Source organism: Candidatus Nanosynbacter sp. TM7-075, assembly GCF_022828255.1.
In the GTDB taxonomy this organism is placed as follows: Bacteria; Patescibacteriota; Saccharimonadia; order Saccharimonadales; family Saccharimonadaceae; genus Nanosynbacter.
In genome coordinates this window covers 286,136-343,806 of sequence record NZ_JAJQJW010000002.1, presented here as the reverse complement: position 1 = coordinate 343,806, position 57,671 = coordinate 286,136, and the positions used below count along the sequence as shown (strand labels likewise).

The 57,671-nt window shown below is 40.3% G+C and carries 54 protein-coding genes, 1 tRNA gene and 1 pseudogene (2 of these 56 running past the window's edge); 24 read left to right on the top strand and 32 right to left on the bottom strand.

Annotation, left to right across the window (positions count from 1 at the left end):
• Positions 1-401: the 3' portion of an NUDIX domain-containing protein gene (locus LRM42_RS03300; protein ID WP_243816737.1), read on the top strand. It extends 67 nt beyond the left edge of the window; only the last 401 of its 468 coding nucleotides appear in the window; the start codon falls outside the window, past its left edge; it ends in the stop codon at positions 399-401.
• 14 nt (positions 402-415) lie between these two features.
• On the opposite strand, the gene LRM42_RS03295 is transcribed toward LRM42_RS03300, so the two are convergent.
• From LRM42_RS03295 to LRM42_RS03285, 3 genes are read right to left on the bottom strand one after another with little or no spacing between them, the layout of a single operon-like run.
• Positions 416-1,138 carry an amino acid ABC transporter ATP-binding protein gene (locus tag LRM42_RS03295; RefSeq protein WP_275973099.1) on the bottom strand — a complete coding sequence of 241 codons (723 nt, stop codon included), beginning with the start codon at positions 1,136-1,138 and terminating at the stop codon, positions 416-418.
• Positions 1,119-1,829 (bottom strand): amino acid ABC transporter permease, encoded by a 711-nt coding sequence (locus LRM42_RS03290; RefSeq protein WP_243816736.1) that lies wholly within the window; start codon positions 1,827-1,829, stop codon positions 1,119-1,121. Before LRM42_RS03290 ends, LRM42_RS03295 begins: the two co-directional genes overlap by 20 nt.
• Complete coding sequence (locus LRM42_RS03285) at positions 1,826-2,617, bottom strand: basic amino acid ABC transporter substrate-binding protein (protein ID WP_164999941.1); 792 nt, start codon at positions 2,615-2,617, stop codon at positions 1,826-1,828. Before LRM42_RS03285 ends, LRM42_RS03290 begins: the two co-directional genes overlap by 4 nt.
• Before the next feature lie 52 nt (positions 2,618-2,669).
• On the opposite strand from LRM42_RS03285, the gene LRM42_RS03280 reads away from it, so the two are divergent.
• Positions 2,670-4,235, top strand: coding sequence for an LTA synthase family protein (locus tag LRM42_RS03280; RefSeq protein WP_243816735.1), 1,566 nt, complete (start codon positions 2,670-2,672; stop codon positions 4,233-4,235).
• On the opposite strand, the gene galE is transcribed toward LRM42_RS03280, so the two are convergent.
• On the bottom strand, positions 4,232-5,245 hold the full coding sequence (gene galE, locus LRM42_RS03275) for a UDP-glucose 4-epimerase GalE (RefSeq protein WP_243816734.1): 1,014 nt from the start codon (positions 5,243-5,245) through the stop codon (positions 4,232-4,234). The two genes, LRM42_RS03280 and galE, sit on opposite strands and share 4 nt — an antisense overlap.
• Before the next feature lie 149 nt (positions 5,246-5,394).
• Between galE and LRM42_RS03270 the strand changes: the two genes are divergently transcribed.
• From LRM42_RS03270 to LRM42_RS03255, 4 genes are read left to right on the top strand one after another with little or no spacing between them, the layout of a single operon-like run.
• The gene (locus LRM42_RS03270) at positions 5,395-7,542 is read left to right on the top strand and encodes an ATP-dependent Clp protease ATP-binding subunit (RefSeq protein WP_275973098.1); all 2,148 of its coding nucleotides are present in this window, start codon (positions 5,395-5,397) and stop codon (positions 7,540-7,542) included.
• A 7-nt stretch (positions 7,543-7,549) separates the two neighbouring features.
• Complete coding sequence (locus LRM42_RS03265; RefSeq protein WP_243816733.1) at positions 7,550-8,437, top strand: class I SAM-dependent methyltransferase; 888 nt, start codon at positions 7,550-7,552, stop codon at positions 8,435-8,437.
• The gene (locus LRM42_RS03260; RefSeq protein WP_243816732.1) at positions 8,434-9,036 is read left to right on the top strand and encodes a hypothetical protein; all 603 of its coding nucleotides are present in this window, start codon (positions 8,434-8,436) and stop codon (positions 9,034-9,036) included. The genes LRM42_RS03265 and LRM42_RS03260 overlap by 4 nt, the downstream gene beginning before the upstream one ends.
• A complete protein-coding gene (locus tag LRM42_RS03255) occupies positions 9,033-9,749 on the top strand; it encodes a DsbA family protein (RefSeq protein WP_243816731.1) in 717 nt (238 codons plus the stop codon). Before LRM42_RS03260 ends, LRM42_RS03255 begins: the two co-directional genes overlap by 4 nt.
• 107 nt (positions 9,750-9,856) lie before the next feature.
• On the opposite strand, the gene LRM42_RS03250 is transcribed toward LRM42_RS03255, so the two are convergent.
• From LRM42_RS03250 to LRM42_RS03235, 4 genes are all read right to left on the bottom strand, one after another.
• The gene (locus LRM42_RS03250) at positions 9,857-10,975 is read right to left on the bottom strand and encodes an ABC transporter permease (RefSeq protein ID WP_243816730.1); all 1,119 of its coding nucleotides are present in this window, start codon (positions 10,973-10,975) and stop codon (positions 9,857-9,859) included.
• A 1-nt stretch (position 10,976) separates the two neighbouring features.
• Positions 10,977-11,741, bottom strand: coding sequence for an ABC transporter ATP-binding protein (locus LRM42_RS03245; protein ID WP_243816729.1), 765 nt, complete (start codon positions 11,739-11,741; stop codon positions 10,977-10,979).
• 146 nt (positions 11,742-11,887) lie between these two features.
• Complete coding sequence (locus LRM42_RS03240) at positions 11,888-13,327, bottom strand: non-canonical purine NTP pyrophosphatase (protein WP_146424172.1); 1,440 nt, start codon at positions 13,325-13,327, stop codon at positions 11,888-11,890.
• Positions 13,311-13,871 carry a hypothetical protein gene (locus LRM42_RS03235; RefSeq protein WP_243816728.1) on the bottom strand — a complete coding sequence of 187 codons (561 nt, stop codon included), beginning with the start codon at positions 13,869-13,871 and terminating at the stop codon, positions 13,311-13,313. Before LRM42_RS03235 ends, LRM42_RS03240 begins: the two co-directional genes overlap by 17 nt.
• 318 nt (positions 13,872-14,189) lie before the next feature.
• Between LRM42_RS03235 and LRM42_RS03230 the strand changes: the two genes are divergently transcribed.
• Both LRM42_RS03230 and LRM42_RS03225 read left to right on the top strand, forming a co-directional pair.
• Entirely contained in the window at positions 14,190-14,573 is a 384-nt protein-coding gene (locus LRM42_RS03230; RefSeq protein WP_243816727.1) for a hypothetical protein, read from the top strand.
• Between the two features lie 159 nt (positions 14,574-14,732).
• Entirely contained in the window at positions 14,733-16,169 is a 1,437-nt protein-coding gene (locus LRM42_RS03225) for a polysaccharide deacetylase family protein (RefSeq protein ID WP_243816726.1), read from the top strand.
• A gap of 2 nt (positions 16,170-16,171) precedes the next feature.
• Here the strand turns inward: LRM42_RS03225 and LRM42_RS03220 are convergent, their stop codons facing one another.
• The 9 genes from LRM42_RS03220 to LRM42_RS03180 form a co-directional block, all read right to left on the bottom strand.
• Positions 16,172-16,393, bottom strand: a complete 222-nt coding sequence (locus LRM42_RS03220) for a DUF167 domain-containing protein (RefSeq protein ID WP_243816725.1) — start codon at positions 16,391-16,393, stop codon at positions 16,172-16,174.
• Between the two features lie 30 nt (positions 16,394-16,423).
• Entirely contained in the window at positions 16,424-17,131 is a 708-nt protein-coding gene (locus LRM42_RS03215; RefSeq protein ID WP_243816724.1) for a hypothetical protein, read from the bottom strand.
• Between the two features lie 15 nt (positions 17,132-17,146).
• Positions 17,147-18,841 (bottom strand): hypothetical protein, encoded by a 1,695-nt coding sequence (locus tag LRM42_RS03210; protein WP_243816723.1) that lies wholly within the window; start codon positions 18,839-18,841, stop codon positions 17,147-17,149.
• Positions 18,838-19,500 (bottom strand): ferredoxin--NADP reductase, encoded by a 663-nt coding sequence (locus LRM42_RS03205; protein ID WP_243816722.1) that lies wholly within the window; start codon positions 19,498-19,500, stop codon positions 18,838-18,840. Before LRM42_RS03205 ends, LRM42_RS03210 begins: the two co-directional genes overlap by 4 nt.
• Positions 19,485-20,225: an anaerobic ribonucleoside-triphosphate reductase activating protein gene (locus LRM42_RS03200; protein WP_129631838.1), complete on the bottom strand. Its 741-nt coding sequence runs from the start codon at positions 20,223-20,225 to the stop codon at positions 19,485-19,487. Before LRM42_RS03200 ends, LRM42_RS03205 begins: the two co-directional genes overlap by 16 nt.
• Positions 20,176-22,302, bottom strand: coding sequence for a ribonucleoside triphosphate reductase (locus tag LRM42_RS03195; RefSeq protein WP_243816721.1), 2,127 nt, complete (start codon positions 22,300-22,302; stop codon positions 20,176-20,178). Before LRM42_RS03195 ends, LRM42_RS03200 begins: the two co-directional genes overlap by 50 nt.
• Before the next feature lie 176 nt (positions 22,303-22,478).
• Positions 22,479-23,489, bottom strand: coding sequence for a hypothetical protein (locus LRM42_RS03190; protein ID WP_243816720.1), 1,011 nt, complete (start codon positions 23,487-23,489; stop codon positions 22,479-22,481).
• Positions 23,490-23,513: 24 nt separating this feature from the next.
• Positions 23,514-24,545: a class F sortase gene (locus LRM42_RS03185; protein WP_243816719.1), complete on the bottom strand. Its 1,032-nt coding sequence runs from the start codon at positions 24,543-24,545 to the stop codon at positions 23,514-23,516.
• Positions 24,546-24,628: 83 nt separating this feature from the next.
• Positions 24,629-26,254 carry a hypothetical protein gene (locus LRM42_RS03180; RefSeq protein WP_243816718.1) on the bottom strand — a complete coding sequence of 542 codons (1,626 nt, stop codon included), beginning with the start codon at positions 26,252-26,254 and terminating at the stop codon, positions 24,629-24,631.
• 190 nt (positions 26,255-26,444) lie between these two features.
• On the opposite strand from LRM42_RS03180, the gene LRM42_RS03175 reads away from it, so the two are divergent.
• Both LRM42_RS03175 and LRM42_RS03170 read left to right on the top strand, forming a co-directional pair.
• Positions 26,445-27,692 carry a glycoside hydrolase family 16 protein gene (locus tag LRM42_RS03175; protein WP_243816717.1) on the top strand — a complete coding sequence of 416 codons (1,248 nt, stop codon included), beginning with the start codon at positions 26,445-26,447 and terminating at the stop codon, positions 27,690-27,692.
• A 189-nt stretch (positions 27,693-27,881) separates the two neighbouring features.
• Positions 27,882-29,666 carry a family 16 glycosylhydrolase gene (locus LRM42_RS03170; protein ID WP_243816716.1) on the top strand — a complete coding sequence of 595 codons (1,785 nt, stop codon included), beginning with the start codon at positions 27,882-27,884 and terminating at the stop codon, positions 29,664-29,666.
• 72 nt (positions 29,667-29,738) lie between these two features.
• On the opposite strand, the gene LRM42_RS03165 is transcribed toward LRM42_RS03170, so the two are convergent.
• The 3 genes from LRM42_RS03165 to LRM42_RS03155 form a co-directional block, all read right to left on the bottom strand.
• Positions 29,739-30,116, bottom strand: coding sequence for a hypothetical protein (locus LRM42_RS03165; RefSeq protein WP_243816715.1), 378 nt, complete (start codon positions 30,114-30,116; stop codon positions 29,739-29,741).
• A 102-nt stretch (positions 30,117-30,218) separates the two neighbouring features.
• Positions 30,219-30,293: transfer RNA gene (locus tag LRM42_RS03160), tRNA-Asn, on the bottom strand.
• A 41-nt stretch (positions 30,294-30,334) separates the two neighbouring features.
• Positions 30,335-30,667, bottom strand: a complete 333-nt coding sequence (locus LRM42_RS03155) for a LexA family protein (protein WP_146424139.1) — start codon at positions 30,665-30,667, stop codon at positions 30,335-30,337.
• 34 nt (positions 30,668-30,701) lie between these two features.
• On the opposite strand from LRM42_RS03155, the gene LRM42_RS03150 reads away from it, so the two are divergent.
• The 4 genes from LRM42_RS03150 to LRM42_RS03135 are packed head-to-tail and all read left to right on the top strand — an operon-like array spanning position 30,702 to position 35,727.
• The gene (locus tag LRM42_RS03150; RefSeq protein ID WP_243816714.1) at positions 30,702-32,099 is read left to right on the top strand and encodes an O-antigen ligase family protein; all 1,398 of its coding nucleotides are present in this window, start codon (positions 30,702-30,704) and stop codon (positions 32,097-32,099) included.
• Positions 32,083-33,504 carry a sugar transferase gene (locus tag LRM42_RS03145; RefSeq protein ID WP_243816713.1) on the top strand — a complete coding sequence of 474 codons (1,422 nt, stop codon included), beginning with the start codon at positions 32,083-32,085 and terminating at the stop codon, positions 33,502-33,504. The genes LRM42_RS03150 and LRM42_RS03145 overlap by 17 nt, the downstream gene beginning before the upstream one ends.
• On the top strand, positions 33,504-34,646 hold the full coding sequence (locus LRM42_RS03140; RefSeq protein WP_243816712.1) for a glycosyltransferase: 1,143 nt from the start codon (positions 33,504-33,506) through the stop codon (positions 34,644-34,646). Before LRM42_RS03145 ends, LRM42_RS03140 begins: the two co-directional genes overlap by 1 nt.
• Complete coding sequence (locus LRM42_RS03135) at positions 34,630-35,727, top strand: glycosyltransferase family 4 protein (RefSeq protein ID WP_243816711.1); 1,098 nt, start codon at positions 34,630-34,632, stop codon at positions 35,725-35,727. The genes LRM42_RS03140 and LRM42_RS03135 overlap by 17 nt, the downstream gene beginning before the upstream one ends.
• 2 nt (positions 35,728-35,729) lie before the next feature.
• Here LRM42_RS03135 and LRM42_RS03130 read toward each other — a convergent pair whose 3' ends face one another.
• Positions 35,730-36,167: an adenylyltransferase/cytidyltransferase family protein gene (locus tag LRM42_RS03130; RefSeq protein ID WP_243816710.1), complete on the bottom strand. Its 438-nt coding sequence runs from the start codon at positions 36,165-36,167 to the stop codon at positions 35,730-35,732.
• Between the two features lie 47 nt (positions 36,168-36,214).
• Here LRM42_RS03130 and rfbB point away from each other — a divergent pair, with 47 nt between their 5' ends.
• The 3 genes and pseudogenes from rfbB to rfbA all read left to right on the top strand — a co-directional run bounded on the left by rfbB (position 36,215) and on the right by rfbA (position 39,588).
• Positions 36,215-37,228 (top strand): dTDP-glucose 4,6-dehydratase, encoded by a 1,014-nt coding sequence (gene rfbB / locus LRM42_RS03125; RefSeq protein ID WP_243816709.1) that lies wholly within the window; start codon positions 36,215-36,217, stop codon positions 37,226-37,228.
• Positions 37,229-37,230: 2 nt separating this feature from the next.
• A pseudogene (locus LRM42_RS03990) lies at positions 37,231-38,653 on the top strand (sugar nucleotide-binding protein).
• A gap of 89 nt (positions 38,654-38,742) precedes the next feature.
• A complete protein-coding gene (gene rfbA / locus LRM42_RS03110) occupies positions 38,743-39,588 on the top strand; it encodes a glucose-1-phosphate thymidylyltransferase RfbA (RefSeq protein ID WP_243816707.1) in 846 nt (281 codons plus the stop codon).
• Between the two features lie 131 nt (positions 39,589-39,719).
• Here the strand turns inward: rfbA and LRM42_RS03105 are convergent, their stop codons facing one another.
• Positions 39,720-40,169, bottom strand: coding sequence for a GtrA family protein (locus LRM42_RS03105; protein ID WP_243816706.1), 450 nt, complete (start codon positions 40,167-40,169; stop codon positions 39,720-39,722).
• Positions 40,170-40,201: 32 nt separating this feature from the next.
• Here LRM42_RS03105 and LRM42_RS03100 point away from each other — a divergent pair, with 32 nt between their 5' ends.
• Positions 40,202-41,158 (top strand): glycosyltransferase family 2 protein, encoded by a 957-nt coding sequence (locus tag LRM42_RS03100; RefSeq protein WP_243816705.1) that lies wholly within the window; start codon positions 40,202-40,204, stop codon positions 41,156-41,158.
• A 9-nt stretch (positions 41,159-41,167) separates the two neighbouring features.
• Here LRM42_RS03100 and LRM42_RS03095 read toward each other — a convergent pair whose 3' ends face one another.
• Genes LRM42_RS03095 through LRM42_RS03075 form a run of 5 tightly spaced genes read right to left on the bottom strand, consistent with a single transcriptional unit; the run spans position 41,168 to position 45,879 of the window.
• A complete protein-coding gene (locus tag LRM42_RS03095) occupies positions 41,168-41,824 on the bottom strand; it encodes an HAD family hydrolase (RefSeq protein WP_243816704.1) in 657 nt (218 codons plus the stop codon).
• Complete coding sequence (locus LRM42_RS03090) at positions 41,808-42,701, bottom strand: NAD-dependent epimerase/dehydratase family protein (protein WP_243816703.1); 894 nt, start codon at positions 42,699-42,701, stop codon at positions 41,808-41,810. The genes LRM42_RS03095 and LRM42_RS03090 overlap by 17 nt, the downstream gene beginning before the upstream one ends.
• Complete coding sequence (locus LRM42_RS03085; protein WP_129636461.1) at positions 42,702-43,787, bottom strand: ATP-grasp domain-containing protein; 1,086 nt, start codon at positions 43,785-43,787, stop codon at positions 42,702-42,704.
• Positions 43,788-43,796: 9 nt separating this feature from the next.
• Positions 43,797-44,792 carry a Gfo/Idh/MocA family protein gene (locus LRM42_RS03080; RefSeq protein WP_243816702.1) on the bottom strand — a complete coding sequence of 332 codons (996 nt, stop codon included), beginning with the start codon at positions 44,790-44,792 and terminating at the stop codon, positions 43,797-43,799.
• Positions 44,785-45,879, bottom strand: coding sequence for a DegT/DnrJ/EryC1/StrS family aminotransferase (locus LRM42_RS03075; protein WP_243816701.1), 1,095 nt, complete (start codon positions 45,877-45,879; stop codon positions 44,785-44,787). Before LRM42_RS03075 ends, LRM42_RS03080 begins: the two co-directional genes overlap by 8 nt.
• A gap of 136 nt (positions 45,880-46,015) precedes the next feature.
• Here LRM42_RS03075 and LRM42_RS03070 point away from each other — a divergent pair, with 136 nt between their 5' ends.
• The 3 genes from LRM42_RS03070 to LRM42_RS03060 are packed head-to-tail and all read left to right on the top strand — an operon-like array spanning position 46,016 to position 50,357.
• A complete protein-coding gene (locus LRM42_RS03070) occupies positions 46,016-48,019 on the top strand; it encodes a DUF7657 domain-containing protein (RefSeq protein ID WP_243816700.1) in 2,004 nt (667 codons plus the stop codon).
• A 53-nt stretch (positions 48,020-48,072) separates the two neighbouring features.
• The gene (locus LRM42_RS03065; RefSeq protein ID WP_243816699.1) at positions 48,073-48,663 is read left to right on the top strand and encodes a hypothetical protein; all 591 of its coding nucleotides are present in this window, start codon (positions 48,073-48,075) and stop codon (positions 48,661-48,663) included.
• Positions 48,660-50,357, top strand: coding sequence for an FG-GAP repeat domain-containing protein (locus LRM42_RS03060; protein WP_243816698.1), 1,698 nt, complete (start codon positions 48,660-48,662; stop codon positions 50,355-50,357). The genes LRM42_RS03065 and LRM42_RS03060 overlap by 4 nt, the downstream gene beginning before the upstream one ends.
• A gap of 95 nt (positions 50,358-50,452) precedes the next feature.
• Here the strand turns inward: LRM42_RS03060 and LRM42_RS03055 are convergent, their stop codons facing one another.
• The 3 genes from LRM42_RS03055 to LRM42_RS03045 are packed head-to-tail and all read right to left on the bottom strand — an operon-like array spanning position 50,453 to position 54,243.
• Entirely contained in the window at positions 50,453-52,261 is a 1,809-nt protein-coding gene (locus LRM42_RS03055; protein WP_243816697.1) for a glycosyltransferase family 2 protein, read from the bottom strand.
• Between the two features lie 6 nt (positions 52,262-52,267).
• On the bottom strand, positions 52,268-53,428 hold the full coding sequence (locus LRM42_RS03050; protein WP_243816696.1) for an ABC transporter ATP-binding protein: 1,161 nt from the start codon (positions 53,426-53,428) through the stop codon (positions 52,268-52,270).
• A gap of 5 nt (positions 53,429-53,433) precedes the next feature.
• Positions 53,434-54,243, bottom strand: coding sequence for an ABC transporter permease (locus LRM42_RS03045; protein WP_243816695.1), 810 nt, complete (start codon positions 54,241-54,243; stop codon positions 53,434-53,436).
• Positions 54,244-54,281: 38 nt separating this feature from the next.
• Here LRM42_RS03045 and LRM42_RS03040 point away from each other — a divergent pair, with 38 nt between their 5' ends.
• From LRM42_RS03040 to LRM42_RS03985, 3 genes are read left to right on the top strand one after another with little or no spacing between them, the layout of a single operon-like run.
• Positions 54,282-55,295, top strand: coding sequence for a glycosyltransferase family 2 protein (locus LRM42_RS03040; RefSeq protein WP_243816694.1), 1,014 nt, complete (start codon positions 54,282-54,284; stop codon positions 55,293-55,295).
• Between the two features lie 13 nt (positions 55,296-55,308).
• Positions 55,309-56,259 carry a glycosyltransferase family 2 protein gene (locus LRM42_RS03035; RefSeq protein ID WP_243816693.1) on the top strand — a complete coding sequence of 317 codons (951 nt, stop codon included), beginning with the start codon at positions 55,309-55,311 and terminating at the stop codon, positions 56,257-56,259.
• Positions 56,228-56,662: a GtrA family protein gene (locus tag LRM42_RS03985; protein ID WP_353524826.1), complete on the top strand. Its 435-nt coding sequence runs from the start codon at positions 56,228-56,230 to the stop codon at positions 56,660-56,662. Before LRM42_RS03035 ends, LRM42_RS03985 begins: the two co-directional genes overlap by 32 nt.
• Here the strand turns inward: LRM42_RS03985 and LRM42_RS03030 are convergent.
• Entirely contained in the window at positions 56,643-57,104 is a 462-nt protein-coding gene (locus LRM42_RS03030; protein WP_129636891.1) for a Jag family protein, read from the bottom strand. The two genes, LRM42_RS03985 and LRM42_RS03030, sit on opposite strands and share 20 nt — an antisense overlap.
• A 9-nt stretch (positions 57,105-57,113) precedes the next feature.
• A protein-coding gene (locus LRM42_RS03025) for a YidC/Oxa1 family membrane protein insertase (RefSeq protein ID WP_243816692.1) crosses the window boundary here: on the bottom strand, positions 57,114-57,671 show its 3' portion. It continues 363 nt past the right edge of the window; the window shows 558 of its 921 coding nt (coding positions 364-921); the start codon falls outside the window, past its right edge; it ends in the stop codon at positions 57,114-57,116.

Here is a 57,671-nt window from a genome sequence, read left to right as displayed (position 1 = left end):
TAACCGCAAATAACGGCAAGGGTCGAAACTTTTGGTGTACGCCGGGCGGCGGCTTGGAAATGGGCGAAGGCTTGCTAGACGGCTTGCGTCGAGAAATGATTGAAGAAACTGGCGTCAAACCAGAAATCGGTAAGTTATTATTTATACAACAATTCGCCGAATCAGGCGAACAATCAGCACATGGTCCGAACGAGCAATTGGAATTTTTCTTCCTCATCACCAACTGGCAAGACTACCAAAACATTGACTTAGAAAAAACTTCTCACGGTGTCGAGGAGGTGGCGGAGTGTGGCTTTGTTAATCCGAAAACCACGCGAATTTTACCGAGTTATCTGACAGAGGTTGACCTGGACCAGCTAGTTAACAAATTGACAGAAGTCCCAGTTCTAAGCGAATTATAGCTGGGCTGCCTAGACTATTTAGCGAAGAATTTTTTGGCACGTTCAGTTTTCGGGTGATCCATTACCTGAGCTGGCGTACCATTTTCGATTATCTCGCCCTTGTCCAGAAAAATCATCCTAGTCCCGACTTCGCGGGCAAATTTCATCTCGTGCGTAACGATTACCATCGTCATTCCCTTTTTGGCAACTTTCCTGATCACGTCCAGAACTTCGCCAATCATCTCTGGATCTAGCGCTGAAGTTGGCTCGTCAAAAAGCATAATTTTCGGCTCCATAGCTAGCGCCCGCGCAATTGCCACTCGCTGTTTTTGACCGCCAGACAAACTATTCGGCGAAGCGTCCGCTTTATCTAACAACCCAACATCGTCCAATAAACTTCGCGCCAATTTTGTCGCTTTTTGATCTGAAAATTTACGCAGTTTTTTCGGAGCTAATTTAATATTTTCAATCACACTCAAATTCGGAAACAGATTAAATTGCTGAAAAACCATGCCGATATTCTGACGCAACGCGTTCAAGTTTACGTGTGGATCAGTAATTTTTATTCCATCAACAATAATCTCGCCCGAAGTCGGCTCCTCCAGCAAATTCAGACAACGCAAGAACGTCGACTTGCCAGAACCAGACGAGCCGACCACCACGACAATCTCGCCCTCTTCAATTTCCACGTCAATATCGCGAAGAACTCGATTCGTGCCGAACGTTTTTTTCAAGTTTTTAACGCTGATCATCGTCATGCTTCAATTTCCTTTCTACTCGCGCCATTACTCGCGTAAAAATCGCCGTCAAAATTAAGTACATCGCCGCAGCGGCAAATAGCGATTGAAAAGCTGTCGCCGTTTGAAAACGAATATTGTCCGCGCCCCGCATAATATCATTCAGGCCAATCCAACCAACAACCGAGGTTTCCTTTAACAGCGCAATAAATTCACTAATCAACGCCGGCAATGAATTTCTCATTGCTTGCGGCAAAATGACTAGTCGCATTGCCTGCCAATTGCTCAAACCTAAAGACCTAGCCGCTTCCATTTGACCCTTGTCAATACTCTGAATTCCGCCACGAATAATCTCAGCAATGTACGCACCGCTATTTATCCCAAACGCCACCGCCGCCACAAAAATCTTCGGCATAAATTGATACGACCCAAAAACGACGTAATACATAATCAATAGCTGGACCAAAAGTGGCGTGCCGCGAATAATATCGACATAAATTTTTCCCAGACTAGCCAGCGGATTAAAGTTCGCGAGTCTGCTTGTTTTCATCCTGCCAAATAGTCGTAAATTCGACGTGCGCATCAGGGCGACAAGCACACCAATTGCCGATCCTAAAATAAGCGACAACACGGTCAAAACCAACGTCACTTCTAATCCATGCCATAAAAATAGCCATCGACCGCCACCAAAAATCACTTCCCAAAAATTCACGATTTAGCCTCCTCACCAAAATATTTGCGGATTAATTTTTCATAGCGACCATCTTTTTTCATCTTGGCAATTTCTTTATTGACCTTTTCCAAGAGATCTTTATTGTCCTTTTTAATAGCAATCGCATAACTTTCATCACTGAGCGCACCCGGTAAGATTTCTAAGTCAGAAAATCCAGCCGAATACTGCTTTGCGGGAGCATCGTCCAGAATAACTGCTTCAATTTTTCCCGAACTCAACTCCTGTAAAACACTCGGCGCGGTTTGGAATTGTGTGACTGATGCGCCAGTAATCTTAGATGCCAAAGTATCGCCAGTCGTACCCAGCTGTACGCCAATTTTTCGCCCTGGCAATTGATATTTATTGCGAATCGGACTGCCCTTTTTAACAATTATTCTCTGTGACGCCGAATAATACGGATCCGAAAACAGCGCATTTTTCTCTCGCTCAGGCGTCACTGTCATTCCAGCCGCCACCATATCAATTTGCCCACTATCCAGCGCCGGAAGTAGCCCATCAAACGACATATCTTCGACCTTCAAATCTTTACCCAAGCTTTTAGCAATTTCCCTCGCCAGATCAACATCAAAGCCAACCACTTGATTGTTATCAATATATTCAAACGGCTTAAATCCAGCATTCGTACCCATCACCAAAACATCAGTTTTTGAGCCAATTACACCATCTCGATGTAAAATATCGCCCAACATTAAACAAATCATCCCCGCAAATAAAACCAGCCCAATCCACCAACTAATCCCGAATGTGCGCGTCTTATTCTTGCTCATGCTTTTATTATACCCCTTCATCCTCAAAAAACGTAAGTGATATAATAGAATGGTGAGAAAAATTAAATTTACCAAACGTTTCTGGATTAAATCAATATCAATCATCCTGCTTTTTTTGGCGGCATTTTGCTTAATTGCGGCGCGCTATAAATATATAGTCTTTAAAAATTCACAAATCGACGAGATAATTTTTTATTTCGTCAACGGATTAGCTGGTGGCAAATCTGACAATTTATGGTCGGCCGTCCTGCAAAATCTTCCGCTGGTTTTCCTATTATTCGGCGCTTTATTAATCCCAATGTTCGACAAATCGATCTCTTTTATCAATCGCATAATCGCCTTTTGCTTGAAAAAAATCAAATCATCACGAAAACTCACCTTGCCGTTTTTGAGATTACGAAATCAAGCAATTTACTCGCTAAGTATGTTTTTAATTGCAATTGCCCTTCTGATTCAAAGTTTCGGCATCCCTAACTATATTTACGCCCTAACCCAATCGACCAAATTGTACGAAGAAAATTACGTCAATCCAAAAACCGCCAAATTGACTTTCCCAGAGAAAAAACGCAACTTAATATACATATATTTAGAGTCAATGGAAAACACTTTGGCGTCAAAGACTAATGGCGGCAGTTCCGAAACCTCCATCATTCCAGAGCTGGAAGAATTGGCATTAAAAAACACCTCATTTTCAAACAAAGCATCCGGTGTTGGCGGCGCCTTGCCTGCAACAAACACTGGCTGGACTGTGGCAGGAATGGCTGCGCAATCTGCTGGCGTTCCCCTTAAAGAAAACTTGGTGGGCGGACGCGACCATAACGCCCTGGGCGAGTTTAAAAAGTTCTTGCCAGGCGCTTATAGTCTTGGTGAGATTTTAGAAAAACAAGGCTATAATCAAACGTTCGTTATGGGCTCAGAAGCAAGCTTTGGTGGTCGAGATAAACTACTGACTCAGCACGGCAATTTCAATATCGAAGATTACAATTACGCCAAAAAACACGGAAAAATATCCGAAGATTACAAAGTTTGGTGGGGTTATGAAGACAAAAAATTATTCCAATTTGCCCGCGAAGAAGCCTCGCGTTTGGCGGCGTCAGACAAACCGTTCAACTTGCAATTATTGACCGCCGACACGCATTTTACCGATGGCTATTTGGATGAAACCTGTGCTAAAACCTTCAGTAATCAATACGACAATGTTCACGCTTGTTCCTCAAAACAAGTCGCCGCATTCGTCAATTGGGTTAAATCTCAGCCATTTTATGAAAACACCACAATTATCATTTCTGGCGACCATTTAGGAATGCAGACTTCATACTACGACGAAAAAATCGGCGGAACTAACTATCAGCGAACCATTTACAACACGTTTATAAATCCAGCCATTTCGACTAGTCACTCAAAGAACCGTCAATTCACGACGTTCGATATGTATCCGTCAACTTTGGCGGCGCTGGGAGTTAAAATTGATGGCGACCGATTAGGTTTGGGCACAAACTTATTTTCTGGAAAGAAAACCTTGGTCGAGCAATACGGTGGAATTGAGAATTTAAATTCAGAACTTTCCAAACGTTCCGCTTATTACGAAAATAAGATTTTCACCAAATCTGGCAATTAACCATTATATCCGTTTGGATTATTGCTCTGCCAATTCCAAGCGTCGCGGCAAGCATCTTCAATTGTCAATTCTGCTCGCCAACCTAGCTCTCTTTCCGCCAAGCCTGGGTCTGCATAGCACGCCGCAATGTCACCCGCTCGACGTGGCGTAACTTGGTACGGAACATCACGACCAGACGCCTTCTCAAACGCCTTCACTAATTCCAAAACTGAAGTGCCACGACCAGTGCCGATATTATAGACTTTATATTCGTTCGGTCGGCCTAAATTCTCCAGAGCTGCCACGTGAGCCTTTGCCAAATCAACCACGTGAATATAATCGCGCACACCAGTTCCATCTGGAGTGTCATAATCGTCGCCAAAAACGCTCAAATGGTCTCGCTTACCAACAGCAACTTGTGACACAAACGGCAAAAGATTGTTCGGGATTCCTGAGGGATTTTCCCCGATGCGACCGCTCGGATGCGCACCAACTGGATTAAAATAGCGAAGAGATGTAAATTGCCAATCTTGATTTGTCGCAGAAATATCGCGGAGCATTTGCTCAATCATCAACTTCGTTTGACCGTATGGATTTGTGGCAGACAACGGCATATCTTCGGTAATTGGCAATCGAGCTGGGTCGCCGTAAACTGTTGCCGAACTAGAAAACACCAATTTCTTCACGTCAAATTCTTGCATCACATCAAGCAAAACCAACGTGCTTTCTAGGTTGTTTTTATAGTAAAGAAGTGCCTTTTCAACCGATTCACCAACAGCCTTCAACCCAGCAAAATGAATTACAGCATCAATTTTCTCAGACTTAAACAATTCTGATAGTCGCCGATGATCGCATAGATCAAATTCATGAAGCGGTATTGATTGACCAGTGATTTCTTCAACTCGCCTCAGACTCTCGACGGATGAATTTGATAAGTTATCGACCACCACTACGTTATGATTTGACGATAATAGTTCGATGATAGTGTGACTGCCGATATATCCAGCGCCACCAGTGACAAGAATATTCATACACTTAACATATCACAAAATGACTATTTATTTTATTAGCACTCTTGCACTGAGAGTGCTAATTTGTTATGATAACTACATCAAGTTTTACCATTCTGTCTTTTGTCGGGGCGCAACAAATTAGGACTAAAAACCAAAAGGAGGATTTTATGCCACCAAACATGAATCAAGAAGAAACAACTAAACCACTCGAAAAATTTGGTACAGATATAACGGCGTTAGCGCGCGAAGGCAAGCTCGATCCAGTGATCGGTCGAGATGAAGAAATTCGACGCACTATGCAGATTTTGAGTCGCCGCACTAAAAACAATCCCGTTCTCATCGGTGAGCCGGGAGTTGGTAAAACCGCAATTGTTGAGGCGTTGGCGCAACGAATTGTCAAAGGCAACGTTCCCGCTTCACTAAAGGACAAGCGGCTAATTTCTCTGGAAATTTCCAGTCTTTTGGCGGGCGCTAGTTTTCGCGGGCAATTTGAGGATCGATTAAAAGCCGTTCTGAAAGAAGTAGAAGACGCGGCTGGTGAGATTATTCTTTTTGTCGATGAAATTCACACCATGGTTGGCGCTGGAAAAAGCGAAGGCAGCATGGACGCGGGCAATATGTTAAAGCCAGCGCTGGCTCGCGGAAAATTGCATATGATTGGCGCGACGACGCTTGCTGAATATCGTCAATACGTCGAAAAAGATGCCGCCTTAGAACGAAGGTTCCAACCAGTTTACGTTGGCGAACCAAGCTTTGACGACACCGTCGCCATCTTGCGCGGATTGAAGGAAAAATACGAAATTCATCACGGAGTAAAAATTGCTGATGACGCAATCGTGGCAGCCGCCAGATTGTCCACCAGATATTTACCCGACCGATTCTTGCCAGACAAAGCAGTCGACTTGCTTGACGAAGCGACCAGCTCGCTCAAAATGCAGTTAGAAAGCGTGCCGATTGCGCTAGATCGATTGAACAATAGACGCTTGCAATTGGAAATCGAGGAAGCGGCGCTAAAAAAAGACAAATCCGACCACGCCAATATTCGCAAAGATGAAATCAAGGAGCAAATTGCCGAGATTCGTACAAAAGCCGAAGTAATCGATAAAAAATGGCAACACGAAAAAGACATTTTGCAAACCGTCAACACGACTACCGAAAAAATGGACAATCTGCGCTCACAATTAGAAATTGCTGAACGCGATGCAGATTTAGCCACCGCCAGCCGCATTAAGTATGGCGATTTACCGGAGCTGGAGAAAAAATTAGCAAGCGCCCGCGAGGAGCTAGCGGCAATTCCAACTCACGACCGATTGCTCCGCGAAGAAGTTACGCCTGACGATATTGCTGGCGTGGTAGCGCGCTGGACCGGAATTCCGGTGGAGCGATTGATGGAAAGCGAATCCAGCAAATTGACCAAATTGGAAGAATCGATCAGCCGCCAAGTCATCGGGCAAGATCGAGCCGTAGCAGCTGTAGCAAGCGCCATTCGTAGGTCACGCGCTGGACTCGGCGACATTAATCGACCAATTGGCTCATTCCTATTCCTCGGACCTACTGGCGTGGGAAAAACAGAAGTCGCGCGCAGTTTATGTCGTGAATTATTCGACGACGAGCACGCCATGATTCGAATTGACATGAGCGAATATATGGAACGCCACGCCGTAGCCAGATTGATCGGTTCGCCTCCAGGATATGTCGGCTACGATCAAGGCGGTCAATTGACGGAAGCCGTTAGACGACGTCCATATAGCGTGGTTTTGTTTGACGAAATCGAAAAAGCACATCCCGACGTGTTTAACGTACTATTGCAAGTTTTGGACGACGGTCGATTGACGGACGGACAAGGACGAACGATTGACTTTAGCAACACCATTATAATCATGACCAGCAACGTCGGATCGCAAATGATTATGGATTACACGGGCGACGACATTAGCTCTCTCGATAATCAAATTTTAGAAACGCTTCGTGGTCATTTCCGTCCAGAATTCTTAAACCGAATTGACGACATCGTGATTTTTGATCGCATTCACCCTGAATCGATGCGCGCAATTGTTGATGTGCAATTAGAAAAAGTTGTTCGCCAAGTTAAGGATAGCCGCGACATAACGCTGAATTTTGACGATAGCGTTCGTGATATGTTGGCGCGAGACGGCTACGACCCAAGTTTCGGCGCTCGGCCACTTAAGCGTTTGATTCAAAAACGCGTGCTTGATCCTTTGGCGCTCGAACTAATTGACGGACGAATTCACGACGGTGATACAGTAAAAGTTGCCGCCGTGGATGATCGAATTGCCTTTACGAATATCGTATAATAGATACATGGACCAAATTTGCAGCGAGCACTTGGAAAATCATACCAACAAAACCTATCAAGAGCGGATGAACCAGACAGCGTCATCCAAATTCAGAGCTATCGCAAAACATCTTGGTGAAAACGTTAAACTGCTTGATTTTGGTTCTGGTTTCTCGCCAGAATTCATCAAGCAAGTGACGCAAACAGGAACTCACTACGTAGCCTATGATGTTTCACAAATTGTTCAATCTCAACTTCAAGAAAATAACATTGATTTCATCACTAAAGAACAACTTGAAAACGCCGAAGATGAATTCGACATTATCTACATGTCGAGTGTATTTCACGAGTTGATGAGCTATCTATCCCGACCCGAGCGCACTAAAACATTCGCAATGCTAGATAGAGCACTCAAGCCCGACGGCACCATTATCATCCGCGATTGGGGTCCCGGCGAGACGTCAAGCCTAGTCACATCTATCGAAGTAGCGTCTGAGGATGTTAACGATGAAGTTTACACATGGATCAAAGCGCTTGTTAAAAATTCAGTGATTAGCATGCCTACTATCGTTTGCGATGACAATGATAATCCTATCGTTCCGTACATCTACAAGGCAAATAACCAAACTATTTACGAAATCATGTTTCACGCGGTTTGGGGGCTAGATTCACTTGAACGCGAATCAAAAGAATCGTACGTTATCGTGGATCACCTTATTCACAAATGGATTTGCGCGCCACACGGTTACAAAATAACACAGTCGCAGAATGAATTCGATGAAGCCTATTTGCCACATTTACAAAAATACTTCAAAATCGATAGTATTCCGTGGCCAACAAAAGTTATTTATGAACTAAAAAAGAGATGTCGCAATAGCACACCGGCAAACTTTATAGCACAACTACCACAATGAGTTACAACGATAAGCACTACAAACTAACCATCAAATCAGCAATTTTAGGAATCGGCAGAATGCTTGGTCTGCCGAAATATTTCCTAATAACAATTGTCGCGACCGTCGCCTTCGCCGTGATAATTTATTTCGCAATCAACGCCAATTTTTACGGGCCGCTGATGATGTCGCGCTTACCAATCCTCGATAAAATCGCGCTGCACGGCTCAATGATTATAGACATGTTCAAACAAAGTTTCACTTCACCAAATGGCGCGCTGCTTATGGTAGTGTCAATCCTTCAAGGTGTATCGATCGCCGCTGTAATTTTTACAGCAAAGAATAATCGCGATAATGAAAAAACTATATCTCGACAAGTCGGATTAAGCGGAATCGCATCAATTGCCACAACAATTGGACTCGGCTGTGTTCCCTGCGGAACATCACTAATCTTGCCAATTGTAACCCTATTTTTCTCAGGAGCTGCTGCCGCCACCGCCGCAAATATCGCCAGCACAATAGTCCTTTTGCTGGCTTTACTGCTCAGTTTATTCTCGCTATATAAATCAGGTCAAATTATTTTTATGTACACAGAATTATCTAAACAGGAGAAAATATGAATCGACAAAAATCATCAGGCATAGCACTTATTTGGGTTCTTTCGGGAATTGTAATCGTAGGAATTGTAGCTTTGTTTATCTATGGAATTGTCAATCGCCCGCCGAATCGTCACATTGGTGATAATAAACCATGGAATGAAAAAATGTCACAAGGATCCGCTGACGCGAAAAACGTATTCATTGATTATACTGACTATTTTTGTTCATTTTGCGCCGAGGTCGAAGCCGCAACCAGCACAGAATTCTTCAAAAATGACTATATTAAATCCGGCAAAGTTCGTTATGAGCATCGCGTAGTAACGTTATTAAAAGAGATGACCAACAATACCGAAACTGGTGCTCACGCTGCGTTTTGTGCTGCTGATCAAGATAAATATTGGCAGTACACCCACGATATCGTCCCACGCATTAAAAGCGATTATTTCGATAAAGGAATTGGCGTAAAAAATGTTGCTGTGCCGAAGAAAATCCCTGCTCTTCCGCTGGAATATTTCCTAACTTCCGCCAAAAACGTCGGCATGAATGAATCGCAATTTTCCGACTGCATGACCAAAAAACCACACCAAAAAGAAATTGATGACAATACCCAAAAAGCTCTTTCTCTTGGCGTGAATGGATTGCCATATATGGTTATTAACGACTATCAAACCAGCGGATTCGTCGGTGGAGAAAACGGATTAAGAAGCATTCTTAAAGCCGGCGGCGTCGAATAATTATTTGATTTGTCGCGCGGAATTAAGCAACTCCCGTGATAAAAATAACAAGCACCCGCTTACGATAAACATAACGTTTTTCTATTTGTTTCGCTATCCTTGAATAGTTATTCCCACCTAAATAGCTTAATGGCTAAGAAATAAACAGCGAAAGTCCAAGCCGCGATAATACCGAATTGTGGCAAGACTTCCATAAAACTTGCATGTTCGGTCATAATTAACCGGAATCCATCCGTAACTGGAGTCAGAGGAATAAACTGAGCGATACTTCGCAGCCATTCTGGAAATAGATGAAGTGGAAAAAACGTGCCAGATAAAAACATCATCGGGAAAGAGATTAAGTTACTTAATGACGATGACTGATCTTCGTTCTCTGACAACCCAGCAATCAATAATCCCACACCCACAGTCATAAATGCAGACAATACAGACATCATTACAAATAGCGCCCAATCGCCTCGCATATTAAAGTGGAATATCAACGTCCCAGCGATAACCATCATCACCAAACTAAGCAAGGAAATCGTCGTATAATGGATTGCCGTGGAGATGATTAGCTGGCCCGAAGTAAATGGCGCCGCACGTAACCGACGATATAAACCACGTTTCTTTTCAGCCGGTATTTGGTTAGATAGACCAAAAATACCCATACTCATCAAACTGAAAGTCAATAGTCCCGTAAACATGTAGTCAAACGATTTTAATTGCTCATCACCAATCGCTTTACCAACAGCTTTAAGCGGGGCTTCAGGTTGACCCATCTGACTATTGATACTATTGGTAATCTGATTCATCACTGCCACCAGCGCGCCGCCTGTTTGCTCAGAACCCTTGGAGTAAATAACATTCATAGTGCCTGTTGGAATAGGATGATTGCCATTATTTTTTATCGCGCCAAAATCACTTGGAAGCTCAATAATACCGTTAAGTTCCGACCGCTTCATCTTTTCGCGTGCGTCATTCATATCTTTAACGTCTTTAATCTTGAGAATCGAATCCTTCGAATTTTCTTTGGCATTTTTAACGAAACTTTTGGCAAATTCTGTCTGCGAATCGTTAACAATTGCAATATTAAAACTGGTCGAATCATTACTAAAAACCGACCCGAACACTAATAGAAAAATCAGCGGAAAAAGAAAGGTGAAAAATAGCGCCATTTTATCTCGGACGAAACGCTTTTGCTGAGCGCGAACTTGCCCGAATATTCCAATCCAATATTTTTTCATGTTAATCCCGAATTGCCTTTCCTGTTAAATCAATAAACACGTCTTCTAAGTTGGCCTGCTCGACAACTTGCTCCTTCTTAAAACCGCGCGCTAATAATTGCTGGATGAGATTATGCGGCGTATCAATTGTGATAATCTTACCGCTGTCCATAATCGCCAGACGATCACACAATAATTCCGCCTCGTCCATATAATGCGTCGTCAAAAGAATCGTAATTCCCTCGTCACGAATTTCCTCAATCAAGTCCCATAAATTTCGGCGTGCCTGCGGGTCAAGCCCTGTGGTCGGCTCGTCCAGAAACAACACTTTTGGATTATTCACCAATGTCGAAGCAATCGCAAAACGCTGTTTTTGACCACCAGAAAGCTGCTCGACGTAATGCTTAGCCTTTTCTGTCAATTGAACCTTAGCAAGCAGCGCCTCGGTATCAACCGTCCGACCATATAAACTACCAAACATTTTCAATTGTTCACGCAAAGTCAGTTTGTCATAAAAAGCCGTCGACTGAAGCTGAATGCCGATTATATTCTTAATATCCTTAGGTTTCTTAGCGACATCTATGCCGTCAATTGTAGCCACACCGCCATCAATTGGTCTGAGCGCTTCCAGCATTTCCAACGTTGTTGTTTTGCCCGCGCCGTTAGGACCAAGAATACCGAAGATCTCGCCTTTCTTGACCTCAAACGACACGCCGTCGACGACATTCTTGCCATCGTAAGTCTTGACGAGTTGGTCAACTGTTATGATTGGTTTGGGTTGAGCCATATTAACTCCTTTCCACACTCTCTGCTTGAACATCTCATATATTAAGCGATAGAATGACTTGTCCGCCAGTCCACCTTTAATTAGCCATTATAGCACCCATCTAAAATAGCTGTAAAGCATTTGATTGCTAGATAAGATATTAGGTCTTACTGAGACAGCACACGTTTTATCTTAGTCTTTAGTTCACCGATAAACTGTTTGTCAAATTCTTTTTTCTCACTATCGGTCATTTCATCCCATGTTTTATTGCGATTATATGATTCAAAGGCAGCTCCAATCGGATAGCCTGAATTATTATATGGTCGTTGTAGCTTTTCCTTATTCAAGAATCCATTATTTATATTATAAACAATTTCACTATCGCCCTTTGGTGAAACTATCGCGACACATTGCTTAAAGTAACAGTCATAATTTTTCAGATCTTTAGTTTTTTCTTGTAAAAATTTCCAAAAAGCTTCGTTACTAGTGCTTTCTGGCAACTCGCCACCCCACCGGCGCAAAGCTACACCTGGCTCGCCGTTCAAGTCTTTTATAAAGAACCCTGTGTCGTCGCCAATTGATACTTTACCTGTTTTAATGGCGTATGCACGCGCTTTAGCTATAGCGTTATCTTCAATTGAATCAATACCTTCAAGAATATCAATTTTAATATGCTCCGTTTTTGGTGATAGTAAATGATAATCGTCACCGAGATAGATCCTATAATCATCAAGTTTTGAAACATTATTAGATGCTACAAATATTTCACTTGAAGCCACGTTACTCACAAGTGGCGAGAATCGCCTCTTCATATAGTCAGTGTAATCACATATATTTTGAAAGTGTGGTACAGATATAATTCGTAATAAACGGCGGTTGAATACTGTGCTCAGCTTTGTCGAGACCACTCGCTCAAACTCCAGTCGTTCATCTTCAGATACTTGACCGATATCAAGAGGCTCACGCATCACCAAGAGCCAAGGACTAATCCGACGAGATAGTAATGTTCGATAAGCGTCTTGAATAGTCTTTGTCTTTATATAATCACCGTATTGCAACTCTGTTAGTAATATCACTCTACCGATACCATTATCCTGCAGCCTCTGTATTATGGGTGTAAATATTGGACCAACTTCTGGGTCAGTTATGAGTCCGCCAACTTCAATGAAAAAATGCCGTGGCTTCCCGGCGTTGTACCAAATTTTATACAATTTACTTTCAACAAAAAATGATAAGTGTGGATTTATTTGCAAGTTTTCATTTTCGCCATATTTTTCAATAAATTCTTTATATAATTCACCACCCAGTAGATAATGTTCTTGACCCCAAGAACGTCCAGAATTAAAAGATTCATAAATACCAAAATCATCATGTCCTGACGCTGTATGTCGACCACTCTTATTTGTATTGAGTAAACCATCAAATTTAATAGCATCTGAATTCTCTGTCACATGAAGTAACTGTGCCACCAAGGTTCCTTTACCAATGTCTGACCGAGGATAGCCTAGGACGAAATAGAATATCGATTCTCCATCTTTTGGCTTATTTTCATCAGCAGCCGCTTTTAACTGTCTAATAGTTTTCTGATTTTCATATAAACCGCTCATCTCTGCTCCTTAATTTGTGTAATATTTTATCAGGTTTAATGTTTGATGTATTAAACACGATAGCTTCTTCGGGTGGTTTACCGGCCGACTCACCTGAAACCATCCTTGCTATGATCTCTTCTTCCGAATAGCCACGACAGGCTAATCGTTCATAACGATCTGAATCGTTACACACTAAATGAACCCAAATAGCGTTTACTTGACTAAGTACTTTTCGAGCCATCCTAATTGCAACAGGTGCTGCGCACCTATCAGATCTCCCCAACTCTTCTATCCAAGCGGCTGGCGTACCATAATAAACACCTATGGATTTTAGCTCAGCATAATCCAGCGATGGCTCCAAATATCGACCGTAACGAAAATTGTCTTCAAATTCATCCCGCGATACAAATATGTTATCAATACCATCGCGCTCACCAATACGTTTTTCACGAGTCGTGTGCGTTGGTAAGTATTCGTATCCTATACCTTGAGCTTCTCGCACAAGTGTCGTCTTGCCCGAAGCACTCGCCCCGGTCACAATAAATGACGGTCTTTCTTCCATACCTTCTCCTTCAAATAATTCAAGCATCCAAATTAGATAGGACACCGCGACAATGTTCTAAATCGTTCGTCCGTACTTTAGGATTTAAACCCTAGTGTTCGCGCGATGCTCTAATTATCAGGTTTAACCGCGCAAATGCAAACTACGCGCTATTCACGCTACACAAAGTGCAACATTCTACGATTTATAACTCTTTAATTATAACATATGGCGACTCAATACTGTTATACTTAAAAGTATGCCACGCCAATCTTTCACCATACAACCACGCAGTCGCCTCAAGAAGCGATATATATTTGCGTTGGTGTCACGCGGAGGGTGGCCAGCAGCATTGGTTCATCACGCGGCGAGGCAACGTTCCCGCAGATTGATACCACAAATTTAAGCCCAACTCGCCAAAAAATTATCAGCCTAGCAAAGACTGAATTCAAGGCGCAATCTACTGACACCAAGTTCAGCCAGGGCGCCGAGGAGGCGTGGTGTGCTAACTTTGTGAGCTGGATCATGTATCAAGCGGGCGCGCCGCTGAAAATCCGCATACTGGCGGCTGGCGTATCCCGGGGACGTTTACCTTGCGTGAATACTACGAGGCGAATGGTCGGTTCAAGCCTGCTAATTCCGGCTACCATAACCTGCCCAAGCTATCGCGCGACAACGTCACGGCATAGTCCTTATTCAAACAAAACAAAATCGGCGTGGTAAAATCATTAAAGTCATCATAAGTCTTAACGAGTTTATCGACTTTTATAATTGGCTCAAGTTCCACTCCGTAAATTCCTCTCTGTTGTAATTTTTGATCAAGCTAGTCTCTACTTATCATCAATAATAACAAAACCAAAATACTAGTGCTATACTTATAGTATGCGCATTCAGAGAAAAAAAGCAAAACCAAAATCGAAAAAACTATTTATTATCATACCGTTTTTGATATTGCTATTTTCGGCAGGGCTATTTGGGATATATTTTCTCAACCAATCACACTCGCGACAAACGACTGCACCATCTGATGAAAAGTATTATTTTGCCGATTCGAAATATTCTGGCATTCGCTCAAAATTTGTCACCAGAGATAATAAACGGGAAAAAATTTCAATTGAATATCCGATCACGGAAAATGAAAAGATTAATCGCTTAATTAGCGAGTCGATTGATAAAATTGATCGCGATTTTCAGAATACGGTTTTACTGGCAACAGTTTTTGATAAGCCAATGACCGAAACAATTAGCTATCAAGTCACGCACAACACTTCAGAAGCGCTGTCAATTGTCGTCAATATTAAGCAGGATATGAATGGCGCGCATCCAGCATCAATGACGCAATTTTGGACTTTCGACAAAAAATCTGGCGAAGTTGTCGGCTTAGCTGATTTTACAGAACAGTCCGATGAAGCCGCCGAAGCAATCATCTCCGCTGCCAAAGATAATATTTCTCAGATCATCAAGCAACGCCAGCAGCCAGAAATTGACCTGAATGAAATTATAAATAAGGAAGCTTTGTCTAATTTCATCATCACTAATAACGGCAATTCATTGGCTTGGCCACTCGGTCAGGCGTCGCTGCTGCCATCATCTTACGGTGAATTGACAATTACCGTACCAATTTCCTCCGTCTCTAAATATCTGCAAAACCCAACGGCAAGAAAATTCGCCAACATTCCCAAACCTGCAGAAAAACCAAAACCAGCGCCCACAGCTCCAACGCCTACCGTCGCAAATAAAACAATTGCCTTAACTTTTGATGACGGACCTGGACCATACACCGAAAAACTGTTGGACGTATTGGATAAGTACGACGCCAAGGCGACATTTTTCCTAATCGGCAGCAAAGTTTCAGTACGCGCCAACACGTTACGTCGTATGCAGTCGCGCGGACATCAATTAGGCAATCACTCTTGGTCACATCCAGAGTTAAATAAGGTTTCAGCGGAGCAACTCGCTAGCGAAATTGACCAAACAAATAACGCTATAAAACAAGCCGTCGGCATCAAACCTAACATCATACGTCCACCGTACGGCGCGTTCAATCGGGCAGTTTTGGAGCAGTTCCGTCAGCGCGGAATGTCGGCAGTTGTTTGGTCTGTCGATACGCGCGACTGGGCTGATCGTAATAGCGAAATTGTCTGTTCAAGGGCTGTCGCTGGCGCTCGCAACGGAGCTGTGATTTTAATGCACGATATTCATCCGACATCCGTGAATGCTGTTCCTTGCATTCTTGACTCACTCAAACAACAAGGCTATTCATTCGTAACGGTACAAAATTTAATCGGCGATATGACACCGGGCGCCGTTTATCCGTAAACTTAATCAATCTCAAATATCTTATACTTTGAAGTTGCACCGCGTACTAATTTAACTTTGGACAATGCAACCTTAAAATGTTTTGCCAATAATTTAATAGCCGCCGCGTTGGCTCGACCTTCAATTGCTGGAGCTTTGATGTAAACCGTCAATGTGTCATCGTCATTTTTCACAACTTCCTCACGATGACGAGAGTTTGGTTTAATATGTACGGAGATTTTCATAATTAAGACAATTCTTATTTCTGTAACTTATTAATTGTTCTCTCTATGACTATCACTAGATGGTTCAAGCTTGCGTAATAGTTGAGATAGATCTCCCGTAAATATAGCCGAAATCTTACGAGAATCAACCTCAACCGTAACCAATCTTACCCCCGTAAAATCGCTAGATATACCGAAATTGCTTCTAATATATTCGTCATCGTCAATTTTAATATTCTCAATAACTTTTATTTTTGGATTAATTAACCCATTAGCTTCTAGCGTCTTTAGTATTTTATACGGCACCATAATTTTTCCATTCTCATATTCTAAACGCCCCATAGCTGAAGCAAGCAGTAAAGAAAAAGTAGCAAAGATACTTAAGAAAAATACTGGATATGCAATGTATTGGACATAAGGTTGCCATTGTAATTCTCGTGCAACAAAAAATAATATAAGCAAGATGGTAGCTAACACAATCAATGCCCATACAATATGATGTGTTTTTACATACCAAGGATACACGGAGCCTCTCTTTTTTACAGGAATCATAATTATTTTATGGTTCTCTATGATGTTCCACGACAGAGGAATTCCTATTATGATGGTAAGTATAGTTATTGGCGCAACAAAAGATGTGCTAATAAAATATTTACTCAGCTCCGATTGGCTAAATAAAGGAACCATAGCCGCTATAAATGCAGCGACCAAACCTAAGATGCTTATTATATTTTGAAAACTAGAGTCTTTATCATTCATACGCTTATTATATATCTATTTGCACAATTCTTCTTGTTTCTTGATAACAATTCTAACCGCCAACGAACCAACTAATGCTATCAGCTGATAAAGTACACTAGAATTATAACTAATATTCGAAGTCTTATCATCTTCCGGATTCAACGGGCTATCATCAACCCAAAGTCCCGAATAAACGCCAGATATATTTGTATTGTTGGCATCATCACAACAATCGCTCGATTCTTCAATTTTTACAGAGCATTTTACCTCATCGCAATTATCTGCAACAATCGATTCACCGCATTCTTCAGGCAATTCAGCTTTTTCTGCAACTTTTTTTACAGCCTCATCGACAATATTATTCTGACTAATTTCATCATCGGGAATAAATTGTCCTATTACTTCAGGCTTGCTGGTCGGCAATTCTTCCAATTCACACACACCTTCTTCATCCAACTCTACACGATCACCCAAATCATCCGATTCACGCGTAGCTTCTTCGCTCAATTCTATGCAATCACCCAAATCATCCACCGCATTATCCGTTTTGCTCACAGCCGCACGATCATCAAAAATCTCAAACGTAGCAACATTCTCCGAATCTTCGAAACATACTTTACGCTCTTCAAAATTACGTCGCGGTAAAATTGGCGAATTCTCCTTGTTCTCTATCGACTCAACAGATTCAACACTTTCATATACAGTCTCATCACTCAACCCCGTCTCAATTGGCGCATTATTATTGTCATTCATCGCCACATCAATTTTATTATTGACTTGAACAAAATCACGCGCAGGCGAGGAGTTTGCCTCGTTAGAAATAACTTTCTCAGCCAAACCTTCCTTCGGAGCAGAATCTTCCAAAATCGGTGCAGAGTTTATATTATTTTCATCCCCTACATAGATATCTTTCTTTATAGGTAATTCTCTCGGCAATTCATCCTCTTTATCAACAGCCGGAACTTGATTCTCAGAAGACATATCTTCTTTATAAACATCTACTTTTTCATCGACGTCTTCCGAGTCCATCAAGTTAATTTGACTAGCCACCTCAGTCTCGCCCGGCTCTTCGTTGATTTTAGGCTGGGTGTTTTCTTTGGTTATTTTCGCGCTTGGAATATTTTCCGACGACGCACTTTTACCGTCCAAACATTCATCATCCGTCGATTTGTTCACTTCATTATTTTCCGCCGACACGCGTATCGACGTATCATCATCGCTCACTTCCGACTTAACCGCGGGTTTTTCTGGTACGGATTCAGGTTTTTCATTTTCTGATGGACTATCTTTTTCAATCGACTCGGATGCCTTCTCTTCATTATCAGCACTGACATATCCAGCAACAACAAAATCACAATCATCATTCATTAAGTCAGACAAATAACTCTCTGGCTCTTTTGCTGCCAGACGCAAATTCTCTTCCGCAAAATTTCGCATTCTTAGTATTGAGCAAGTTCCCGCCGCAGCGCAACTGTCACACGCTGCACTGGCTACGTTTTGGCAAATTTCTGATCGTCTTTCAGCGTCCAAACATTCTTCTGATATTTCCGCTTCATTTTCTTCGGCAAATGACGTATCAATTTTCTCGCCGCTAGCAACCGCTTCTACCAAATTTAATTCAGTCGCATCGTCATCAATTTCTGAAGATAGATCCTGAAAATTAACATCGCCATTCAACGCCGAGAAAACATTAAAATCGCCCGCTCCATCCGCCAAACTTTCGTTCATTGCTCAAAAAACGTCTCCGTTGAAATTTTCAATTCACTTACACCGGCGGCGGATAATTTTTGCCAAACATCTCTAACAAACGGCAAACTTCCACAGACCAAAAAATGCGCATCTTCTGGTGTTTCGTGAACAATTTTTTCTACATTAAATCGACCGTTAAACCAACCATCTTTTTCCTCAATCTGCTGGCGAGTACTGAACTTCTTCACTTTAATATTTGACGCCGCTAGCTCATTTCCAAAAACCATATATTCTGGCGATTTTTGGCTAAAATATAAAAACGTCGGCTGGCTAGAGCTTGCCATAACGCTCCAAATTGGACTAAGCCCACAACCCGCAGCAATTCCGACTAAAGGACTTTCTGTTTGCGGATTAAAATCGCCGTAAGCGTGGCTAATCTGCAATTTATCGCCAACATTCCGTGAACATAAATAGCTAGAAAATTCACCGCCAACATTCTTCACAGTAATTGACATTAGCTCATCGTCAGGAGTAGAAGAAATACTATAAGCCTTCCCCTCACGCACGCTACTGCCATCAATAAAAACCGTAATATATTGTCCGGCGGTAAAGTCGAACGGTCGCGCAAAATATAACGTCTTCACCTCAGGATTTTCCTGACGGACGCGCACAATTTCAACCTCTAATGAATCACGCATTCTCCAACGTACCTTTCCATTATTTTCTGAGCTTCTCTAAATTCTTCGTCAGTAAAAGTGTGGTAATTCGCAAACTTTGGACTAATTGTCGTGCCAGTGCGAAAATGCTGCAAGGCAAATCTCTTCGCGCCCTTAACCAGCTCGCCAATCTTCTCAAAATCGCTAACTTCCAATTGCTCGCGGACAATTGTCGTACGGAATTCGTGATCAATTCCCGAATCAATCATCAACCGAACATTCTCCTTAATCGCTTCCAAATCAATTGGTCGCGCTGCAATTTCAACATATTTTTCCAGCGGACCTTTTACATCCATCGCAATAAAGTCAATCAGCCCTTCTTCGACCATTCCGCGAACTATATCTGGATGCGTGCCGTTGGTATCCAATTTAATATCAAAACCAAGTTTCTTAATCATCCGACATAATTCCGGTAAATCTTCATTTACCGTTGGTTCACCGCCAGAAATCACCACGCCGTCCAGTCGACCAACTCGCGATTTTAGAAATATCATCACTTCATCAACTGGAAGGCTCGGCGCCAACCGTTCAGGTAATACCAATTCAGGATTATGACAATAACCGCAGCGCATATTGCAACCAGAGAGAAACAGAGCTGCCGCCACATGCCCTGGATAATCCACAAGCGACAGCTTCTGAATTCCACCAATTGACACCTTAAGCTGCCGCGACGGCGCTAAGTCGCTGGTGTTCGGCGGCATTGTCATAATGTTCCCTCATTTCAAATTCCGCTTGCTTGCCCTTATTCCATTGAGAAACTGGACGCAAGAAACCAACCACACGCGAGTAAACTTCAGTCGCTTCACCACACTTTGGACATTCTGGATGCTCACCAACAATATAGCCGTGATTCTTACAAATTGAGAAGCTTGGGCTGAACGTAAAGTATGGCAATTTGTAATTTTCGCAAATCGTTTTCACCAATTTTTTCAAAGTTTGCGGATCGTCCATACGCTCACCTAAGAAGAAGTGGATCACCGTGCCGCCCGTGTACTTGGTTTGCAAATTGTCCTGAAGATCCATCAACTCAAACAAATCGTCCGTGTAATTAACTGGCAAGTGGCTAGAGTTGGTATAAAACGGACATTTAACTTCCGCACCAATTCCATTAGCAAAATGCGCTCGATCTGGGAAGCTGGCTTTATCAAGTTGTGCCAATCGATACGTCGTGCCTTCAGCTGGCGTTGCCTCAAGGTTGTAATTATTGCCAGTTTCCTTCTGATATTCCACCAAACGATCGCGCATAAAATCAAGCGTTTTCTCAGCAAAAGCTTTACCTTTTTCCGTGCCAATATCAACGCCTAGTAAATTAAGCGCCGCCTCGTTCGTGCCAATCAAACCGATGGTCGAAAAATGATTCTTCCAATATTGATTGAAACGCTGTTTAATGTTTCGCAAATAAAACTTGGTGTACGGATACAAATTAGCGTCGGTCAATCGCTCCAAAACTTTACGCTTGGTTTCCAAACTGTCCTTTGCCATATCCATAAGTTCAGCCAACCCCTTAAAGAATTCTTTTTCGCTCTTAGATTTTAGAGCCAGTCGTGGCAAGTTTATCGTTACTACACCGACCGAACCGGTCATTGGATTTGAGCCGAACAAGCCACCGCCACGATATTCCAATTGACGATTATCAATACGCAATCGACAGCACATCGAACGCGCATCTTCTGGATCCATATCAGAATTGATGAAGTTTGAGAAGTACGGAATGCCGTATTTAGCGCTAGCTTCCCACAAACTTTCAATCACTGGATTATCCCAATTGAAATCCTTGGTGATATTAACCGTTGGGATCGGGAACGTAAAGACTCGACCATTAGCGTCGCCCTCAGAAAGAACCTCCAGCAGCGCCTTGTTTAGCATATTCATTTCTTCTTGATATTCGCCATAAGTCGTGTCCTGCATCTCGCCACCAATAATCACTGGATTATCTGCCATATGCTTTGGACATTCAAGGTCAAGCGTAATGTTGGTAAACGGCGTCTGAAAACCAACACGAGTCGGTACGTTGACATTAAAGACGAATTCTTGAATAGCCTGTTTTACTTCCTCGTAGCTCAATTTGTCGGCACGAATAAACGGCGCTAATAGCGTATCAAAATCAGAGAAAGCCTGCGCACCAGCCGCTTCGCCCTGTAATGTATAAAAGAAGTTTACAACTTGACCAAGCGCTGATCGGAAATGCTTAGCTGGCTTAGAGGCAACCTTACCAGCAACACCAGTAAATCCTTCTTGCAATAAGTCAGTCAAGTCCCAACCAACACAATAAACGCTTAGCAAGTTAAGGTCGTGAATATGCAAGTCGCCTTCTTTATGAGCCTGCCCAATTTTCGATGTATAAATTTTATCCAGCCAGTAAGTCTTCGTAATTTCTGCTGAAACATAGTTATTCAAACCCTGAAGACTGTAGCCCATATTAGAGTTTTCATTAACTTTCCAGTCCAAATTTTCCAGATATTTATCAATCAAATCAACGTGTGCATTAGAGGTAATTTCGCGCAATTTTTTATGCTGATCGCGGTAAATAATGTACGCCTTTGCAGTCTTCTTAAACTTAGAGTCAATCAACGCATCCTCAACAATGTCCTGAATATCCTCAACGCTTGGTAGACGCTTTTGATTACGAGTTTCTAAAACACCCAAAACCTTGTCGGTCAATTCAACTGCTTGAGCGGCGTCAAATTCACCAGTTTCCAGTCCTGCTTTTTCAATTGCTTTTTCAATTTTTTTCCGATCAAATTTAGCAGTTCGACCGTCGCGTTTTTTAATTGATTTATACATTCCCCCTCCTTGTTTATAAAAATAGCAAACTAGCCCAACCTCTCCAGTGGGTACGTGTTGCAAAAAACGTTATTTATTTTCTAAAACACCATATGTAGTGCTTAATATTGAATATACACGCGATATATAGCGTCTGTCAATGAAAGTACATTGTATTATTTACATTTATGATTTCTTTACACAGATTGCAGTAAATCATAAGCAGCAGCCGCTGATAACGCCTGCATTTGACGAAGATTATCACCCGGCTTAAGCGGCGGTTTGAGACTGCGAATAAGATAAAATCCGACAAATGACGCCAGCATTTCCACGTTCAACTCACCTAGCCACGGCGTTACGTCATGACCATGGCGCGCCATATCAACCAGAAATTCTGTCGCACCAGATCCCTGGGACGCATAGGAAGCCCAGTTCCAGTCAACCAACTTCAACTCACCAGTTTGCGGATTAAATGCCAAATTATCACTACGAACATCCGAATGATTAAAGCAATCTTCCGTCTGCTTGGCAAATTCTTTAGCGCGCACCGAAATATCAATCAACTCATCGCGCTTTTCTAACAGCTCAATTATAGCCTGACAACGCCGCTGATTAATCTCCAACTGATTTGGCAATAGTTTTTGATAATTATCAATCAACCGACGACGAATATCAGCGTCAGCAATAATTTGATCAATCCCATCATCTAAGCCAAGCTCTCTTGCCACAAACGGTTGTAATTGCAGTTCTTCAATCAGCTCCTGCGGCAATTTTATTTTTTCCAACTCGCAAACCGCGGTTATCACCGTCGAAATATAACGTTCCGCGACAGAGTTATCCGTCGGAGGTTGCCACAACCACCCATCTGACGAAGCGTAACTGCTCGTCATCAACACGTAACCATCATCAGCCAATTCAGTCCAATCAGCAACATATTGCGGATAAGTTTTCTGCAACAAACGCGTTACTGCATAATCTTTTTTTAGCCAGCCTAATTCCCGTTCGCCCTCATCCGACAATAAATTAGCATCAACTTCTTTAACAAAAATCGTTCGACCACCAGACGACACTAACGCTCGGCGATTAAGCGAAAAGCCGCCACTTACTGGCGTGATCCGCAATTCAGATGAATCAACGTTTAGCTCCGTCGCCGTACATTGCAAGGCTCTGTTGGTTAATAATTTATCGCGATCTGGCAATGTTTCCATGTATAAATTATAGCATCAGACAGCTTAAATCCGCTTGGTGAATATCATTACTCGGCTATTACGAGTTTGAGAATTTTTTATCCATTCTCCTGCACATGTCATCAAATTCAGACCCTCAGATACACCATCAGCTGGCCGAATAAAACTATTCATATCCACATCGGATAATTTAACTGTTTGTTTTTTTATTACCTGATAACGCAGTATTTTACCGTCGCCACGCTCGACACTAATCGTATCACCGGCATTCAAAGTCTCTAGCTTATTAAAAACTCCGCCCAAAGTTGTACCCGACGCATGTCCGACAATAATGGATGCCCCTGGCTGACCTGGCTTAACGCTACCAGTGTACCATCCTGCATCAAAAATATTTATAGGAGACTGCATTGAGCCATCCGAATTGACGTTCATCTGCAAAACCCTAGCCTTAACCCCCAACTTCTCAATGGTAATGACTCGCGGCAAATCTGCAGCAACCTTATATTTGGCAATAGCATCATCAGACACTTTGGTCTCGTCCTTGCCTTCACTATTTTTTCGATCATCCAGATTATCGCTACGTGCAGCTACCGGCGTCGCATTTATAGCGTTTTTTATTCGATTATTAAGCAGCCAGGAGTCAGCAAACGAATATATCGAGATTATCAAAAGAGCAGAAGCCGCAAAACTAGGTACTTTTTTACAAAAGTTGCTACCTAAAATATTTTGTAAATACCGCTTGGTGCGCTTTCTTTTATCATCACGACAGCCGTTAGCTATTGATTTTTTACAAATAATTAACAAACGAGCCGAACGAGCTAATCTTTTATTAATTCGTGCATGATTTATTGGTTTTTTCGCATATTGCTGGGTCGGTCTCACCTTGGATTGCTGGGTCTGCCTCACCTTGACTGGTGCGGAAGGGCGCACAACGTCAACAATGTTCTTCGCATTCACATTACTGACAGTATTAGCGACAACATCACTTGCCAATCCACGCCGAGGTATAGTCACTCGCCCCCTCGCTCTTAATGGCGTCTGCAAACTGCGATTAATTTTTCGTTCTCTTTGTATCATTGTCTGTTTTTACTGCGGTAAACAGACACGCCCTGCACCGAACTACTTACGACGTGTCTGTCCGCTTTTAATTTTGGTTTATTTTATTTCTTATTAAAGCTTTTTCGCTTTGCTACAATCAGCAATGCCACCGCTGAAGCTACTCCAGCTATAGCGCCAATCAAGTTAACAGCCAATTTTTCACCACCTGTGTTTGGAGCTTTTGGAGTTTTTGAGGATTTTGGAGCTGGTGAATCATTCAGTGCTGTCAGTACAATATCATTACCGTCACCGCCAACATAACTAATCTTAAAGGTTACGCCACTTACAGTTATTTCCGCACCTTCCGGTAAGTCCTTAAACGTTCCCCCCATTCCCGCTAGCGATCCGGTAACAGGGCCAGTGCCTTTATTATCAATGATCGTAAAGGTATCACCCTTCTTAATGACACAGCCCTCTAAGTATGTTAAGTCTAAACTACCACCATCTAGTATGACGCCTAGGTCTGCAACAATCTGGTCATAATGATCTTTATCTAGAATTTTCACCTTATAAACACCGGAATTACCAAAATTGAGACTGTCTGTAGTAATTTTACCTGGTGAGTTGTTACCTGGAGAAACAACACCTCCTACAAAAAGAAGATAGTTCAAAGTAGCGTTACCGCTGAGCATACCGCCTTCAAGAATATCTACCTCATGACGAATACCATTTAGTAAAACTGCTTCACCTCTTTTAATAAGTATATAATCATCAGGTTTGTTATCGTCTAATTTTATTAATTTAGGCCCATGGACATTACCGTACCGACCATTCGGAGTGCCGCTGGTATTGTTTGAAGACTCAACCAACACAACACCTTTATTATCTTTATGAGCAATTAACTTACCAGGGCCGCTAAGTTTTCCTGTGATCTTTACATCATTCATTGACTCTAGCTTATATTCAACATCACCGTTAAGTACAATATCACCAGACAGAACAGTCGTGATGACCAGCAAGTTGCCACCAGTACTACCAGAGGGTTGACAATGTACCCCATGAGAAATCATTGCACCATTTTCAAAAGTAATTTTACTGGCGCTTGTTTCATTGTTATCCTCATCAATCTCTAACTGACCTTTATTTTTAACCAAGATACTATTAGCGCCCTCTGGCTTCACACTAGCATTTTCTCCGACAATTTTTTCTGCAGCTCTTAGACTCTCAGCTATCTCATTACATCCAGTATTAGCAAACTCAAAACGGTTTATTGTCGGTTTGTTCTTAAATTCACCATTAAATCCATTCGATTTCATGTTTGACAAGCCAATGACGGTGTTAATACTAACAAACGGTATTTTACGACGGTCTTTATTGTCAGCACTAGTCTGGTCGCCAGTAAATTCAGCATCTGGCGTAAATTGCATCGTATTAATAGTATATTTGGCGCACGACTTATTAGCAGGAAGACTGTCCAGCTTTTTAACCTCTAGTCCTGACGGAACTACTGCTAAATCGTTCTGAATATTTTCATTAGGACCATCAACACACTTAAATACCAGCTTAGAACCTTGTGTTGGCACTGAACCTTCTTTCCAGTTACCAGCGGTTGACATTTTACTATCACCAGTTGCGCCCGTCCAGGTAAATGTAGCTGGCGCAGCATTAACTGGCTGGTGGAATACCACCGCCCCAACGACAGCAGCCACAGCCACAATACTGGCTAATTTAGTATAAGAAACACCCATTTTTGTTTCCCCCCCATACATGTTTGTATTTTTAATTTAGTTTACGCATTCACAATATCATCGCTAAATATTTTTTACAAGCATAATTGTATAAAATACAACAAAAAACTATATACTTTATCTGTTTCGCTTTTGCTTTTATTGCACTTATTGTTATAATGGATTTTTATACTTAAATCTAAGGAGGTGTATGTTAATAAGAAAACGCTTTTTAAATACAAAAGTTAAAATATTAACTGGAGTAATAGCCGCTGGACTATTCATTGGCGGGTCGCTACTTACCTTGCCGACTGGACAAGCTAAGGGTGTCGTCAGCGATGATTATCCATTAAATGATAGTACCCACTGGAACACAGAACCTATTTGGCGTGATGAGTTTAATGGCACATCGTTAGATAAAGATTCTTGGAATATATACGGCAGCGGATGGAGCGCTAATAACGTCCAAAGCTGCTATAGTAGGAGCGAAGAGAATGTGAATGTTAAAAACGGCAGCCTAAACTTAGTAGGGCTATATAAGCCTGGCGCGCGTTGCAAAGGAAATGAAAAAAGCGGCAACTTCACCTCTGGATTCGTAGAAACGAAAGGCAAAAAATTTTGGACTTACGGCTACATCGAGGCGCGTATAAAAATGCCAGACAATAAGAGTACTTGGCCTGGTTTTTGGATGAGCCCTAATAAGCCTACATACGGCAGTTGGCCTCGCAGTGGTGAAATTGACATCGTAGAAACTAAAGGTTCTAACTTAGATTACGCGGCAGCAGACGCTCACTGGGGACTTTCAACATACAATAAAAAACATGCCCAAGGTAGAGATTTGCCAGCTGGATTCAAAGATACTACTCAGTGGCACACTTACGGCGTAAAATGGACTGAAGGAAAATTGGAATATTACATTGATGGCGTGAAATTCCACACTGTCAACGGATTCGGTCAGCCAAACGCAGCAAACACACCTTACGGCCCATTCGACAAGCCATTCTTCTTGCGTCTTAACTTGGCAATCGGCGGTGACTACATTGATGGTAAAGGCAGTAAATGGTCAAACGCCTACAATGCCCTAGCTAAATATCCAGAGTCATTCCCAGCAACTATGTCAATCGATTACGTTCGCGTATACGAAAGACGAACAGCTAAAGAAGTTAATGTACCAGACAATAACTTGCGCGCTCAACTTAATAAAAAATTGTCAACAGTACTTAGCACTAATCGTAAAGACGATCAAAAAATTACTGACGTAGAGTTGGAAAAATTGACAGATCTTAACCTGGATGCAGCCGACGACGCATCAGAAGCAGAAAAGATTCACGATTTAACAGGCTTAGAGGCGGCTAAAAACCTTAAGACTTTATCTCTTAAGAACAACTCTGTCTTCGACCTAAGAGCAGTTTCCAACATCAAATCTCTAAAGTCAATAAATCTAACGATTAATCGCTAATTAGCTTAGGCGTTTACAGAAAAATTGTCATCTCATTACGGGGTGGCAATTTTTTTATTTCAGCTTAAAACCTCAGTATTCAGCGTTTCCACAGCTCTGTTGTTAAAATAGCTACATAATATTCTTTACTTTTATTCCGCTTATTGTTACACTAGCGATGGATAAAAAATATTTGGGAGAAAACAAAAAATGTTAATAAAAAGACGTTTTTTAAATACAAAAGTTAAAATAGTAACTGCGGTAGTGGCTGTTGGTGTTGTTGTTGGTGGTGCGTTATTTACCCTGCCAATGGACAACGCCAAAGGTGCAGGAAGTCCATATCCGCCAACAGATAGTGAAAACTGGAATCCAGAACCTGTTTGGCGTGACGAATTTGACGGAAATTCACTAGATGGGACCAAATGGACAGCTCTTAATGGCGGATGGGGAGACGAAGGTCAACAAGTTCGAAGCTGCTACACGAGATCAGATGAGAACATTAATGTCAGTGGCGGCAGCTTAAATCTAATTGGACTATACAAACCAGGAGCAACCTGTACTGGCGGTAACACTAAAACTGGTAACTTCACTTCCGGATTCGTACAGACGAAAAATAAGGCATATTTTAAATATGGCTACATCGAGGCTCGCATAAAAATGCCAAAGAACAAGAGTACTTGGCCTGGTTTTTGGATGAGTCCTAATAACTCTCCGTACAGTGCTGGTTGGCCTGATTGGGGTGAGATCGACATCGTAGAGACAAAAGGCTCTAATCACCAATTCGCTGCATCTGACGCACACTGGCGAGACAAGAATACGCCGACCGGTCAAACTGGAAGTCACAGAAATCGCCAAGGAGTTATTCCATCAAGTAAGTTCGGCACTAATAATGACACTACGGAGTGGCATACATACGGCGTGAAATGGACTGAAGGCAAACTTGAATACTTCATTGACGGAGAATGGCATCACACAATTACCGAATTTAAGAATTCAAACTCCACAGGAAGTCCTAATGGACCCTTTGATCAGAACTTCTTCTTGCGACTAAACCTAGCCATTGGCGGCAATTACATTGATTCACCATGGGATGATCCTATCAACTCAGTAGGAGCTGCAAATGGAGAGGGCTTCCCGGCAACTATGTCAGTCGACTACGTCCGCGTGTACGAGATGCGAAAACCCAAAGAGGTTGAAGTCAAGGACACACAACTGCGCAAGTTGCTTAATGACAGACTGTCAACAGTATTTAGCACTAATCGTAAAGACGATCAAAAAATTACTGACGTAGAGTTGGAAAGATTGACAGATCTTAACCTAAGTTACTCAAACATTTACGACCTAACCGGAATAGAAGCTGCTAAGAATCTTCAGAACTTGTTGTTAAACAACAACTATATCTCAGACCTAAGCCCACTATCTGGTCTAACTTCTCTAAAAATTCTATCCTTAAGAAATAACTGCTTCGCCGATATAAGTCCGCTAGCTGGATTAACATCCCTGACTTCCCTACGTCTTGAAAATCAGCGAGTTAGTGTTAAGCCTAACGACAAATCATTCGCTTCACCGCTGAAGGATTTGGTAGGAAACACGGTTTCTGTAACCAACTCAGCGGAAGTCGTCAACGACACAGCAACTCCTGGAAATATTCAGCTACTATCACTACCAGCCAGCGGAGCATCTCCTATCCTGAATGCTCCTTGGACCAGAAGCGTAACAATCGGAGCAATTTCAGCTACGTTCAGTGGCACTCTAGCTATTGACACATCAGCGATCCCTAGGGCGGGTCAACCACAGCCTCAGCCGCAGCCACAGCCGCAGCCACAACCTCAGCCGCAGCCACAGCCTGGAAATCCGTCAGCTGCCGCTCATAATCCAGTTAATAAGCCTCAGAATGCTGTAAGCGGACTACTCGCAAACACAGGATTTAATGCCTTCTTAGGTGTTATCGCCACCCTGGCATTAGTTGCCGCAGGACTATTCATTCTACGCTAACCTATGGCTACATAAAATTACCACCCCGTGATGAGGTGGTAATTTTTTATTGGGAAGTTGGTTTTTATTGTTTTACATACCATCAAAAACCAATAAAATCACATCGCCATCTACATTATTGACACCTAGTTCTATAAACCTCATCAAATCATCTATCTGCTTAACAATGTCAGTCTCTCGTCCCTCTTCCGCCAACTTTCGTATCTCTGGCAATTCATTTTCTACCAGCCGAATATATGAGTAGCCGTCTACAGCGGTATGTCCATAAAGATCAATATGCGCAATCACTGGAAATCGCCGCTCAAAATCTTCAGCGCTCTCCGTCGAACTGCTAGCAAAGTTAAAAATATCCTTTAAGTCACTACTCTTTGGGCCGCTCTTAAAATCATCCCGTAAACATTGGCTAGAAAGAAATCTAGCCCACATACCATCACAATAAGTGTTATTCATAATCATTATTATCTCACCTATTCCGCGTTATTAGGAATATATAACTGCAAAAACAATAAAAAAAGACCTCAACTATACTTGTTGAAGTCTTAAAATTCGATTTGGCTCCGGCAGCTGGGCTCGAACCAGCGACCTATTGGTTAACAGCCAACCGCTCTACCACTGAGCTATGCCGGAATATGTCTTGTATTATAGCGAGTTTTTGAATAGTTGTAAAGTTACTGACGGACAATTTCCAATGCTTTTTTTAAAATCTCCACTTCCGAGCGTGATTTTTCGTCGTCCTCGGCTTCTCTCTTCTTAATTTCTTTCGCTAAATTTTGCCACCAAACTTCTTTTTTCTCACTACTCAGCGTCAAAGACCTAACTTCGCCGTCCTGCTTCTCTAAAAATCCAGCAGCCACCAAATTATCAACGTGTTTTGCTACCGTCGACACCGATTTATAGCCCAAGGCGCGCATAATTTCCCGAAGCGTCGGACTATAGCCATTTCCCTTTATAAATCCATCGATAAAATCCAACATTATTTTTTGCTTTTTCGTCAGTTTCATATCTAAAGTATACACCATACGCTATACTTAAAATATGGCAAAAAAATACATTAACGACGTTCGATTCTGGCTTCTGGCTATTATTATTTTTGGCGGCGGCTTCGCCCTGCATCCCAGTGTCAGCTTATCAATTCTGGATTTCCCGTCACTGCGCGTAGGATTATATCAGATCGCTGCCGTAAGCCTACTGTTATTTTCTTTGCCATTACTACTTAAAAAACGCCAAGAATTATTGAAAAACCGATGGCTAATCGGCGGATTTTTGGCAATTTTTATCGCCATCGTCATCGGCGTATTTTTCGCAGAAGCGCGCCTGCGCACCGCGTTATATTCGTTATCGCTATTATTCTTACTCTCCGTCGGATTATCCGCTAGCTTAATTTACAGCGAATTGTCAAAACCAGAAAAACGTAAACTCATCAACGTCGGATTATGGAGCGGGCTGGTTTTTGGGATTTTAGCGATTATTCAGCTCATCGTCGCCACTTTTGAGCCAACAGGATTTGGTACGCTTTGCGCCGGCTGTAAAGCCGAAGTTTTTGGGTTTCCACGAATCAATTTATTCGCCGCCGAACCGCAATTCTTCGCCAATTCTCTACTTCCAGCATTTTTCCTTGCGCTCTTTCAATCAAAATCTCGCCTAGCCAAATTTAGCCTATTTTTCACGACTCTTGCCATATCTTTAACATTTTCCCGTGGCGGATTTTTGGCAATTTTTATCGCCATCACAGCCTTATTTATAATCGCTTTTGTAAAACGAATTGACGCATCTTTTGTGCGTAAAAAACTTCCAATCATCTTCGCTGGATTATTACTCGGATTCACCTTATTATTCTCGTCAGCCAACATTAGATACGCCAATACACCTTTCATTGCGCACAACACCTTCGTTAGTATGGTTGATCAATTATCTCTCGGGAAAATTAAGATTCCGCAAAAATCCATCGCCAAAAATCCGTCACCAAAACCCGCCGAAAACGTTCCATCAAGCAACAATTCTTTCCAGCCCGCTGGTTTCGTTGAAGCTTCCACCAATGACAGACTCGGAGCCAGTGACTTAGCTATAAAATCCTGGCTGTCATCGCCACGAACATTCTTCTTTGGCGTCGGACTCGGCAACCTTGGAAATTTCATACAAAAACACCTTCATATAAACGTCCCAGCAGACCAAACGGTCTACGTTTTTTACATATTATTGCTTAGCGGAATGGGAATCATCGGGCTATTCACCCTTCTAATTACCCCATTGATAATCATATTTTTCGCCATAAAAAATATCCGTAAAATTAAAGCTCAATTTATCTTATCGCTAACCATCGCGATGTTTGTGCATTTCTGGTTTTTTGGTAGCTTCATAAATACGATTCATTGTTTTGCTATAATCGGCATATTTTTGTATAATTACCCCAGAGATTATGCGGAAAAAGTCTGATTTTTACTTCAAAATTGTTCTAGTCGTCCTTGATATCTTAGCTTTATTGAGTGCATTTACTATTGCCTATATTTTGCGAATTTCCCTAGATCCTAGGCCATTCCATATCAGCATCAATGCTATAGATTTTATCACTTCCATCTTTATGACGTTGCCGTTGTGGATCGTGATGTTCTATTTCTTTGGCTTATACGACCGAGAGATTTACACGCACCCATTGCGAAACTTCGGACGAATACTTTTGGCGTCAATCACTGGAATTATGATTATGATTTCTGTGACGTTCTTTACCAACACTCCGTTATTTCCAGCCAAACTCGTCGCTGGTTATGCCACTGTAATTGGCTTCATCTTACTAATGATTTTCCGCAGCGCTGCCAATATTGTTCGCCTGAAGCTATTAAAGCGCGGTTTGGGTGCGCGTCGTGTTATATTAATTGGCAATTGTGATTTAACTCACGTTTTGGCTGATTTTATAGAGACTAATCCGTTAACTGGCTTTAAGATTAGCGGAATTGTTGCGCAAACCCAGTTCATTCCTATTGAATTAAAAAAGCTTCGACGCTTGTCATTAGAATCGGCGCTCACCAGGGATAAAATTGACGTCATCATCCAAACCGACTCAAAAAACGTTAGCGAACATTATCAAATTGCCCAGAAACATTATCTGGATTTTTATCAAGCACCAGAATTTGACGGAATTATGACCACCAAACACACTATTGATATCATCGACTCCGTGCCGCTAATTCACACTCATCCGACACCGTTAATGGGCTATGGGCGAATTGTTAAGCGGATTATGGACATTGTAGGTGGGACAATTGGAATTATCATCACCTCGCCAATTATGCTTTTGGTGGCAATTGCCGTAAAAATCAGCGACCCGGCGGGACCGATTTTAATGCACGGCAAACAGCAAAAACGCCTCACTCGCTACAATCGACCGTTTAAGGTCTACAAATTCCGCTCGCATTACGCAAAGTTTGATGGCAAAACCGACGAAGAAGTGTTTCGAATGGTCGGTAAGCCCGAACTAATTGAAGAATACCGTAAAAACGGCGACAAACTTGATCATGATTTTCGCGTGACGCCAGTTGGTCGATTTATTCGTCGATTTAGCCTTGATGAATTACCGCAGTTATTCAACGTCGTTAAAGGAGATATCAGCCTGGTCGGACCGCGAGCGCTGGTGCCGCACGAATTAAGCGCCTACGACAAAAAACACGTTTTATTAGCGGTCAAATCAGGACTCACTGGACTGGCTGTAGTATCCGGCCGACGCAGCATCAGCTTTGAAGAACGGCGACGAATTGACTTATATTATGTTCAAAACTGGAGTCTCTGGCTGGACATCACGATTTTATTAAAAACCTGCTTGGTTATTTTCCAGAAAGATAATTGATGAGTAAGCCAAAAATTGTCATAGTTCACGACTGGATTTACGGAGGCGGAGCCGAAAAAGTCGTCTTGGAAATTCACAAATTATACCCAGATGCGCCAATTTACACTTCTTTTTGCAGCGATGAATGGCGAGAAAGATTAGACAACAAAGTCGTTACCGGCTATTTACAACGATGGCCATTTTCAAAAATTCGACGATTACTGCCGCTTCTTAGACAGTGGTGGTTCGCTAAGCTTGATCTTAGTGAATTTGACATTATTATCTCCAGTTCGGGAAATGGCGAGGCAAAATTCGTCCGCAAATCCAGACCAGATCAACTTCATATTTGCTATTGCCACACACCGACGCATTTTTATTGGCGACATTATGACGAATATATCAAACGACCAAGTTTTCGCCCACAATGGCTGGCGCGACTAGGCTTAAAAATCCTAGTCCGACCACTGAAAAAACGAGATTTCAATGCCGCTCAGCAAGTTGATGTTTTTATCGCCAACTCTACGGGAATTCAGGCTGATATTGAAGAGTTTTACCAGCGAAAAAGTACGGTTATTTTTCCGCCAATTGACGTATCGAGCTTCTCGCCACTTGCTAAGAATCGCAAGCAAACGTCCATCCCAAAGAATCCTCGCTGTCTGATTTGGGGGCGAATTGTGCCGATGAAACGACTTGATGTCGCTATTAAGGCTTGTCAGAAACTTGGCTGGCAATTAGATATTATCGGAAAAGGTCCAGACGTTGACAGCCTGAAGAATATCGCCGATAAACATACTAATTTCTTAGGATTCGTTGATAATGCCACGCGAGAAAAATATATTAAAAAAGCAGATTTGTTTATTTTTTGTTCACACGAAGATTTCGGAATTGCGCCAGTCGAAGCGTTGGCATCTGGTATTCCAGTGGTTGCATATGAAGCTGGCGGCGCGCTTGATTATATAAAATCTGAGAAAAATGGTTGGTTCTTTTCTGAGCAAACAGATTCTTCACTGATAGAAACCTTAGAGAAACTCCCAGGGAAAAAAGTTTCACCAACAAGAATCTCAGCCACAGCAAACGAATTTTCAGCTGCAATTTTCCATAAAGCGATAAAAAATATAGTTGATAAATCATGGAAGGAACATTATCGTGAAAATCGTAATTGACGCCCGAACATTAAGGACTAGCACTGGTCGCTACATCGAACGGCTGATTCATTATTTGCAGAAAATTGACAATAAAAACGATTATGTTATCTTACTCAAGCCAAAAGATTTTGATAGTTGGCAGCCGAGCAATCCGCGCTTTAAAAAAGTCGTTTGTCCCTACAAAGAATACACTTTCGCTGAGCAAATCGGCTTTAAAAAACAACTTGAAAGCCTCCATCCAGACTTAGTTCATTTTGCGATGGTTCAGCAGCCTGTTTGGTATAATTCCAGTCCAGTTGTTACTACAATGCAAGATTTGACTACTGTTAGATTCAGGAATCCAGATAAAAATCCTGTCGTTTTCTGGATTAAGCAACAAATTTACAAATGGGTCAATAAAAAAGTTGCCAGAAAATCTTCGCACATCATCACAATTTCTAACTTCGTAAAAAATGATTTGATTAAATTCACCGGCGTAAACCCAGAGAAAATTACTGTAACTTTGGAGTCTGCGGATGAATTACCAAAAGGCAACGAACCTGTTGATGAGTTGATTGGTAAAAAATTCATTATGTATATCGGTAGACCAACGCCACATAAAAACCTTCGACGACTAATTGACGCGTTTGCCTTGTTGCAGAAAAAATATCCAGATTTAACGCTGGCTTTGGCGGGTAAAAAAGATAGTAATTACGCTCGCCACGAGACATATGTAAATGAGCACGGAATTAAAAACGTTGTGTTTACAGGCTTTATATCAGACGAGCAATTGCGCTGGATGTATGAAAATACGGCAGTTTATTGCTTCCCTTCGCTCAGTGAAGGATTTGGTCTGCCAGGGCTAGAGGCAATGCTACACGGCGCGCCAGTCGCTTCGAGTACGGCCACTTGCTTACCAGAAACTCACGGCGATGCTGCTCACTATTTTGATCCTTTCAGCGTCAAGGATATAGCAAAATCAATCGACGACATCTTATCTGACGACAAATTGCGCAATGAACTCATTAAAAAAGGCAAGAAACACGTTAAGATATTTTCATGGCAGCGCATGGCCGAGCAGACTTTGGCTGTATATGAAAAATATGGTCGAAAAAGTTGAGGTTAATTTTCCTGTCCGGTAGCTTGATTAATTCGAGTAGACGAGTCTGCTTTATTTGAGCCGCCAACTCCATAGACCATTTCAATGTTGTACTTTTCGCAAACATCACGCTCTGGAACAACTTCCGGTGCTGACCTATCGCCACCATTTGCAAACACCAATTGACATCCCGGATATTGCCGAGCAATCATTTCTAAGGTTTCCGTAACCGGAGGATTCTCATCAATAGAAAGCATCACCTGATCCACGCCTTTTAATGCTCGCATTAAACGGAGTCGATTTTCTTCATTAAGGATAATTTTTCCTTTTTTTAGCAATTGCTGTTTGTCGTTATTCACCACTACAATCAAATAATCACCCATTTTTGCAGCTGCCTCGATCATATCTAAATGCCCACCGTGTAATGGATTAAAATAGCCGCTAACAATTACAACTTTCATAATATCCTCCTCTATAACTTCTCTATTATACCTGATATACTATACTTATGACAAAGATGCTAGTCACGGGAGGCGCGGGATTCATTGGCTCGAATTTTGTGCATTACACCGTAAAACACAAGCCAGAATATGAAGTCACTGTTATTGACAAATTAACCTACGCCGGAAATCGTGCTAATTTGGAGGCTGTAGCTGACCAAATTACATTCGTAGAAGGCGATATTTGTGACGCCGAATTAATAGACAAATTAGTCGCTGAAAATGACATAGTTGTACACTTCGCCGCCGAAAGTCACAATGATAATTCTTTACGTAATCCATGGCCATTTGTTGAAACAAATATAATTGGCACATATACCATTCTAGAGGCTATTCGAAAACACAATAAGAGATTACACCACATCTCAACTGATGAGGTTTTTGGCGACCTAGAGCTTGATGATCCAAATCGCTTCACAGAAGACACTCCATACAAACCTTCCAGCCCCTACTCTAGTACTAAAGCTTCCAGCGACATGCTAGTTCGTGCCTGGATTCGTAGTTTTGGTATTAAAGCAACTATCTCAAACTGCTCTAACAATTACGGACCATATCAACACATTGAAAAGTTTATTCCGCGTCAGATTACCAATATTTTAAGTGATATCAAGCCAAAACTTTACGGTACCGGCGAACAAGTACGCGACTGGATTCATGTTGATGACCATAACTCAGCGGTTCATTTAATCCTAGAAAAAGGCGTTCTAGGAGAAACCTACATCATTGGCGCGGATAATGATCACGTTAATAATAAGATGGTGATTGAATTGATTTGCGAGCTAATGGGTAAAGGTAAATATTGGTACGAACATGTCAACGATCGTCCAGGTCACGATATGCGCTACGCAATGGATTCCAGCAAGTTACGCCGCGAGTTAGGATGGCAACCGCAATACACAGATAATAAAACCGGCATGCACGATGGATTAATGCAAACTATTAACTGGTATCGCGAACACGAAGACTGGTGGCGCGCCCAAAAAGACGCCGTTGAAGCAGCTTATGCAAAACAAGGACAATAATTATGTTTGACCCAACTGACTACAATGAACTTACAGTCACTGAATCGTCAATTCCAGGGTTATTTGTCATCAAATTACCCGTACATGGCGACAATCGCGGCTGGTTCAAAGAGAATTATCAAAAAGAAAAAATGGAAGCCTTAGGTTTGCCATCGTTCAATATCGTACAAAACAATATCAGCTTCAATGACAAAACTGGCGCCACACGCGGTCTTCATGCTGAGCCTTGGAACAAATTCATTTCAACAGCCAATGGGCGTGTTTTTGGGGCTTGGTGTGACCTTCGTAAAGGAGATAGCTTCGGCCGAGTTTTCACTCACGAGATTAATCCGGGTACGGCAATTTTCGTTCCTAAGGGTGTAGCTAACGGCTATCAAACACTTGATGATAATGTCGCCTACACATATCTAGTTGACGCTCATTGGTTCCCGGATACTAAATATACTTTTGTTAATTTATTTGATCCAGAACTAAAAATCAACTGGCCAATTGATAAAGATCAAGCAATTATTTCTGAAAAAGATGCCGCACATCCACTATTAAGTAATGTAATTCCTATGGAGGTATAAAATTATGGACGATAATAAAATTTTCATTATTGGTGCTAACGGACAACTAGGATTAGCCCTACAAAGACAATATCCTAACGCCAAATCTGCTGACATTGACACTCTTGATATCACAGACTTAGAGTCAGTTGAGTCTTTCGACTGGTCCAACATTGATATTGTACTTAACGCTGCTGCCTTTACTAATGTCGATGGAGCAGAAACCGAAGAAGGTCGCGTAGCGTCTTGGAAGGTTAATGCGTCTGCGGTGTCTAACCTTACTCGAGTATGCCGAAAATATGATATGACAATGGTTCACATTTCCAGCGATTACGTATTCGACGGAACCCAAAAACCCCACACAGAGGACGAGCCACTTAGTCCGCTTAGTGTCTATGGTCAGAGTAAGGCTGCGGGAGATCTATTAGTTGAACAATTAGACCGCTTCTATCTACTTCGATCCACATGGGTAATTGGTGAAGGCAAAAATTTTGTTCGCACCATGCTAGGATTGGCGGAAAAAAACATCTCGCCAACCGTTGTTAATGACCAAATAGGTCGCTTAACGTTCACTAGTGAGCTAGTGCGTATTATAGATCATTTATTGTCAACTAAGGCTCCATTCGGAACTTACAATGCAACGAATGACGGACCACTCGCTTCTTGGGCAGACATTACTAGAAAAATATTTGAATTATCTAATCATAAAGACTTAATCGTTTCTAATACAACTACCGCAGAATATTTTGCCAACAAGCCTGGAGTTGCGCCACGACCGCTCAATAGTGATATGAGTCTAGATAAACTACACTCTACAGGATTTCAAAGCCGTAACTGGGAGGAAGACTTAAGGCAATACATCTCAAACAACGCCTAAAAAATACAACCTCCATTAATCTCAAAACCGTTTAACCTTGATACTGTCGAACCATAGATATATAATCATACAACACAAAGGAGAATATGATGAAGGGAATAATTTTAGCGGGTGGATCAGGCACGCGTCTATGGCCAATTACAAAAGCCATAAGTAAACAGTTGATGCCCATTTATGACAAACCGATGATTTACTATCCGCTAACCACGTTAATGCAAGCAGGAATTCGTGATATTTTAATAATCACTACTCCAGACGATCAAAACGGCTTCAAAAAACTTCTTGGCGATGGATCACAGTGGGGCATAAATTTAGAATACGCTGTTCAACCTACACCAGACGGTCTAGCACAAGCTTTTATTATCGGCGAAAACTTTATCGGCAATGATAAAGTGGCATTAATACTTGGCGACAACATATTCTACGGAGCCGCCCTTGATAATTCATTACAAGAATGCACAGACCCCGACGGTGGCATTGTATTTGCATATAAAGTGCTTGATCCCGAACGCTATGGAGTGGTTGAATTTAACGGGAATAATCAAGCTGTTTCCATCGAGGAAAAACCAGTGCATCCAAAATCCCACTTCGCAGTTGTCGGCTTATATTTTTATGACAATGACGTAGTAGATATTGCTAAAAATGTAAAGCCATCCGACCGAGGAGAACTGGAAATAACATCCGTAAACGCTGAATATCTAAATCGCAAAAAACTCAAAGTACAGACTTTAGACAACGGTGATGTATGGCTTGATACTGGCACAATAAATAGCTTAACCGATGCCGAAGATTTTGTACGTGTAATCCAAACAAGGACTGGACAAATAGTCGGATCACCCGAAGCAACTGCCTTTCAAAACGGTTGGATTTCCAAGGAGCAGTTAGAAATACTTGCCGAACCATTAAAAAAATCTGGATACGGCAAATATCTATAAACTCCTACAAGCACTGACTACATCGTTCGTAGACAATCCGTCCACAGTCACAACCACAACTCTGTCATAGCCGAGGGTGTTATATACAGTATTCTTAATTAAATCATCCCTGGTTAAAATAAGCCATTTTTTTATTCCACATTTTTATTATTATCCTTTGAAAAAATAAATAAATTAAAAACCAGAAAGTTCCAAATTGCAAATACTGCAGTCACTATAACTTTCGCCCATTGGATATCCAGTATGTTAGAGTTTACTAATGTAGCAATAATTACTGAAGTTGCCACCATATTAAAAATACTAAGTAATGTATAGAGAATAATTTGCGATCTTAAAGAAAATCTATCATATTGACTATGATTAAAAACTTTCTTACGATTCGCAGGAAAGTTAAAAACAAATCCCGACAAAAAGCCGATGCCACTAGCCAAAAAAGCCGGCAAATGTATATTGTGATATAAAATATACGATATTGACGCATCTATTAGCAGTGTAATACCACCTACGGCAAGAAATAAAAAGATTTTTAAAAATATACCATTTTTCATATTATCTTTATTAAGAATATCATATTCGTTCATAATGTATATATGATTGTAGTATAATTGATTACATGTACAGAAAACTAGAGACCGCAGTTGTTATACCTTGTTATAACGAAGAGAAAATGATTACTCAAACAATAAAGAAAATACCAGAATACATAGATCACATTATAGCCGTTAATGATGCTAGCACTGATAACACTATTGGAGTCTTGAACAAACTAAAAAAACAATATAGCAAGCTTATCATTGTTGACAATAAGGTAAATCAAGGCGTCGGAGGAGCTCTTATCGCTGGATATGATTATGCGATAAAAAATACTAAAGCAACAGCTATCGGTATAGTCGCAGGAGATGATCAGTTTGATTCATCATATCTAAAGGCAATGCTGGATGACTTCATAGATCAATCAGCAGACTACGTAAAAGCAAGTAGATTTTTCCATCGAGAAGCCTTCAAGACTATGCCAAAATATCGCCAATTTGGAAACATATTCATATCTCTACTCACCAAATTTTCTACTGGGTATTATTCTATTACAGACATCACTAACGGGTGTGGTTGGCTACGTCGTGAAATAATCGAAAAAATCGATTTTTCTATAGTAGAAAAACGTTATGATTACGAAACTAGTATGCTGACTGCTCTGTCTATAGCTAACGCTAAAGTTATTGATCATGCCGTGCCAGCACATTACGGCGACGAAAAATCAACCATCAAGCTAATCCCGACAGCCTGGAGAAATCTAAAGGCTGTATGGAAAGGATTCTGGCGCAGGATTTATTACAAATATGTATTATATGGTTTTCATCCCGTAGCACTATTCTTATTTACAGGTATGTTTTTCTTAATAATATCGCTATTATTGGCTATATTTTTGTTATATGTTAAGTTATTTGCCCACCAGTCACCGACCGCAGGCAGCGTAATGTTAGCTGTACTACCGTTTATACTAGGAATACAGTTAACGTTGACAGCCCTTACAATCGACGTATCCAACGAAAATAATAATTTTAAGAAATAGATTACCAGATTAAAGATTAATGTTAGATACGTCACCAATACCGTCAACTAAATAGTCTGGCTCCATTGATTTCAAGAATTCCTTACTACGAATTCCACTCAAAAGAGCAATACTGGTCGCATTGAGCTGCTGAGCCGCAGCAACATCAGCTTCAGTATCTCCAACAATAATAGAGTCTTCAGGATTATCTATTGTTTGCTTAATTATATCTGCCTTTTTTAATAATGTACCTTCTTTTGTGTCACTATGCCCTGATAAAATTTTTTCAAAAAAGCGCCCAATCCCCAACTTTTCAATCTGCTTATCTAGAGCGTCTGAATTTCGCCTTAAACTAAGTAGATATAGCTTATTATCATTCGAGGATAGCTTTTTTAGCGCAGACAAGCTATCTACAAAAAGCTCATCTCTATACAACTCCTCCAATGATTCTATGCGATCAATAAATAATTTGAGATAATCATCCCTATTATTTACCTCAAGCCCACTTATCAACAATAATTCATTCCAGGAAATATTATCACGTTTCAATTCCCAATATTTCTTCTGATCAAGAGGTGTGCCGCCCATTTTTTCGACACACTTCTTATATACTCTATAATGACGAGGAGCAATATCGACCAAAGTACCGTCAAAATCTATAAATATATTTCTATTTGCAATTTTCATAGAGATCACCCATCTCCTTAATTTTATCTGGAAAGAACACTTTAGGATGATAATCAAGTAGACTCTCTGCCTTTGATATATCAATCACTATATCGCAACCACCGCTATCGGACATAATATTTATACTGCTACTCGATCGCATACTTTTAATAATTGACTCCGCTGTTTCTTTAATAGAGACTCCTCTACCCGTCCCAATATTGATTACCCCAGCGCCCGCCGAATTAACTGCACATATAATACTACTAGCTACATCGTCAATATGCACATAGTCGCGAAGAACTAGTGGACCATTGATAGTCAGATTACCTCCAGACTTAGCCGCCCTAATGAAGTTAGGGATAGCCCTAGCAATTGGGTCATATCCGCCATACATTATTGAAAATCGCAGAATGGTAAGCTCTTTGTTATTTTTTTGCGCAAATGATTGAGCAATTACTTCGCTAGCTATCTTAGTGGAACTATAATATGAACTACCAGACACAACATTATCTTCCGTAATTGGACCACTAATTTTTGTTTTATCATAAGCTTCTACAGTGCTGCCGATAATAATCTTTTTTGCCTTTTTACCAAAATACGTTAGAAGATTAATAATCCCATCTATATTGCCTTCTTTACACTTCTCTAAACTATCTTCAATAGTTTTTTTTGGCACAAAAGCCGCCAAATGAACTATAGCGTCAAACTCTTTATCAGCCAATACATCAGCAGCTATCTTTGAGCTCTCCTTACTAGACAGGTCGCATTCAACCCACTTAACATCATCATAATCAATATTAGATCTGCCTAAACAAATTATCTCCCAGCTGGCAGGCGCCATTTCCAAAAAACGCCTGCCAACAAAACCAGATGCACCAGTAACGAGAATTTTCACCTATGATATTTCCTTAAGGATACGATCACGCTGAGCAACACTCTCTTCTACAACTCCCATATCCGACAAAACTGGTCGGAAGTCCATTCCTCGAATCCATACTAGACCGTCTGGTAGAGGATTAGTGTTATTATCAATCGCAGGAATCTCTTCGCCATAGCCAAGCTTAACAAACATTTCAGGCATATTAAGACCCGCTTGTGTAAAGAATTCGTGAGTTGTAAAGAATCGGCCAATATTAATTTCTGTTGGATTCGGTACACCATTTTTGTCGTAAGCCATATCCACACCAAATAGACCATCCGGCCTACTATCAACAGCCAACACAGCCCTACGAGCAATATCATCAAGTTCGGCATCCGAATAAGTTAATCCCGTTCCAGTAGCGCCGGTGACACCTGATGGAGAAATTTTTGACAACTCCCAATATAAGCGCTTGCGTCCCTGGGCAACAACTAACTCGCCATCTTTCCATAACGACATCCAAGTAACCGTCTCTGGTTCAAGCAATTCTGATACTGTAAAATTACCAGACCACGAGCCATTTTTCTCTTGGAAATCTAACCAGTTCTTAGCAGTCTTAACATCGTGAACTGGAAGAGATCCACGACCGCCGGCTCCTGATATTGCGCGAATCCACATAGACCCACCCATCTCTTCTAATAGAGCATCTAAATCAGTATCTTTACCTTCAATTAGTTTAGTCTTAGGAACTTTAATACCGGCCTTTTCCCATAGTTTAAACGACTCAAACTTATCTTGAAGGATCTTAACGGTTTCTTTGGCTGGAAAGAATGTTTTGGCTTTAATTTTCTCTCGATTCTCGCTCAAAAACCCAACCTCAACATCGTTTTGCGCGTGTACAAACTCAATATTTTCCTTCTCTATAATGTAATTCAAAAAATCAATGTACTTTGGGTCGTTTGCCAACGGTGCTAGATATTTAACATCAACTTCAGCACGCTGTAAATAATATTTATCAGCATCTGTGCCAACAATGTAATATTCTTCATCCGCAGCTCTAAGGGATCGAATAAAGTTTGCAGAAGGTGATCCACCAGCACCTGTTACTAAAATTCTTTTCATATTATCCTCCTATTTAACGTCAAAAGGCGCAACAGCCTCTAATGATATTTTTAACGCTTCGCGCGCATCTACCGGATCAACAATTGATGCCGTCCTGCCCATAGATTTAGCCATAAAAGCTTTCAATTCAGCGGCTAAAGGCTCTTCAAAATCAACTTTTATCACGCGCTTTTCTGGATCACCAACCTGCAAAACAAATTCAGTAAATCCATCTTTCTGAATTTCTTTCATATTATGTTTATAATACGTAAGTTCCTGTGTTATATAATTAGCCTCTAGATAACCTAACGACCCAGTCAGTGCAATGGTACGAATTTTTACTGGAGTCAGCCAATTAGCCTGAATAAATCCTGACGCTCTACCATAATCCATTAATATTTCTGCTGAATCAATTTTTTTACTATGACGAGTACGCGATCCGTGGCTATGAATAGCTTTAGGTTTTTGTCCCAATAGATAATTAACTATATCAACGTCATGAACTGCAAGGTCAATAATCACATCCGTTTTTGGCTCAACAGCAGGAAAACCACCAACACGCTTACATACTACCGATGTTATGTCACCTATAGCATTGTCATCGATCATCTGCTTCAGCTTCTTAATGACTGGATTAAACCTCTCTATATGACCAACTGTAAACGTAACTCCATTTTCCTCAGCACAAGCAATTAGCTTATCAGCCTCTCCCACCGAAGATGCAATTGGTTTTTCAAGCATACAATTAATACCTCGAGACATCACCTCAGTTGCAACTTCAAGATGAAATGGAGTAGGCACAACCACAGACACGGCATCTGGATGAACTTTCTCAAGCATTTCCTTGTAATCAGTAAAGAATTTTGTTTTGTATTCGTCAGCTAACGATTTTGCGGCTGGATTAACGTCTGCTATTGCCACTAGCTCAGATTCTGGAAGCATGAAATAATTACGCACATGATTGCGCCCCATATTTCCAGTACCAATGACAGCAACCCTTATTTTACCTTCTTTATTATTAGTCATTTACGGCTTCCTTAATTGCGCTAGCAATTACTTCAATATCAGCATCTGTAACTTTTGGATGAACAGGCAAAGACACAACTCTTGCAGCCAAATCTTCGGCAACAGGAAAATCTCCCACTTTATATCCAAGTTTTGAAATATGTGGATATACGTGCAACGGTTTTGGATAATAAACTCCAGCACCAACTCCTTTTTCTCTTAATTTAGCTATAAAATCATCTCTTCGTATACTCTTATCTAGTAAAATAGTATATTGGTGATATACGTGATTTCTGTTACTTGCAATCTTCGGTAAGACTATCTTTTCAATTCCAGCCAACGCCTCATTTAACATATTAGCGTTATGTTGTCGCCTATTCGTAAAGTCTTCTACTTTCTTTAATTGCTCAACGGCGATAGCACCGTGCAAGTCTGACATACGATAGTTATATCCCAAATCAGCGTACTCGTAAGATGAAGTCATTCCGTGCTGTCTGAATGAGCGAATAGCAGCCGCAGCATCATCGCTATTAGTGGTAACAACGCCACCTTCACCACACATAATATTCTTTGTAGCATACAGTGAAAAACATCCAAAATCACCCAAGGCACCAGTTTTCACGCCGTCATATTCTGCGCCAATTGCCTGACATGCATCTTCAATAATTTTTAGTTCGTGCTTATCTGCAATTTCTCGCAATTCCTTCCAATCGCAAGGTTGACCATACAAATCAACTGGAATTATAGCCTTAGTCTTGTCTGTAATAGCTGCTTCTATTTTTGAAACATCGATATTAAATGTCTCCTCATCTATATCTACAAGAACTGGTCGAGCACCCAACATTAGTATAGGGTTGATCGTAGCAATAAAGCTATATGGCGTAGTGATAACTTCATCACCTTCACCAACTCCTGCTGCATATAAAGCACAGTGGATAGCAGCCGTACCGCTATTCACAGCTAAAGCATGTTTCACTCCACAATATTTAGCCCAACTTTCTTCAAGCTCAGCGACTTTCGGTCCCTGAGCCAGCATACCTGACTCTATAACTTCATTTACTGCCCGACGCTCTTCTTCCTCTATAACGGGTGATGCAATATTTATCATTACGTAGCCTCCTTATACTCTTACTACCTTCAACAATTATAGCACATTACTCATTTTTTATTTTTCGTTTTTTAGACTTGTTCTCAAAAAACACAATCTTTATACTTGCTATTTTTACTGTATACTAATAAATGTTATGCAAGTTCTACGTTCTATTTTTACAAAATTAAAAGACGATTCGTATAAAAAATGGATTTTCCCGTCTACTATTATCTTTTGTCTAATTTTTGCGACAGGATTTAAGATATCTGGATCTTCATTTGGCTTGTACTATGACTCTTTCCTTAATGGCAAATCATCTAATCTCATATCAGGCGAAGCTCGACCTATTCGCAGCGACGAGTGGCTGGTCGTTACACAATTCACAATTGCACAAAAAGAAGCTGGGTATCCACTAATAAATAAGAACTTTGGCAATTCTGGCAAGAATATGAGCCTTGTGTCTGATGCGCCATATAAAGAATGGTCAACAGTATTCCGACCTCAAAATCTTGCCTTTTTAATAATTCCTTTCGAGTTTGCTTTTGCCTTTAAGTGGTGGCTATTATTAGCATCATTACTATTAAGTATATACTTTCTATCGTTAAAATTTCTTCCCAATAAATACGCGCTGTCAGGATCTATCGCTATCATAGGCTCTTTCACTCCTTTTATATTCTGGTGGTATCAAACCATTACTATAATGAGTATCGTCTGGGGAATTGTCATACTGCTATTAATAATGAAATTAATAGAAAATAAATCTTTGTCTTTTTTAAAGAGATATAAACATGGTGATATAATATCGAAACTCATATTATCACTTTTATTAACCTATTCAATGGTAAGCTTCGCCCTACTATTGTATCCAGCCTTTCAGATGCCTGTTGTCATCACTGTATTTCTAGTGGCGATTGGCTATTATATAAATACTTGGAAAAAAGCACCCAAAAAAGTGCGAAAAATACTATATGTAAATACAGCATTCATAGCAGGATCTGCTCTAGCAGCGATCGGCATAGTTGGTATATTTTTAATCACCAGAATAGATGCCGTACAAGCCATTTCTGGTACAGATTATCCCGGGGCACGATTCGTACATTCGGGAGCTCCATCACAGGCTGATCTAATCGGTCTCACTGGCTATAGTCAATACCGACTTATGGATGACGCATCTATTTCATCGATAGATCCAAGTAAAGGATCCATTAATCAAAGTGAAATGTCTGCATTTATCATCACGCCTTTTGCATTTATCATTCCCATACTGTTTATTTTATATAGCAAATGGCGTAAAAATAAAACTATAGATTGGGTTGGAGTTGCTATTTTTGTCTCCTGCTTAATATTCATATCTCATTTATTTATTCCAGGATTCTCTTCAATAGCAAAACCTTTCATGATGCATCTTGTACCAATAACAAGATTGCAACTTGGATTAGGTTTTATAGGAATCTTTTCATTAATATACACGCTTGCCAATACTATAAAATTTTCATCACAATATCGCTATTTACCATATCTATATTCAACAATAGTGATTATCATTTATGTCTGCACCATCGTGTATGTCGTAAAGTTCAATCGTAACTTTGCCGGGGATCTTCGCTTATTATTACTAGCCGCAATAAGTCTTTCTGGTGGACTAGCCCTTATATTTATAAAAAAGGAAAAACTCGGACTGTTAGTGCTCTCTTCTTTATGTATAATGTCAACAATAACTATACAGCCGTTATATAGAGGTCTAGGAAGCGGGTATAACGATAATATTATAACCAAAAAGATTATCTCTACCTCGTCTAGTGACGATATATGGGGACTGTCTGGCACAAGCGTGCTAGAAAATTTTCCTCAAATGGCAAATAGAAAATCAATTACGGGAGTCAATACTTACCCTGATAAAGATTTCTGGTCAAAAGTATCAAAAGATAAGACAATTTATAACAGGTATGCACATATACTTCTATCTGATACCATAGATAAAGATCTCGTACTTAGTCAGCCGGACGTATTTATTGCAAAATTAAGTTGTAGTAATCATATGGGAAAATCTGTTACTCGTGTGTTATCTACGATGCCACTACAGCTACCTTGCTATGGACTAATCGATAAAGTCACTGTACATAATGGAGATATTTTATTCTATAAAAGAACTTTTTAAAGCTTTACCGTTTTATCTATATCTGCTATAGTAGTGTTGATTAGGTAACAATTATGAAAATACAGAAAAAACAAAATAAAAAAAATAAAGTATTGATTCTGATAGCTGTTATACTATTGTCTATAACAGGCTATGGCTTAATTTCCTATAAATTTAAGTTCTGGCCCTTCATCCATAATCAATTTAACGCGGTCACCGAGGAACAAAAAACAGCTGGTCAAGACATAAAAAAAAGATCATTAAATGATGCATCCAATAAGTCAGAAAAAGAGTCATCAGGTCAAAAATCTAAAACACTACAAGGAAGCGATCCTTCGCCAGAACCGACTCCATCATCCAACGGAAAAAAACCAACAGTTGGAGTAAGTATAACAACTACAACAGTCGATAAAGATTCAAACACACTTTATATCCGTAGTTTAATCCAAACTATATCATCAAGCGGAAGATGTACGTTATCAATGCGCAATACTAGCGGACAAACGTACTCCAATAGCGTAGAGCTGCAAGCTGGTCCAAGTACGTCTAGCTGTAAAGGATTTAACGTTCCGTTATCTCAATTGTCACCTGGAAAATGGACAATAAACATTCATTATGAAGACAACAACGTGACTGGAGATACTGAAGGAGAAATAACTATATGAAGAAATTAATATTAAAATTAGGCATACTTACGTCAATGTGCTTAGGAACGATATTATCTTCTACGCCAGCATCTGCAGTATTAAATGATTTTGACCCAGGCAATATTATGGATGATGCCGTAGCAACAAATTACGGATCCATGAGTGCAAACCAAATTCAGTCATTTTTAAATAGTAAAGTTCCCCAATGTGACACAAATGGCGCCAAACCAGCCAGTGAGTTTGGAAGACCCGATATAACTCACGCTCAGTATGCCGCATCGAAAGGGTGGCATAGCCCTCCATATACCTGTCTCCGTGATTATAAAACAAAAGATGGAAGAAGCGCTACTCAATTAATCTTTGATATCTCTCAAAAATATCATGTAAACCCACAGCTTTTAATAGTTTTGCTCCAAAAAGAGCAAGCCCTAGTTACTGACACGTGGCCAACTCGTGGGCAATTCAAAAGCGCAACTGGCTATGGATGTCCAGACACCGCCGCGTGTGATAGTAAATATTTTGGTCTAGAAAACCAACTAGAGTGGGCAGCGAAACACTTTCACTACATAATAACACGTAATCCTAATTGGTTTTCACCATATACAACAGGCGTAAATTTCGTTCAATGGAGTCCAAATGCTGCTTGCGGAGGATCTAATGTAAATATTCAGAATTGGACAACCGCCGCTCTTTATAGTTATACACCATATCAACCAAATGCCGCTGCTATGTCATCTGGGTATGGCGTAGGTGATGGGTGTAGCGCCTATGGTAATCGTAACTTTTATAATTACTTTACAGACTGGTTTGGAGATACTAGATCAAGCAGCTCATTCTCTTGTAAAAACGGACAGAATATACCTAACGTAGAAACTGGCGCTAGAATTATACCAACTAGGATAAATGGAAATAATGATACCTTAACTATATCTGTCCCTAATAATACTGGCAGTAAATGTGCCGAAATGCACACATGGGCCAATAGTAACTTACAGGCATGGTCTCAGCATACAGCGACAAACTCATACACCTTTAATCAGCAGTACAGCAAGGTTATATCAAGGAAGGTTAATAGCAAAAATACTGTATTAACAAAGGTTGACTATAATGGAACTGCAAGTGGTAGAGTAGAGTTTCATACGTGGACTCAAGATGGATTGCGTTGGCTAGCTCACACCGCAACATCTGCCGGACCTATTGATCCGCTATTTTCTGAAGTTATAACAGCAGATACTGATGGCGATGGGAATGACGAATATTATCTGATTAATTATGAGCAGACTAATTCTGGCATGATTGAAGTGCATGGTTGGAATAATAATGGAACTAGTTGGTTTAGGCACACAGCAACAAGCCACCCTTCAGCTAGCATGAACACAGGAAGAGTTATTGCGGCAGATCTTGATGGAGATAAAAAAGATGAATTCATATATGTTAAATACGACAATACTACGAGCGGTCTTATCGAATTTCACGTATGGGATTCTTCATTAAAAAACTGGGTACGTCACACCGCAAGTAATTACCCAGAATCTGGCTATGTGATAGGATCAAACGACATAGTAGCAGCCGACTTGCAAGGAAGAGGAAAAGATACCATCTATTATGTCAAATACAGGGGTACAACCAATAACACCGTCGAAGTACACGGGTGGGGCGACGGTCAACAATCATGGGCTAGCCACATATCTACATCATCAGGAGTATACTAAGCATAATAACTCGTATATCTTTACATCGTAAATAATATAAATAACCGCGATAGTAAGTTGTACTGTCGCGGTTATTTAATAATTAATTGTTAACGTTATTCGGGTAACCTATATCCCGGACCAAATTGCTCAAAATTATCATTATAGAATGGATCCCTCTTCAAGTATTCACCCCATCTCTTACGCATCTCTTTTTGAGCGCTCTCCAGTTCACTGGTATCTCTCTCACTCGTGTTTATGCGACCAACACTCTTAGATTCATAATGGAATAACTCTGCGTATGGAGTGTAGACATTATAATAGCCTTCTTTGCGTAATTTAAGGTTAAGATCTACATCGTTATACGTTATACGAAGTTTATTATCAAACCCGCCCACCTTGTTGAACTTATCACGACTAATCATACAACAAGCACCAGTTACTGCCGATACATTACGAATATTGGCGGTATAAATATACGTAAATATATCTGTACGCTCATCTTGACCATAAAACGGATGGAATGCGATATCTCTTTCAGATAAGACTATTCCAGCATGCTGTATTGTCTTATCCTCAAATATAAGTTTAGGTCCAACCATTCCTATTTCTGGACGCTGAGCATGCTCAAGCAATGACTGAATCCAGTCGTGAGTAATAACCTCCGTGTCATTATTAAGGAATAGTAGATATTCTCCACTAGAATTATTTACACCATAGTTACATGCATCTGAAAAATTGAATTTCTTCTTGTATTTAATAACATGCACATTGCTATTATTATCTATCAATTTTTCATAAAAATCATTTACTCGAGAATCTATAGATCCCGTATCTACAATTATTATTTCAAAATATGGATACGAAGTATTTTCAATAATTGAATCTATGCACTTTTTTATATATCTAAAATTATCCTTGGTTGGTATGATAATTGACACCAACGGGTTTGTCGGAATTACATATTTTTTACGCCAAAATCCTAACGCAACATGAGAATCTATATAAGCATTTTCTCCTCTTTGTCTCACACTACTACGAAGGACATTCTTTTGATTTATATAAGCATATGGTTTACTATCAGCATTCATAGCAGTAGATGTCTCAGATTTACGCCAATGATATAAAATTTTCGGAATATGATAAATATTATTAGTTTTAGCAGAAATCTTCAAAAATAAATCCCAATCTTGCGCGCCATGTGTTCCGACAGTGAATCCATTAACACTTCTAATCATACCTGCCTTTATGGTAGCAAAATGCGTTACCATGTTGCATGAATTCATAAAATCAGGACTCCAGTCAGGTTTAAAAAATGGTTCTATATGAATACCGTCACTATCGATCTTGTCTTCATCCGTATAAATAAGATCTACGTCAGGATTTTTATTTATAACATCAACCACTTCAAACAAGGCGTTGGGAGGTAAAATGTCATCATGATCGAGTAATGATATATAGTCACCCTTAGCCATCGAAAGAGCTGTATTAGATGACTTTGATATATGACCATTTTCTTTACGAAATGTAGCCTTAATATTATTATACTTTTCTACATATTCATTTATAACACTCTTTGTTTGATCGCTAGTAGAATTATCATCAGAAATACACAACTCCCAGTTGTCATAACTCTGAGATAAGACAGAGTCAATACAGCTACGCAGATATACTGGATTTGTATTATATGTCGGCAACAAAATACTAATCAATGGACGTTGCTTAAATTCCTTAGAACATTTTCTTTGTAACTTAAGTTGCTCATCGGTGACTTTATGCTTATCAAACCATTTAATATAATCTTCATATCGTTTCTTATTAATAAATCTACGATCGCGGAACAACTTTACTTGTTCACTGCCGTACGACGGATGTAATGCTGCTCTAATAACAAATTTAGTACTCTTTATAATCTTATTTTTCATCTGAGTTTATCCCCTCTTCTTTACACTCCACTTTCCCATTATTCTCATTGGACCATCACGAAAATCATCCTTACCTGTAATAATAAACGAAAATGCTCGTGGCAAATGTTTAATTATGCCATCATCAGCCCTGCGGTGCAATGACATATGAATATCATATTTGCCAGGATTAAAGCCATCCAAACTCTGATTGAAATTAATCCTTCTATTGTTTTGTATAAAGTCACTAGGAGTGTCTCTACAGTTGCGATCAGCAAATACAAACCCTCCGTACACAAAGGATATATTCACAAAAGCATCTTCAGTAATACCATCTACAGTCACACCAATATCAATCGAGTCTTCTTGTGTAAAATTTTTTTTACTAGGTATATCAACAGACATACTAACTGAATCGTCATGAGATTCTTCTTCTGCACTAGTAACCGCATCCATATTAACCTCCGTATATATATCGGCAATTTCCTGAGGTGATCCAATATGTTTTATCGTTCCATTTTCTATATACATAGCTCTCGAGCAAAATCTGCGCACGGCGTTCATATCATGCGTCACAAAAACCACAGTCTGATTACTACGTTTAACTTTTTCAAAATAATCAAAACACTTCTGCTGAAAAGCCGCGTCCCCTACAGCCAACACTTCATCAAGCATTAAAATATCACCACGAGCTTTAATAGCTACAGAGAAAGCTAATCTAACCTGCATCCCTGATGAGTAATTCTTAAGCTTCTCTTCCATAAAATCTGCCAACTCAGAGAATTCAACAATATCATCATACATCAGCTCCATCTCTTTATGACTAAATCCCAGTAAAGCTCCATTTAAAAATACATTTTCTCTACCTGTTAATTCTGGATTAAAACCAACACCCAGCTCGATAAATGGGACAAGAGATCCATTTACTCGTACTGAACCCTCCGTCGGAGAATAGATTTGAGCTATAGACTTCAATAAAGTACTCTTACCTGAACCATTTTTACCCACTATTCCAAAAAATTCACCCTTTTTAATATCAAAAGATATATTTTTTAATGGCGTAAATTCCCTGTAGCCTTTTTTGCCTTTAATATAATTAATAGTCTTCTGTTTAATCCCGTTACTAGACTCTGTTGGTATCTTAAAAGTCTTAGTAAGAGAGTTAACTTCTATAGCTACGTCCTTCATATATCCTAAATCTCCTCCGCAAATGTCTTTGACTGCTTCTTAAAATACCAAACCGCAAATAGAACCACTATAGCTATAGCTAAAAACGGCACAGACATCATTAGCGGACTTAATCTATTCCACATAATCATCGTATCTTTAGTTATAAGCACATATCTACTATCTTGAATAATTTGTGCAACAGGATTAAGAAATAACATATCAACAGCAAAATTGCTCTTCTGTGAAACCATCTGCATTGGATAAATAACAGGGGTAGCGTAAAATGCAGCCTGAGTAAATACCTCCCATAGATATCCAGTATCTCGCGACTTAACATTAAGGGCGGACAAGAAAAAAGCCACCCCTAAAGCAAATATATACAGTTCAATTATTAGTGGTACGATTAATAGCGACATCCATGATAATTGAACTCCATTTACTAACACAAATAAAAGCACCACTATCATATTAAATAGTAAATTTATCAATGATGATACAGTGCCAGAAATTACAACAATATACTTAGGAAAATTAATCTTTCTGAGTAGGTCACCTCGACCTACTATAGAGTTTAGACCTTGATTAGTTGCTTCTACGAAGAAGTTCCATAAAATTATCCCCAGTAATAAATACACTGGAAAATGTTCTATATTCCTTCCTACTCCTAAAAATTTATCAAAAACTACATACAATATCGAAAATAGAAAAAGCGGCTTAAGAACACTCCATACATATCCGAGAGCAGAACCCTGATATCTCAATTTAAAATCCGTAATAACTAACTCTCTTAAGAGAATCCTGTTTTTCCTATTAAAAACTTCTAGCCACTTCATAATATACATCACCTATTATACAATACAAAAAGAACATTATGAATAGACTTGCAATTATAGTTCTTAACTGGAACGGATCCGACGACGCCATAGAGTGTGTTGATTCATTAATAAAACAAACCCTAAAACCTACTATTGTTATAGTAGATAATAATAGTAGCGACAATTCTGTTGCCATATTTGAAGAATATATATCGTCGCACAAAAAAGAAAAAATTATTTTGCTCAAAAACTCAGACAATCTAGGATTCGCGGGAGGAATTAATACAGGATTAATCTACGCCCTAAAAAACAACTTTGAATATATTGGAGTGCTTAATCCGGATGCGATAGCTGATAAAAACTGGTGCAAATCTCTCATTTATCAATTATCAAAATACCCAGAATGCGGGATTGCGACTGGAATCTTACAAAGACGTAATAGTAAAACTCTTGACACAACTGGAGATTTTTACACAACGTGGGGACTTCCTGGACCAAGAAACCGTGATGAGCCCATAAAAAACGCACCAACTAAGCCTGGAGAAGTATTTGGTGCGACTGGCGGCGGGGCTATTTATCGTGCAAAAATATTTGATGATATAGATATGTTTGATGAAGATTTCTTCATGTATTATGAAGATGTCGATTTAAGTTTTCGGGCGCAATTAGCCGGCTGGAAAGTTCGCTTCACACCCAAGGCTATCGCTTATCATAAAGTCGGCGCTAGTAGTAAAAAAGTCCCCGGATTAGCTGTTTATAATACTTTCAAAAACTTACCATTAGTCTTCATTAAAAATGTTCCGGGTAAATTATTTTGGTATATTGGTGTACGATTTTTGCTGACATATTGGTTGATTTTTGCCAGCGCAATTCGTCACGGCAACGGTTGGTCTGCATTCAAGGGTGCTTTAGCATCAATTATTCACAAACCAGCAGCTTATAAAAAACGTCTTCATATCCAAAAAAATCGTAAGGTTTCCGTCGACTATATTCATAATATTATCCACGATGGACCACTGCCAAATCAAACTGGTTTATTAAAATTTAAGCATTTTTTCAGAATAAAATAATATATTTAATATCATGAAAACCATCACCCTTCTCATTCCTGTCTACAATGAAGAATCCGTTTTACCACAATTATTTAAGCGCTTGGACGAATTTACAAAAAACACGCCCAACTATCAATTTGAATTTCTATTCATAAACGACGGCAACACCGATAAATCTTTTTCAATCATAGCCGAGCAATCAAAAAAAGATTCTCGAATTAGCTACATAAATCTATCGCGAAACTTCGGTAAGGAAATTGCCATGATAGCTGGAATTGACCACGTAAAAAGTGACGCTCTGGTGATTATCGATGCAGATTTGCAAGACCCGCCGGAGCTCATCCAGGAAATGATTTCACATTGGGAAGATGGTTACGATGACGTCTATGCTCGCCGCAACAACCGACAAGGCGAAACCTGGCTGAAGAAAAAAACCAGCCAATGGTATTACAGAATATTACAGAAATCGACCAACATCCCCATTCAGGTCGACACTGGAGATTTTCGCTTACTGGACCGCCGATGCATTGAGGCTTTGCAAAAATTCCGTGAATCTCAGCGCAATACAAAGGCAATTTTCAGCTGGATTGGCTATAAGAAAAAAGAGATATTTTATAATCGCGACCCCAGATTAGCTGGTCAAACCAAATGGAATTACCGGAAACTGCTTAACTTAGCAATCGACGGAATTACCAGCTTTACTACCGCACCGCTACGCATGGCAACTATTTTTGGATTCATTGTTTCGTTTATTGCTTTTGTTTGGATAATCTATCTTTTAGTTCGCCCTTTGTTCGGAGTCTCCACCGGAGCTGGCTATTCTTCCTTAATGGCAGTCATCTTATTCCTCGGGGGAGTTCAGTTATTATCTCTGGGCATAATTGGCGAATATGTAGGACGGATATTTATTGAAACAAAAAATAGACCATTATATTTAATAGAGGAGTATCATGCAGGAAATATTAAAAAAACACGCCGATAAATTAAGATTTCTTATCGTTGGTAGTACTAATACAATACTAGATTTTGGCATACTTTTTAGCCTAACAATCTTCTTAAATATCCCAAAAGAGTTTGCTAATTTCATATCAACATTCGTTGCCTTTTTGTTCTCATTTTTTGCAAATAAAAAATATACTTTCAAGTCAACATCCCAAAACTTGAAAAAACAATTTCTTTTATTCGCCGCAGTTACACTATTTGGTTTATGGGTAATTCAGACAATTATTATCGCTATTATCACACCTATATTCATAAACTTTGGACTAAATAAATCACTCGCTCTATTAATTAGCAAGCTAGCCGCCACAGTAGTCAGCCTCGTTTGGAATTACGTTCTATACTCCAGAATAGTCTTTAAGGATGCTAAGAACTCTTCTGACTAATAATCAGACGTCGTTCGCGACCTTCACCTTCAGAATGCGTATCAATATCGCTATATTCACCAGCCAAGTGATGCACTGTCCAGCGATCAGCAGCATTCAAATCCACTACCTTTGACTCGCCAGTTCGTCGAACTTCTTCAATCCAGCCGCGCGCCTTTTCGGCAATTTTTTCAGCATGCTGTTTTTTATAGTCCGCAATGTCCAAATTCACCCGAACAGTTGATGCTTCTTTATGATGAAGAGCTGTCGACAAGAGGTTCTGAATACTACGCAATGTTTCCGCATTTCTACCAATTAAAATACTACTTCGCTCGCTATGCGGAATTGAAGCTACAACAATTCCATCTTCGATTTTTACCGAAACTTCCAGATTCAAATCAAAGAACGTTAGCAAATCCTCTAAATATTTTTTTACAAATTCAACCGTTTCAATTTGGTCCATAAATCCTCCTTAATCCTTAGCCTTGATCCGAGTTACCCTGGCCTCTGTAGCCTTTTTAACACGTTTGTCAATTTTTGTCGATGCTTTAGATTTTTGGGATGATTTTTTATCTGCAATTTCTTGCATTTCTTTAGAGTCTTGCTTGAAGATGATATAGTTCTGGAGATATCCCACGGCACTAGCTGTCGTCAAATAAAGCGCCAAAGCTGCCGGCAAATACACAATCACGAAGAACATCATTACTGGCATAAATTTCATCATTTTTCGCGTCATAATAGCATTTACTTCCGCCTGATCTGCTTCTTTTCCATCGCCAGCCTCAGCTAAAATGTCACGCAATTTACGATTGCTATCGGATTGGGGCGACAATTGTTTTGAAGTTAAATATTGCAAATACGCCGCGACTGCAGCCAAAATAACCAAGCCAACAACAATTCCATTCTTTGATATCGCGTGTTGCGTCAAATCTATAATTCCCAGGAAATTCTGATTAAATTGATCCGGATTATTCACTAAATTATTAGCAACCGGCAGATTTTTCATGAAATCATAAACGTATTTTCCTAG

Excerpts from the sequence above, each read along its gene's own strand:
- LRM42_RS03225 (WP_243816726.1), top strand. The coding sequence starts at position 14,733 with ATGCGCATTCAGAGAAAAAAAGCAAAACCAAAATCGAAAAAACTATTT.
- LRM42_RS03245 (WP_243816729.1), bottom strand. The coding sequence starts at position 11,741 with ATGGCTCAACCCAAACCAATCATAACAGTTGACCAACTCGTCAAGACT.
- LRM42_RS03070 (WP_243816700.1), top strand. The coding sequence starts at position 46,016 with ATGCAAGTTCTACGTTCTATTTTTACAAAATTAAAAGACGATTCGTAT.
- LRM42_RS03260 (WP_243816732.1), top strand. The coding sequence starts at position 8,434 with ATGAGTTACAACGATAAGCACTACAAACTAACCATCAAATCAGCAATT.
- LRM42_RS03140 (WP_243816712.1), top strand. The coding sequence starts at position 33,504 with ATGAGTAAGCCAAAAATTGTCATAGTTCACGACTGGATTTACGGAGGC.
- LRM42_RS03185 (WP_243816719.1), bottom strand. The coding sequence starts at position 24,545 with ATGATACAAAGAGAACGAAAAATTAATCGCAGTTTGCAGACGCCATTA.
- LRM42_RS03175 (WP_243816717.1), top strand. The coding sequence starts at position 26,445 with ATGTTAATAAGAAAACGCTTTTTAAATACAAAAGTTAAAATATTAACT.
- LRM42_RS03295 (WP_275973099.1), bottom strand. The coding sequence starts at position 1,138 with ATGACGATGATCAGCGTTAAAAACTTGAAAAAAACGTTCGGCACGAAT.
- LRM42_RS03100 (WP_243816705.1), top strand. The coding sequence starts at position 40,202 with ATGTACAGAAAACTAGAGACCGCAGTTGTTATACCTTGTTATAACGAA.
- LRM42_RS03220 (WP_243816725.1), bottom strand. The coding sequence starts at position 16,393 with ATGAAAATCTCCGTACATATTAAACCAAACTCTCGTCATCGTGAGGAA.
- LRM42_RS03130 (WP_243816710.1), bottom strand. The coding sequence starts at position 36,167 with ATGAAAGTTGTAATTGTTAGCGGCTATTTTAATCCATTACACGGTGGG.
- LRM42_RS03155 (WP_146424139.1), bottom strand. The coding sequence starts at position 30,667 with ATGAAACTGACGAAAAAGCAAAAAATAATGTTGGATTTTATCGATGGA.
- LRM42_RS03075 (WP_243816701.1), bottom strand. The coding sequence starts at position 45,879 with ATGATAAATATTGCATCACCCGTTATAGAGGAAGAAGAGCGTCGGGCA.
- LRM42_RS03200 (WP_129631838.1), bottom strand. The coding sequence starts at position 20,225 with ATGACAATGCCGCCGAACACCAGCGACTTAGCGCCGTCGCGGCAGCTT.
- LRM42_RS03265 (WP_243816733.1), top strand. The coding sequence starts at position 7,550 with ATGGACCAAATTTGCAGCGAGCACTTGGAAAATCATACCAACAAAACC.
- LRM42_RS03095 (WP_243816704.1), bottom strand. The coding sequence starts at position 41,824 with ATGAAAATTGCAAATAGAAATATATTTATAGATTTTGACGGTACTTTG.
- LRM42_RS03270 (WP_275973098.1), top strand. The coding sequence starts at position 5,395 with ATGCCACCAAACATGAATCAAGAAGAAACAACTAAACCACTCGAAAAA.
- LRM42_RS03060 (WP_243816698.1), top strand. The coding sequence starts at position 48,660 with ATGAAGAAATTAATATTAAAATTAGGCATACTTACGTCAATGTGCTTA.
- LRM42_RS03165 (WP_243816715.1), bottom strand. The coding sequence starts at position 30,116 with ATGAATAACACTTATTGTGATGGTATGTGGGCTAGATTTCTTTCTAGC.
- LRM42_RS03105 (WP_243816706.1), bottom strand. The coding sequence starts at position 40,169 with ATGAACGAATATGATATTCTTAATAAAGATAATATGAAAAATGGTATA.
- LRM42_RS03035 (WP_243816693.1), top strand. The coding sequence starts at position 55,309 with ATGAAAACCATCACCCTTCTCATTCCTGTCTACAATGAAGAATCCGTT.
- LRM42_RS03180 (WP_243816718.1), bottom strand. The coding sequence starts at position 26,254 with ATGGGTGTTTCTTATACTAAATTAGCCAGTATTGTGGCTGTGGCTGCT.
- rfbA (WP_243816707.1), top strand. The coding sequence starts at position 38,743 with ATGAAGGGAATAATTTTAGCGGGTGGATCAGGCACGCGTCTATGGCCA.
- LRM42_RS03040 (WP_243816694.1), top strand. The coding sequence starts at position 54,282 with ATGAATAGACTTGCAATTATAGTTCTTAACTGGAACGGATCCGACGAC.
- LRM42_RS03045 (WP_243816695.1), bottom strand. The coding sequence starts at position 54,243 with ATGAAGTGGCTAGAAGTTTTTAATAGGAAAAACAGGATTCTCTTAAGA.
- LRM42_RS03150 (WP_243816714.1), top strand. The coding sequence starts at position 30,702 with ATGGCAAAAAAATACATTAACGACGTTCGATTCTGGCTTCTGGCTATT.
- LRM42_RS03050 (WP_243816696.1), bottom strand. The coding sequence starts at position 53,428 with ATGAAGGACGTAGCTATAGAAGTTAACTCTCTTACTAAGACTTTTAAG.
- LRM42_RS03285 (WP_164999941.1), bottom strand. The coding sequence starts at position 2,617 with ATGAGCAAGAATAAGACGCGCACATTCGGGATTAGTTGGTGGATTGGG.
- LRM42_RS03170 (WP_243816716.1), top strand. The coding sequence starts at position 27,882 with ATGTTAATAAAAAGACGTTTTTTAAATACAAAAGTTAAAATAGTAACT.
- LRM42_RS03985 (WP_353524826.1), top strand. The coding sequence starts at position 56,228 with ATGCAGGAAATATTAAAAAAACACGCCGATAAATTAAGATTTCTTATC.
- LRM42_RS03205 (WP_243816722.1), bottom strand. The coding sequence starts at position 19,500 with ATGCGTGATTCATTAGAGGTTGAAATTGTGCGCGTCCGTCAGGAAAAT.
- rfbB (WP_243816709.1), top strand. The coding sequence starts at position 36,215 with ATGACAAAGATGCTAGTCACGGGAGGCGCGGGATTCATTGGCTCGAAT.
- LRM42_RS03240 (WP_146424172.1), bottom strand. The coding sequence starts at position 13,327 with ATGAGCGGTTTATATGAAAATCAGAAAACTATTAGACAGTTAAAAGCG.
- LRM42_RS03195 (WP_243816721.1), bottom strand. The coding sequence starts at position 22,302 with ATGTATAAATCAATTAAAAAACGCGACGGTCGAACTGCTAAATTTGAT.
- LRM42_RS03235 (WP_243816728.1), bottom strand. The coding sequence starts at position 13,871 with ATGGAAGAAAGACCGTCATTTATTGTGACCGGGGCGAGTGCTTCGGGC.
- LRM42_RS03255 (WP_243816731.1), top strand. The coding sequence starts at position 9,033 with ATGAATCGACAAAAATCATCAGGCATAGCACTTATTTGGGTTCTTTCG.
- LRM42_RS03190 (WP_243816720.1), bottom strand. The coding sequence starts at position 23,489 with ATGGAAACATTGCCAGATCGCGATAAATTATTAACCAACAGAGCCTTG.
- LRM42_RS03055 (WP_243816697.1), bottom strand. The coding sequence starts at position 52,261 with ATGAAAAATAAGATTATAAAGAGTACTAAATTTGTTATTAGAGCAGCA.
- LRM42_RS03085 (WP_129636461.1), bottom strand. The coding sequence starts at position 43,787 with ATGAAAAGAATTTTAGTAACAGGTGCTGGTGGATCACCTTCTGCAAAC.
- galE (WP_243816734.1), bottom strand. The coding sequence starts at position 5,245 with ATGAATATTCTTGTCACTGGTGGCGCTGGATATATCGGCAGTCACACT.
- LRM42_RS03065 (WP_243816699.1), top strand. The coding sequence starts at position 48,073 with ATGAAAATACAGAAAAAACAAAATAAAAAAAATAAAGTATTGATTCTG.
- LRM42_RS03210 (WP_243816723.1), bottom strand. The coding sequence starts at position 18,841 with ATGAACGAAAGTTTGGCGGATGGAGCGGGCGATTTTAATGTTTTCTCG.
- LRM42_RS03215 (WP_243816724.1), bottom strand. The coding sequence starts at position 17,131 with ATGAATGATAAAGACTCTAGTTTTCAAAATATAATAAGCATCTTAGGT.
- LRM42_RS03080 (WP_243816702.1), bottom strand. The coding sequence starts at position 44,792 with ATGACTAATAATAAAGAAGGTAAAATAAGGGTTGCTGTCATTGGTACT.
- LRM42_RS03145 (WP_243816713.1), top strand. The coding sequence starts at position 32,083 with ATGCGGAAAAAGTCTGATTTTTACTTCAAAATTGTTCTAGTCGTCCTT.
- LRM42_RS03250 (WP_243816730.1), bottom strand. The coding sequence starts at position 10,975 with ATGAAAAAATATTGGATTGGAATATTCGGGCAAGTTCGCGCTCAGCAA.
- LRM42_RS03030 (WP_129636891.1), bottom strand. The coding sequence starts at position 57,104 with ATGGACCAAATTGAAACGGTTGAATTTGTAAAAAAATATTTAGAGGAT.